The following is a 57,671-nucleotide window of genomic DNA, read 5'->3' on the forward strand; positions in this document are numbered from 1 at the left end:
GCCCGCCGTCCCCGACGCCGGCCGCGTGCACCACGGCGAGCAGTCCACGCCCGGACACCAGCGAACCCACCAGGCCGCGCACGGCACCGCGGTCGGAGACATCGCAGGCGAGCACCTCGACGGACGCGCCCAACTCAGCGAGATCGCGGACGAGTTCGTCGGCGCCGGGGGCGTCAAGGCCACGCCGCGAGGTGAGCACCAGGTCACGGACCCCACGCTCAGCCACCAAGTACCGCGCCACGACGGCACCCAGACCACCGGTACCACCCGTGATCAGCACAGCACCATCACCGTCGAGCGCCGGAACAGACTCCGCGCCCTCCGCCAACCGGACCAGCCTCGGCACCAGCACAGCGCCGTCCCGCACCACGACCTCGGACTCACCCGAGTCCACAGCGGCGACCGCACGGTCCGTGGCGTCGGCCGAATCATCCAGATCGGCGACGGCGAAGCGGCCCGGGTTCTCCGCCGAAGCGGCCCGCACCAGACCCCACACCGGGGCCTGCACCACATCACCGGCACCGTCCACCGGCATCGCGTCACGCGTCACAACCACCAGCCGCGACCCCGCGAACCGCTCCTCGGCCACCCACCGCTTCACCACATCGAGGACCTGGCCGAGCACCGACCGCACACCCACCGGCACCTCAACACCCGCCTCGGCCACGGCAGTCAGCACCACCACACCCGGCACCTCACCGCCGGACTCCGCCACCTCGGACCAGTCGGCCCACACGGAGTCACTGGCACCCGTGGTGGCCGCAGCCACCCACTCGGTGCCGTACAGCGCGCCGCCGGACGCGGCACCGAGCTGCTCGGCGGAGACCGGGCGGCTGGCGAGGGAACCGACGGTCATGACCGGAGCGCCGGTGATGTCGGCGATGGAGAGGGAGACGGCCTGGCCGTCCAGCTTTTCGATGCGGACGCGGATGGCGGCGGCGCCGACGGCGTGCAGGGAGACGTCGTTCCAGGCGAAGGGGACGACGGTGTCGCCGCTGCCCTCGCCCTCGTCGTCGTTGAGTATTCCGGCGTGCATCGATCCGTCGAGGAGCGCCGGGTGCAGACCGAACCGGCCCGCGTCCCGCGTCTCGGACTCCGGGAGCGCCACTTCGGCGAGCAGCTCGTCACCGCGACGCCAGGCGGCCCGCAGCCCCTGGAAGACAGGACCGTAGCCGTAACCCCGGTCACGGAACACGTCGTACGCGTCCGCCACCGGCAACACCTCGGCACCCACCGGCGGCCACTCCGCCAACTCGAACCCAGCGGAGACGGCGGCCTCGGCGAGGAAGCCGGAGGCGTGGGTGGTCCATGGCGCGTCCGCTTCGCCTTCGGCGCGGGAGTAGATCGCGACGGTCCGGCGCTCGTCGATCAACGGACCCGCGACGACCCGCACTTGGAGGCCACTGTCCTCGGGGAGCACCAGCGGTGCCGCCAGGGTCAGTTCCTCGACGGTGGCGCAGCCCGCGGCGTCGGCGGCGGCGAGGGCGAGTTCCACCAGGCCGGTGCCGGGCAGCAGCACACGGCCCAGGACGACGTGGTCGGCGAGCCACGGCTGTGCCTCCACCGAGAGCCGACCCGTCAGGACGACACCACCGGAGTCGGGCAGTGTCACGACCGCGCCGAGCAGCGGGTGGTCCGCCGCGTCGACACCGGCCGACCTCGGGTCGGCCGTGACCGCGACGGTGGCCTCGGGCCAGTAGCGGCTGCGCTGGAAGGCGTACGTCGGCAGGTCGACGGCGCGAGCGCCGGCGCCGGCGAAGAAGCCGGCCCAGTCGACGGTGACACCTGTGGTGTGAAGTCGGCCGAGGGCGGCGAGGGCGGTGTTCCGCTCGTCGCGGTCCTTGCGCAGGAGCGGTACGAAGACGGCGTCGGCCGCGTCGTCCGCACTGGCCCGCGCCATCCCGCTCAGGACACCGTCGGGGCCCAGCTCCACGAACCGGGACACACCCTCCGACAGGAGCGCCCGGACACCGTCACCGAAACGCACCGCCTCACGGACATGCCTCACCCAGTAGGCGGGAGTGGCCAGTTCACCGGACTCGGCGAGCCGCCCGGTCACGTTCGACACGACCGGCAGACGGGGCTCCGAGAACGCCAGCCCCTCGACCACCTCACGGAACGCGTCGAGCATCGGCTCCATCAACGGCGAGTGGAAGGCGTGCGAGACCCGTAGCCTGCTGACCCGGCGACCCTGCTCGCGGAAGACCTCCGCGACCGACTCGACCTCCGCCTCAACGCCCGAAACCACCACGGACGTCGGCCCGTTGACGGCTGCGACCGACACACCCTCCACGGACTCCAGGTACGGAAGCACCTCCGCCTCGGTCGCCTCGATCGCCGTCATCGCGCCCCCGGCGGGCAGCGCCTGCATCAGACGACCACGGGCGGCGACCAGAGCGCAGGCGTCCGGGAGGGAGAACACCCCGGCCACATGCGCGGCGGCGACCTCGCCGATGGAGTGGCCAGCCACGAACTCAGGCCGCACGCCCCACGATTCGACCAGCCGGAACAACGCCACCTCGACCGCGAACAGCCCGGCCTGCGCGAACGCCGTCCCGTTGAGAACCGACTCGTCCTCACCCCAGACGACGTCACGCAGCGGACGCTCAAGGTGCGCGTCCAGACCCGCGCACACCCCGTCGAACGCCTCGGCGAACACAGGGAAGTTGTCGTACAGACCACGGCCCATGCCGAGCCGTTGCGAGCCCTGGCCCGAGAAGAGGAACGCGGTGCGACCAGCGCCGGCCGTGCCCTCCACGACTGCGGCGTCCGACTCGCCGGCCGCCAGCGCTGCGAGCGCTTCGAGCGCCGTCGACTGATCGTCGGCCAGGACCACCGCACGGTGGTCGAACACCGACCGCCGGGTCGCCAGCGAGAACGCCACATCCAGCGCGGAATCCGCCGAACCCCCGGACAGGAACTCCGCGAGCCGTCCGGCCTGCGCCCGCAGCGCCTCCTCCGACCGGCCCGAAAGCAGCCACGGGACGACCCCCGAAACGACCGGAGCCGCTTCCTCGACACTCTGCGGCTCGGGCTGCTCCAGGATCACGTGAGCGTTGGTCCCGCTGATACCGAACGACGACACACCCGCCCGGCGCGGACGCTCCTCCCCCGGCCACTCTCGCTCACCGGTGAGGAGTTCCACGGCACCCGCCGACCAGTCGACGTGCGAGCTGGGCGCGTCCACGTGCAGGGTGCGCGGCAGCACACCGTGCCGCATCGCCATCACCATCTTGATGACACCCGCCACACCGGCAGCGGCCTGCGTGTGACCGATGTTGGACTTGATCGACCCGAGCAGCAACGGCCTTTCCCCGTCGCGGCCTTGGCCGTAGGTGGCGAGAAGCGCCTGCGCCTCGATCGGGTCACCCAGCGTCGTACCCGTACCGTGCGCCTCGACGACATCGACCTCCGACGCGGACAGGCCACCACTGGCCAGCGCCTGCCGGATCACCCGCTGCTGCGACGGCCCGTTCGGCGCCGTCAGACCGTTCGACGCGCCGTCCTGGTTCACCGCCGAACCCCGCACCACCGCCAACACCCGGTGACCGTTAAGCCGGGCGTCCGACAGCCGCTCAAGGACGACCATGCCGACGCCCTCGGACCAGCCGGCGCCGTCCGCGGAGTCGGAGAACGCCTTGCAGCGGCTGTCCGGGGAGAGGGCGCCCTGGCGGGAGAACTCGACGAAGGCGGTGGGAGTGGCCATCACGGTCACGCCACCGGCCACCGCGAGCGAGCACTCGCCCGAACGCAGCGACTGCGCCGCCCAGTGCATGGCGACGAGAGACGACGAGCACGCCGTGTCCACCGTCACCGCAGGGCCCTCGAAACCGAACGTGTAGGAGACCCGGCCGGACGCGATGCTGCCCGCGCTGCCGTTGCCCCGGTACCCCTCGTACTGGTCGTCGGTGAGGATGCTGCCGTAGTCGTTGTACATGACGCCCGCGAAGACACCGGTCTGGCTGCCGCGCAGGGCCGCCGGGTCGATGCCGGAGCGCTCGATCGCCTCCCACGTCGTTTCGAGCAGCAGCCGCTGCTGGGCGTCGGTCGCGACCGCCTCACGCGGGCTCATGCCGAAGAACTCAGGGTCGAACTCCCCCGCGTCGTGCAGGAATCCACCCGAGCGCGTGTAGGTCGTGCCGGGCACGCCTCGGTCCGGGTTGTAGAGCGCGTCCACGTCCCAGCCGCGATCCGCCGGGAACTCCGAGACCGCGTCCACCCCTTCGGACACGAGCCGCCACAGGTCCTCGGGCGAGGTCACTCCGCCCGGGTAGCGGCAGGCCATGCCGACGATGACGATCGGGTCGTCCGTCACAGACGGCAGCGCCGACACCGGGATCACGGTCTCGGCCTCGGTGCCGAGGACACTGTCCAGGAGGTGACCTGCGAGGAGTTCGGCGGTCGGGTAGTCGAAGACGACGGTGGCGGGCAGCCGCAGACCTGTCGACTTGCCGAGCCGGTTGCGCAGTTCGACCGCCGTCAGCGAATCGAAACCGAGATCCTGGAAGGCACGGTTCGGGTTGACGGTCTGGGCACCGGAGTGACCGAGGACGACCGCGATCTGGCCGCGCACCAGGTCGAGCATGGTCTCGCGGCGCTCGGTCTCACCGAGCCCTGAGAGTCGGGCGGCCAGGCCGGTCGCCGTGGCGGAGCCCGCTGCGGCGGCGGTGCGACGGACCGGCGTCCTGATCAGGCCGCTGAGCAGGGGCGGTACCTCGCCCTTGGCCCGCAGGGCGGGGAAGTCCAGGCGGACGGGCAGGACGACGGGTGCGCCGGAGGCGAGGGCCGCGTCGAACAACGCGACGCCCTCCTCCGCCGTGACCGCCGGAAGACCGGACCGCGCGATCCGGCGCCGGTCCGTCTCCGACAGGCCCTCCGTCATCCCCGCGTCCTGCGCCCACGGACCCCACACCAACGACACCGCCGGCAGTCCCAGACCACGCCGATGCGCCACCAATGCGTCCAGGAACACATTCCCCGCCGCATACGCACCCTGACCCGCACTACCGAACGCCCCCGCCACCGACGAGAACACCACAAACGCGTCAAGACCGCGTCCCTCGGTCGCCCGGTGCAGGTTCCACGCCGCATCCACCTTCGGACGCAGCACCTTCCCAAGACGCTCCGGAGTCAAGGACTCGACCATGCCGTCATCGAGAACACCCGCCGAGTGCACGACCGCCCGCACCTCGTACCGGGACACCAACTCGGCCACGGCGTCGGCGTCCGCGACATCACACGCCTCCACCGACACCCGCGCACCGGACTCCGACAGCTCCGCGACCAACTCGGCCACACCATCGGCGGCCGAGCCGGAACGGCTCACCAACAGCACATCCCGCACACCACGTTCAGCCACCAGATGCCGGGCCACGATCCGACCCAGACCACCCGTACCGCCGGTGACCAGCACGGTCCCGTCCTCGCGGTCCCACCTCGGGCCCGCGTCCTCACCCGCGACCACCCTGACGAGACGCGGCACCCGCACCCCGCCCACACCCACGGACATCTCCGGCTCCCCCGTGGCGACAGCAGCCGCCACCAGACCAGCGTCCGAACCCTCCGCCAGGTCCAACAAGGCAAATCGACCCGGGTGTTCGGAGATCGCCGAACGCACCAGACCCCACACCGCGGCCCCGGACAGCTCACTCCCGTCCACCGCACCCGACGACACGAACACCAGACGCGAATCCGCCAACCGCTCCTCAGCCAGCCACGAACGCACCAGCTCCAGCGCCCAGTCGGCGGAACGGTGCACATCGGCCGGCACGTCGGTGCCGTCGCTGTCGGGGACGCCCACGAGGACCGTCTCCGGGATCTCGCCGACCGCGGCCAGCGCTTCGAGGTGCTCGTACCGCTCACCCGGCAGGTCGGAGAGGCCGGCGCCCAACAGCGCGAACGGGCGTGGCTCGGCTGCGGCGGCCGGGACCCAGTCGATCTCGAACAGCGCGTCGCGGACCGGCGAGTTGAGCTCTCCCGTGGTCAGCGGGCGCACGGTCAGGGCGTGCACGGAGGCGACGGGTTCCCCGGCGGGGTCGGCCAGTTCGAGGGCCATGGTGCCGTCGGCGTTGCGGGTGAGCCTGACCCGCAGGGCGGTGGCGCCGGACGCGTGGAGGCCGACTCCCGCCCAGGAGAACGGGACTCCGCCACGGCCGTCGTCGTCGATCGCGAAGGCGTGCAGCGCGGCGTCGAAGAGGGCGGGGTGCAGGCCGTAGGCGGCGCCGTCCGTGTCGTCTTCGAGGGTGACCTCGGCGAAGAGGGTGTCGCCCTGCCGCCAGGCGGCGCGCAGTCCGCGGAAGGCGGGGCCGTAGGCGAAGCCGGCTTCGGCGAGCCGGTCGTAGCAGTCCGTGACGTCGATCGGGGTGGCGTCGCGCGGCGGCCAGACCGTGGCGTCGAAGTCCGTGGGCGTGATGGTGTCGGGGGCCAGGGCGCCGGTCGCGTGGACGGTCCACGGGGTGTGGGTGTCGTCGGCCTCGGCGCGGGCGTGCACGCCGAGGGTGCGGCGGCCGTCCTCGTCCGGGGTGCTCACGCGTACCTGGACCTGGACTCCGCCGCGTTCGGGCAGCACCAGGGGTGCGGAGAGGGTGAGTTCCTCGACGGCGGCGCAGCCCACCTCGTCGGCGGCGCGGACGGCCATCTCCAACAGGGCCGTGCCTGGCACCAGGACGGCACCCTGCACGACGTGGTCGGCGAGCCACGGCCGGGACTGCGCCGACAGCCGTCCGGTCATCACCAGGCCGTCGTCACCGGCGAGTTCGACGGCGGCGCCGAGCAACGGGTGGCCGGCGGAGCCGAGTCCGGCGAAGCGGACGTCTCCCGGTCGGGTCGAGGTGACGGCGGGCCAGTAGCGCTCGCGCTGGAAGGCGTAGGTCGGCAGGTCGACGGCGCGGGCTCCGGTGCCGGCGAAGAAGTCGGCCCACCGGACGGTGACGCCCTCGGTGTGCAGCCGGGCGAGCGCGGTCAGCGCGCTGGTCTCCTCGGCGCGGCCCTTGCGCAGCAGCGGCACGAAGACGGTGGCGGGATCGTCGCCGACGCTGTCGCGGGCCATGGCGCTCAACACGCCGTCGGGGCCCAGCTCGACGAACCGGGTCACGCCGTGTTCCGCGAGGGCGCGGACACCGTCGTCGAAGCGGACCGCCTCGCGGACGTGGGTCACCCAGTACTCGGGTTCCTCCACCTGTCCGGGCTCGGCCAGGGCGCCGCTCACATGGGAGACGACGGGGATGCGGGGTGCCGCGAACGTGAGGTCCTCGACGACCTCGCGGAACTCCGCGAGCATCGGGTCCATCAGCGGGGAGTGGAAGGCGTGCGAGACCCGGAGCCTGCTGACTCGGCGCTCCTGGTCGCGGAAGACGTCGGCGATCGCCTCCACGGCTTCCTCGGAGCCCGAGATCACCACGGAGGACGGCCCGTTGACGGCCGCGATGGACACACTGCTGGTGAGGTGCGGGAGCACCTCGGCGACGGTGGCCTCGATCGCCGTCATGGCGCCGCCCTCGGGCAGTGCCTGCATCAGGCGGCCACGGGCGGCGACGAGAGCGCAGGCGTCCGGGAGGGAGAACACCCCGGCGACGTGCGCGGCGGCGACCTCACCGATGGAGTGGCCGGCCACGAACTCGGGCCGCACGCCCCATGATTCGACCAGCCGGAACAGCGCCACCTCGACGGCGAACAGCCCCGCCTGGGCGTACTCCGTCCGGTTCAGCAGCTCGGCGTCCTCGCCCCAGACGACGTCACGGAGCGGACGCTCAAGGTGTTCGTCGAGACCCGCGCACACGGCGTCGAACGCCTCGGCGAAGACCGGGAACCGGGTGGACAACTCCGCACCCATGCCGAGCCGTTGCGAGCCCTGGCCCGAGAAGAGGAAGGCTGTGCGACCAGCGCCGGCCGTGCCCTCCACGACTGCGGCGTCCGACTCGCCGGCCGCCAGCGCGGCGAGCGCCTCAAGTGCCGTCGGCTGATCGTCGGCCAGGACCACCGCACGGTGGTCGAACGCCGACCGCCGGGTCGCCAGCGAGAACGCCACATCCAGCGCGGAATCCGCCGAACCCCCGGACAGGAACTCCGCGAGCCGTCCGGCCTGCGCCCGCAGCGCCTCCTCCGACCGGCCCGAAAGCAGCCACGGAACAACCCCCGAAACCACCGGAGCCGCCACTTCGACACTCTGCGGCTCGGGCTGCTCCAGGATCACGTGGGCGTTGGTCCCGCTGATACCGAACGAGGAGACACCCGCCCGGCGGAGTCGTCCCTCCCCCGACCAGTCGCGGTCGTCGGTGAGGAGTTCCACGGCACCCGCCGACCAGTCGACGTGCGAGCTGGGCGCGTCCACGTGCAGGGTGCGCGGCAGCACACCGTGCCGCATCGCCATCACCATCTTGATGACACCCGCCACACCGGCCGCGGCCTGCGTGTGACCGATGTTGGACTTGATCGACCCGAGCAGCAACGGCCGCTCACCATCAGCACGTTGACCGTAAGTGGCGAGCAGCGCCTGAGCCTCGATCGGGTCACCCAGCGTCGTACCCGTACCGTGCGCCTCGACGACATCGACCTCCGACGCGGACAGGCCACCACTCGCGAGCGCCTGCCGGATCACCCGCTGCTGCGACGGCCCGTTCGGCGCCGTCAGACCATTGGACGCCCCGTCCTGGTTCACCGCCGAACCCCGCACCACCGCCAACACCCGGTGACCGTTACGCCGAGCATCCGACAGCCGCTCAAGGACCACCATGCCGACACCCTCGGACCAGCCGACGCCGTCGGCCGCGTCCGCGAACGAACGGCACCGGCCGTCCGCCGAAAGGCCGCCCTGACGGGAGAACTCCACGAACGTCGTCGGCGTCGACATCACCGTCACACCACCGGCCACCGCGAGCGAGCACTCGCCCGAACGCAGCGACTGCGCCGCCCAGTGCATGGCGACGAGAGACGACGAGCACGCCGTGTCCACCGTCACCGCAGGGCCCTCGAAACCGAACGTGTAGGAGACCCGGCCGGAGGCCACGCTGCCCGCGCTGCCGCTGCCCTGGTAGCCCTCGAACTCGGGGCCCGCAAGCAAGTTGGCGTAGTCGTGGTACATGACGCCGGCGAAGACGCCGGTCTGGCTGCCGCGCAGGGTGGCCGGGTCGATGCCGGTCCGCTCGATTGCCTCCCACGTCGTCTCAAGGAGCAGCCGCTGCTGGGCGTCCGTGGAGACCGCCTCGCGCGGGCTCATCCCGAAGAACTCGGGATCGAAGTCGGTGGCGTCGTGCAGGAACCCACCCGAGCGCGTGTAGGACGTGCCGGGCACCTCCCGGTCCGGGTTGTAGAGCGCGTCCACGTCCCAGCCGCGATCCGCCGGGAACTCCGAGACCGCGTCCACCCCTTCGGACACGAGCCGCCACAGGTCCTCGGGCGAGGCGACTCCGCCGGGGTAGCGGCAGGCCATGCCGACGATGACGATCGGGTCGTCCGTCACGGACGGCAGCGCCGACACCGGCACGACGGCCGTCGGCTCGACGGCGCCGAACAGTTCGTCCAGGAGATAGCCGACCAGCGTGTGCGCGGTCGGGTAGTCGAAGACGACCGTGGCAGGCAGCCGCAGACCTGTCGACTTGCCGAGCCGGTTGCGCAGTTCGACCGCCGTCAGCGAGTCGAACCCGAGATCCTGGAAAGCCCGGTCGGGGTTGACGGTCTGGGCACCGGAGTGACCGAGGACGACCGCGATCTGGCCGCGCACCAGGTCGAGCAGCACCTCGCGGCGCTCCTCCGTGCCGAGCGCCTCCAGACGCTGCACCAGTCCGGCCGTAGCCGCCGAACCACCGGCCGCGGAACGGCGCTTGCGGGTGCGGACGAGTCCACGGAGCAGTTGGGGAATGTCGTCCTGGCCGCGCAGTGCCGCGAGGTCGAGACGGACGGGCAGAACGACCGGCTCTCCGGAGGCGAGGGCCGCGTCGAACAACGCGACGCCCTCCTCCGCCGTGACCGCCGGAAGACCCGACCGCGCGATCCGGCGCCGATCCGTCTCCGACAGACCCTCCGTCATCCCCGCGTCCTGCGCCCACGGACCCCACACCAACGACACCGCCGGCAACCCCAGACCACGCCGATGCGCCACCAACGCGTCAAGGAACACATTCCCCGCCGCATACGCACCCTGACCCGCACTACCGAACGCCCCCGCCACCGACGAGAACACCACAAACGCGTCAAGGTTCTCCGTCGCCCGGTGCAGGTTCCACGCCGCATCCACCTTCGGACGCAGCACCTTCCCAAGACGCTCCGGAGTCAGGGACTCGACCATGCCGTCATCGAGAACGCCCGCCGTGTGCACGACCGCGCGCACCTCGTACCGGGACACCAACTCGGCGACGGCATCGGCGTCCGCGACATCACACGCCTCCACCGACACCCGCGCACCCGACTCCGACAACTCCGCGACCAACTCGGCCACACCATCGGCGGCCGAGCCGGAACGGCTCACCAACAGCACATCCCGCACACCGCGTTCGGCCACCAGATGCCGGGCCACGATCCGACCAAGACCACCCGTACCGCCCGTCACCAACACCGTTCCCTCGGAGGGGAATTCGGTCGTCGGGGCGTCGGCGTCGGGGAGGGCGCGGGTCAGCCTCGGCACCTGGACCTCGCCACCGCGCAGGGCGGTCTCCGACTCGTCCACGGCGAGGGCGGCGAGCAGCGCCTCCCGGTCCGTGACGTCGTCGGCGTCCAACAGGGCGAAGCGGCCCGGGTGTTCCAGTGCGGCGGAGCGCACCAGGCCCCGCACGGGAGCGGCGGTCAGATCAGTGACGGCGGTGACGAACACCAGTCGGGAGTCGGCGCACCGCTTCTCCGCCAGCCAGGAACACACCAGTGCGAGCGCCCGTTCGGCGGCGGCGTGCGCGCCCTCGACGACCTCGGTGCCGGTGTACTCGGGGACTCCGACGAGCACGACGTCAGGGACGTCGGCGGTGGCCACGAGCGCCTCAAGGTTCTCGTGGCGGGTGAAGCCTTCGATACCGTCGCCCAGCGCCGCCACCGCATCGGCCTCGACGCGCGCGCCGGTCGACCGCGCGGGAACCCACTCGACGCGGTAGAGCGGCTGGGAGGTGTCGGAGGCCGGTGCGTTGGCGCCGGCCGCGCGGACGGTCAGGGAGTCGACGGAGGCGACGGGCGCGCCGGTCGGGTCAGCGAGCTGGACGCCGAGGGTGTCGTCGCCCGTCCTGGTCAGCTGGACCCGGAGCGCGGACGCGCCCGACGCGTGCAGTGACACGCCCTCCCAGACGAACGGCACACCGCTCGGGGCGTCGTCGTCACCGAAGGCGAAGGAGGCGTGCAGGGCCGCGTCGAAGAGGGCCGGGTGCAGGCCGAAGGGGGTGCCGTCGACACCGTCGGGCAGGGCGACCTCGGCGAAGACGTCGTCTCCGCGCCGCCAGGCGGCCCGCAGGCCCTGGAAGACGGGGCCGTAGCGGAGTCCGGCCTCGGCGAGGCGTTCGTAGCTGTCGGTGAGGTCGACGGGGGCCGCGTCCTTCGGCGGCCACACCGTGGCGTCGAAGTCCGTGGGCGTGGCGGCCGGGGCGAGGATGCCCTCGGCGTGCGGGGTCCAGAGCCGGCGTTCGCCGCCGTCGCCCTCGTCGTCCCTGGAGTGGATCGCCACCGTGCGGCGGCCGGAGTCGTCGGGTGCGCCGACGCTCACCTGGATGCGTACGGCGCCCCGCTCGGGGAGCACCAGCGGTGCGGCGAGGGTCAGTTCCTCGACGGTGTCGCAGCCCGCCTCGTCGGCGGCGCGGACGGCGAGTTCCAGCAGGGCCGTGCCGGGCACCAGGACGGCGCCCTGGACGACATGGTCGGCGAGCCAGGGGTGGGAGCGCGTCGACAGCCGTCCGGTCATCACCAGGCCGTCGGCACCGGCGAGTTCGACGGCGGCGCCGAGCAGCGGATGCCCGGCCGCGCCGATGCCGGCCAGCCGGATGTCACCGGTCGCGGTGGTGGTTCCCGTCGGCCAGAAGTACTCGTGCTGGAAGGCGTAGGTGGGCAGGTCGACCGTCCTGCCGCCGGTGCCGTCGAGGACGGCGGCCCAGTCGGCGGCGCAGCCGAGCACATGCAGGTGGGCGAGCGCTGTGAGGGCGACGGTGACCTCGTCGCGGTCCTTGCGCAGGAGCGGTACGAAGACGGCGTCGGCCGCGTCGTCCACGCTGGCCCGTGCCATTCCGCTCAGGACACCGTCGGGGCCCAGCTCCACGAAGCGGGACACACCTTCCGACAGGAGCGCCCGGACACCGTCGCCGAAGCGCACCGCCTCACGGACATGCCTCACCCAGTAGGCTGGGCTGGCCAGTTCACCGGACTCGGCAAGCCGCCCGGTCACGTTCGACACGACCGGCAGACGGGGTTCGCTGAACGTCAGCCCCTCGACCACCTCGCGGAACGCGTCGAGCATCGGCTCCATCAGCGAGGAGTGGAAGGCGTGCGAGACGCGGAGCTTGCTGACCCGGCGACCCTGCTCGCGGAAGACACCCGCGACCGAGTCGACCTCCGCCTCAACGCCCGAAACCACCACCGACGTCGGCCCGTTGACGGCCGCGACCGACACGCCCTCCACGGACTCCAGGTACGGAAGCACCTCCGCCTCGGTCGCCTCGATCGCCGTCATCGCGCCACCCTCGGGCAGCGCCTGCATCAAACGACCACGAGCAGCGACCAGAGCACAGGCGTCCGGGAGGGAGAACACCCCGGCCACATGCGCGGCGGCGACCTCACCGATGGAGTGGCCGGCCACGAACTCAGGCCGCACGCCCCACGATTCGACCAGCCGGAACAACGCCACCTCGACCGCGAACAGCCCCGCCTGCGCGAACGCCGTCCCGTTGAGAACCGACTCGTCCTCACCCCACACCACATCGCGCAGCGGACGCTCCAGGTGCGCGTCCAGACCCGCGCACACCGCGTCGAACGCCTCCGCGAAGACCGGGAACCTGGCGTACAACTCGCGTCCCATGCCGAGGCGTTGGGAGCCCTGGCCCGAGAAGAGGAACGCGGTGCGGCCGGGCTCGTTCGCGCCGACGACGGCCGCGGGGTCGGGCTCGCCGACGCAGACAGCGGCCAGGCCGCGGACGGCGGTCTCCCGGTCGTCCGTCAGGACCACGGCACGGTGGTCGAAGGTCGAGCGCTGGGTGGCGAGGGAGAGCGCCAGGTCCACCGGGCGGAGCGCCGGGTCGGCCTCCACCTGGGCCAGCAGCCGGGCGGCCTGGGCGCGCAGCGCCTCCTCCGTGCGGCCGGACAGCGCCCAGGGCACGATCCCGGGAGCCAGTGAGGCGACGCCTTCTCCCGTGCTCGGGATCTCGGCGGCCGGCTCGGGCTGCTCCAGGATCACGTGGGCGTTGGTCCCGCTGATACCGAACGACGACACACCGGCCCGGCGAAGACGCTCCTCCCCCGACCACTCGCGGTCGTCGGTGAGGAGTTCCACGGCACCCGCCGACCAGTCGACGTGCGAGCTGGGCGCGTCCACGTGCAGGGTGCGCGGCAGCACACCGTGCCGCATCGCCATCACCATCTTGATGACACCCGCGACACCGGCCGCGGCCTGCGTGTGGCCCAGGTTCGACTTCACGGAGCCCAGCCACAACGGCCTTTCCTCGTCGCGGCCTTGGCCGTAGGTGGCGAGGAGCGCCTGCGCCTCGATCGGGTCACCCAGCGTCGTACCGGTGCCGTGCGCCTCGACGACGTCCACCTCGGACGCCGAGAGGCCACCACTGGCGAGTGCCTGCCGGATCACCCGCTGCTGCGACGGCCCGTTCGGCGCCGTCAGACCGTTCGACGCGCCGTCCTGGTTGACCGCCGAACCCCGCACCACCGCCAGCACCCGGTGACCGTTGCGCCGAGCGTCCGACAGCCGCTCAAGGACCACCATGCCGACACCCTCGGACCAGCCGACACCGTCGGCCGCGTCCGCGAAGGAACGGCACCGGCCGTCGGAGGAGAGTCCGCCCTGACGGGAGAACTCCACGAACGTCGTCGGCGTCGACATCACCGTCACACCACCGGCCACCGCGAGCGAGCACTCCCCCGAACGCAGCGACTGCGCCGCCCAGTGCAGTGCCACCAGGGACGACGAGCACGCCGTGTCGACGGTGACCGCCGGGCCCTCGAAGCCGAACGTGTAGGAGACGCGGCCGGACGCGATGCTGGGCGCGCTGCCGTTGCTGCGGAAGCCCTCGTACTGCTCGTCGGCGAGCAGGTTGCCGTAGTCGTTGTACATGACGCCGGCGAAGACGCCGGTCTGGCTGCCCCGGAGGGAGACCGGGTCGATGCCGGTCCGCTCGATGGCCTCCCACGTCGTCTCGAGGAGCAGCCGCTGCTGGGCGTCCGTCGCGGCGGCCTCGCGGGGGCTCATGCCGAAGAACTCGGGGTCGAAGGCGCCGGCCTCGTGGAGGAAGCCGCCGGCCTTGGTGTAGGTGGTGCCGGACGCCTCACGGTCGGGGTTGTAGAGGGCGTCGACGTCCCAGCCTCGGTTCACGGGGAACTCGGAGACGGCGTCGACGCCTTCGGAAACGAGCCGCCAGAGGTCTTCGGGCGAGGCGACTCCGCCGGGGTAGCGGCAGGCCATGCCGACGATGACGATCGGGTCGTCCGTCACGGACGGCAGCGCCGACACCGGTACGACGGCCGTCGGTTCGATCACGCCGAACAGTTCGTCCAGCAGGTAGCCGACCAGGGCGTGGGCCGTGGGGTAGTCGAAGACGACGGTGGCGGGCAGCCGCAGACCTGTCGACTTGCCGAGCCGGTTGCGCAGTTCGACCGCTGTCAGCGAATCGAAGCCGAGGTCTTGGAAGGCGCGGTTCGGGTCGACAGTCTGGGCGCCCGCGTGGCCGAGGACGACCGCGATCTGGCCGCGCACCAGGTCGAGCAGCACCTCGCGGCGCTCCTCGGTGCCCAGTGCCGCGAGTCGCTGCACGAGACCGGCCGTCGCCGCCGTACCGCCGGCCGCCGAACGCCTGGTCCTGCGTCGGATCAGGCCGCGCGTCATCGGGTGCGGGTCGGCCTGCTCGCGCAGGGCCGCGAGGTCGAGGCGGGCGGGCACGACGGCGGGGGCGCCGGTGGTGAGGGCGGCGTCGAACAGTGCGGTGCCCTGCTCGGGGGTCAGTTCGGGCAGGCCCGCGCGAGCGATGCGGTGGACGTCGGTGTCGGAGAGGGTGCCGATCATGCCGGCGTCCTGCGTCCAGGGGCCCCAGGCGAGGGAGGTCGCGGGCAGGCCGAGGGAGCGGCGGTGGTGGGCGAGGGCGTCGAGGAAGGTGTTGCCGGCCGCGTAGTTGGCCTGTCCTGGGCCGCCGAGGATGCCGGAGAGGGAGGAGAAGAGGACGAAGGCGTTGAGGCCGCGTTCCTTGGTCGCGAGGTGGAGGTTCCAGGCCGCGTCCGCCTTCGGGCGCAGCACCCTCGCCAGACGTTCCGGGGTCAGGGACTCGATCGTGCCGTCGTCCAGGAGACCCGCCGAGTGCACGACCGCCCGCACCTCGTACCGGGACACCAACTCGGCGACGGCATCGGCGTCCGCGACGTCACACGCTTCAACGGAGACCCGCGCACCCGACTCCGACAACTCCGCGACCAACTCGGCCACACCATCGGCGGCCGAACCGGAACGGCTCACCAACAGCACGTCCCGCACACCGCGTTCGGCCACCAGATGCCGGGCCACGATCCGACCCAGACCACCCGTACCGCCGGTGATCAGTACGGTCCCGTCCTCGCGGTCCCACCGCGGGCCCGCGTCCTCACCCGGGACAACCCTGGCGAGACGCGGCACCCGCACCCCGCTCACACCGACGGACGTCTCCGGCTCACCCGTGGCGACAGCAGCCGCCACCAGGCCGGCGTCCGAACCCTCCGCCAGGTCCAACAGACCGAAGCGGCCCGGGTGTTCGGAGATCGCCGAGCGCACCAGACCCCACACCGCGGCCCCGGCCAGCTCACTCCCGTCCACCGCACCCGACGACACGAACACCAGACGCGAATCCGCCAACCGCTCCTCAGCCAACCACGAACGCAGCAACTCCAGAGCCCAGTTGGCGAAACGGTGCACGTCACCTGGCACGTCGGTGCCGTCGCCGTCGGGGACGCCCACCAGGACCGTCTCCGGGATCTCGCCGACCGCGGCCAGCGCTTCAAGGTGCTCGTACCGGTCACCCGGCAGGTCGGAGAGGCCGGCGCCCAGTAGCGCGAACGGGCCGGACTCGGTGTCGGCGGCGCCCGCGGGGACCCAGTCGACCTGGAACAGCGCGTCGCGGGTCAGCGCGTCCGCGCCCGGCGTCCCGGAGGCGACGGCGCGCAGCACCAGGTTCTCGATGCTGGCGACCGGTGCGCCGGCCTCGTCGGCCACGGCGACCGTCGCGGACTCGTCGCCTGTCCTGGTCATCCGGACCCGCACGGCGCGGGCGCCCGAGGCGTGCAGGCACACCCCTTCCCAGGAGAACGGGACCACTCCCCTGGCGAGCCCGGCGAGTGCCGAGATCTGGAGGGAGGCGTCGAGGAGCGCGGGATGCAGTCCGAAGTCGGTGCCGTCGACGCCGTCGGGCAGGGCGACCTCGGCGAAGACGTCGTCGCCGCGCCGCCAGGCGGCCCGCAGGCCCTGGAACAGCGGCCCGTACGCGTAGCCGCCTTCGGCCATGCGCTCGTAGAGGCCGGTGATGTCGAGGGGTTCGGCGTCGGCGGGGGGCCAGACCGTGGTGTCGAAGTCGAGGGTGCGTTCGCCGGGCGCCAGGACTCCGGTGGCGTGCTCGGTCCAGGACTGCTGGTCGTCGGCGCCCTCGGCGCGGGAGCGGGCGGTGAGGGAACGGCGCCCTGACGGGTCGGCGGGACCCACGTGCAGGTGGAGCTGGACGCCGCCCTGCGCGGGGAGGACGAGGGGCGCGGCGAGGGTCAGCTCCTCGACGCGGTCGCAGCCGACCTCGTCACCGGCCCTGACCGCGAGTTCGACGAAGGCGGTGCCGGGCAGCAGGACGTTGCCCATGACGGCGTGCTCGGCGAGCCAGGGGTGGGTGCGCAGGGAGAGCCTGGTGGTGAGCAACAGGCCGCCGGTGTCGGAGAGTTCGACGGCCGCGCTGAGGAGGGGGTGGGCCGCCGACCGGAGTCCGGCGGACTCGACGTCACCGGCGGCGGAGACCGTGGGGACGGGCCAGTAGCGTTCGTGCTGGAAGGCGTAGGTCGGCAGGTCGGTGAGCTGGGCGCCGGTGCCGGCGAGGACGGCCGTCCAGTCGGCGGTGACACCGGTGGTGTGGAGCCGGCCGAGCGCGGCGAGGGCGGTGGCCTCTTCGTCGCGGTTCTTGCGCAGGAGCGGGACGAAGACGGCGTCGGCCGCGTCGTCCACATTGGCTCGTGCCATCCCGCTCAGGACACCGTCGGGGCCCAGCTCCACGAACCGGGACACACCCTCCGCAAGGAGCGCCCGGACACCGTCACCGAAACGCACCGCCTCACGGACATGGGTCACCCAGTAGGCGGGGCTGGCCAGTTCACCGGACTCGGCGAGCCGCCCGGTCACGTTCGACACGACCGGCAGACGGGGCTCCGAGAACGTCAGCCCCTCGACCACCTCACGGAACGCGTCGAGCATCGGCTCCATCAACGGCGAGTGGAAGGCATGCGAGACCCGCAGCTTGCTGACCCGCCTGCCCTGCTCGCGGAAGGCGCCGGCGATCGACTCGACCTCCGCCTCAACGCCCGAAACCACCACCGACGTGGGCCCGTTGACGGCCGCGACCGACACACCCTCCACGGACTCCAGGTACGGGAGCACCTCCGCCTCGGTCGCCTCGATCGCCGTCATCGCACCACCCTCGGGCAGCGCCTGCATCAGGCGGCCACGGGCGGCGACGAGAGCGCAGGCGTCTTCCAAAGAGAACACCCCGGCCACATGGGCCGCCGCGACCTCACCGATCGAATGCCCGGCCACGAACTCAGGCCGTACACCCCACGATTCGACCAGCCGGAACAACGCCACCTCGACCGCGAACAACCCGGCCTGCGCGAACGCCGTCCCGTTGAGAACCGACTCGTCCGCACCCCACACCACATCGCGCAGCGGACGCTCAAGGTGCGCGTCCAGACCCGCGCACACCGCGTCGAACGCCTCCGCGAAGACCGGGAACCTGGCGTACAACTCACGCCCCATGCCCAGGCGTTGGGAGCCCTGGCCCGAGAAGAGGAACGCGGTGGAGCCGGGGCGGGTGGTGTCCTCCAGGACCGCCGGGTGGGGTGTGGCGGTGGCGAGGGCGCTGAGGGCGGCCTCGGTGGCCTCCGGGTCGGTGGCGAGGACGACCGCGCGGTGCGGGAAGGGGGCGCGGCTGGTGGCCAGGGAGAGCGCGATGTCGGCGGGGCGCGGCGGCGGGGTGGTCGTGAGGCGGGTGCGCAGGCGGGCGGCCTGGGCGCGCAGGGCCGCGTCCGAGCGGGCGGAGAGCGGCCAGGGCGTGACGGTCGGCTCGACGGTCACGGTCGGGACGTCCGCCGGGGTGTCGGCGTCGGGCTGCGGGGCGTCGGACTCGTCGGGCGTCGCGTCGGTGGCCTGTTCCAGCAGGACGTGGGCGTTGGTGCCGCTGATGCCGAAGGCGGAGACGCCCGCGCGGCGGGGGTGGTCGGTGTCGGGCCAGTCGGTGGCCTCGGTGAGGAGTTCGACGGCGCCGGCCGTCCAGTCGACGTGGGAGGTGGGGGTGTCGACGTGGAGGGTGGCGGGCAGGACGCCGTGGCGCATCGCCATGACCATCTTGATGACGCCGGCGACACCGGCGGCGGCCTGCGCGTGGCCGATGTTCGACTTGATGCCGCCGAGGCGCAGGGGGTGGCCCTCGGGGCGGTTCTGGCCGTAGGTGGCGAGCAGGGCCTGCGCCTCGATGGGGTCGCCGAGGGTGGTTCCGGTGCCGTGTGCCTCCACGGCGTCGACCTGGTCGGCGGCGAGGCGGGCGTCGGCGAGGGCGGCTTGGATGACGCGGCGCTGGGAGGGGCCGTTGGGGGCGGTGAGGCGGCTGCTGGCGCCGTCCTGGTTGACGGCGGAGCCGCGGACCACGGCGAGGACCGGGTGGTTGTTGCGGCGGGCGTCGGAGAGGCGCTCGACGAGGAGGACGCCGACGCCCTCGCCCCAGGAGGTGCCGTCGGCGGAGTCGGCGAAGGGCTTGCAGCGGCCGTCGGCGGCGAGGCCGCGCTGGCGGGAGAACTCGGTGAAGAGTTCGGTGGTCGGCATCATGGCGACGCCGCCGGTCAGGGCGAGGGAGCATTCGCCCGCGCGCAGGGCGCGGACCGCGAGGTGCAGGGCGACGAGGGAGGAGGAGCAGGCGGTGTCGACGGTGACGGCGGGGCCTTCGAGGCCGAGGGTGTAGGAGATGCGGCCGGACAGGACGCTCATGGCGCCGCCGGTGAGGTTGTGGCCCTCGGTCTCCTCGGTGGTGCGGGCGAGGGAGCCGTAGTTGGTGTCGGCGCCGCCGACGAAGACTCCGGTGTCGGTGTTGCGGAGTGCGGCGGGGCTGATCCGGGCGCGTTCGACGGCCTCCCAGGCGGTCTCCAGGAGGAGGCGCTGCTGCGGGTCCATGGCGAGGGCCTCGCGGGGGGCGATGCCGAAGAGGTCGGCGTCGAAGTCGGCGGCGCCGTCGAGGAATCCGCCTTCGCGGACGTAGCTCTTGCCGGGGGTGCCCGGGTCCGGGTCGTAGAGGCCGTCCAGGTCCCAGCCGCGGTCTCCGGGGAGGGGGCCGACGGCGTCGGTGCCGTCGGCGACCAGCCGCCACAGGTCCTCAGGTGAGCGGACACCGCCGGGGAAGCGGCAGGCCATGCCGATGACGGCGATGGGCTCGCTCTCCCTGGCCTCGACCGACTCCAGCCGCTGCCGGGTGCGGCGCAGATCGGCGGTGACCTTCTTGAGGTAGTCGCGGAGCTTGGCTTCGGAGCTTGCCATGGGGTGGATCCTCTGAGTTCGAGAAGGACGCGGTGGCCGGACCGGGGGGCGGGAGCGGGTGTCCGCCGCCGCGCGGTGGGCGCGGCGGCGGTCACGGCGGCTAGGCGAGCCCGAGTTCGTTGTCGATGAGGTCGAACATCTCGTCGTCCGTGGTGGTGTCGAGGTCGGCTGCGTCCTCTTCGGTGTCCTGGGTGGAGTCGAGCTTCCACTGGAGGGCCTTGAGGCGCTGGGCGAGTCGGGCGCGGTCCTGGTCGTCGAGCGCGGCGCCGCCGACGGCGGCTTCGAGGACGGCCAGTTCGGCGAAGACGGCCTGGTCGGGGCCTTCGGTGGCGGTGCCGAGTTCGGTGCGCAGGTGGTGGACGAGGGCGGCCGGGTCCGGGTGGTCGAAGATCAGGGTGCTGGGGAGGGTGAGTCCCGTCTCGGCGTTGAGCCGGTTGCGGAGTTCGACGGCGGTCAGGGAGGACATGCCGAGGTCGAGGAAGCCGCGTCCGGCGTCGAGGGACTCGGCGGAGGCGTGGCCGAGGACGGCGGCGACGTGGGCGAGGACGGTGCGGTGCAGGAGTGCCTGCTGCTGGGGGCCGTCGAGGGTGGCGAGGCGGGCGCGGAGGCCGGCCGGGGCGGCGGTGCCGGTGGTGGGGGTCGCGGCGGTGCGGCGGGCGGCCGGGCGGGCGAGGGCGCGCAGCAGCGGGGGTGCCTCGTCGGCGCGCAGGGCGCGGGTGTCGAGGCGGATCGGGACCAGTTGGGCGGTGTCGAGGAGGGTCGCGGTGTCGAGGAGGGCGAGGCCCTGGTCGGCGGTGAGGGGCCGGATGCCGGAGCGTTCCAGGCGGGCCAGGTCGGCGGTGTCGAGTGCGCCGGTGAGGGCGCTGCGGTCCTCCCAGAAGCCCCAGGCGAGGGAGTGCGCGGTGAGGCCGCGGGCCCGGCGGTGCTGGGCGAGGGCGTCGAGGAAGGCGTTGGCTCCCGCGTAGTTGGCCTGTCCCGGGCCGCCGGCGATCCCGGCGTAGGAGGAGAACATGACGAACGCGGTGAGTTTGAGGTCGCGGGTGAGGTCGTGGAGGTGCCAGGCGGCGTCGGTCTTGGGGCGCAGGACGGTGGTGAGGCGTTCCGGGGTGAGGGTGTCGAGGAGTCCGTCGTCGAGGACGCCTGCCGCGTGGACGACGGCGGTGAGGGGGTGTTCGGCGGGTACGGCGGCCAGGACGCGGGCGAGTTGGTCGCGGTCGGCGGTGTCGCAGGCGACGATGTCGGCTCGGGCGCCGAGGGCGGTGAGTTCGTCGCGCAGTGCGGTGGCGCCGGGGGCGTCGGGGCCGCGGCGGCCGGTGAGCAGCAGGTGGCGTACGCCGTGCCGGGTGACGAGGTGGCGGGCGACGAGGGCGCCGAGGACGCCGGTGCCGCCGGTGATGAGGACGGTGCCGGAGCCGGTGCCGTCGCCCCAGGGCGCGGTGGCGGTGGGTGCGGGGGCGCCGTCGGGGTGGTCGGCGCGGACCAGGCGGGGCACGGTGACGGTGCCTACGCGGGCGGCGAACTGGTGCTCGCCGGTGCGGTCGGAGGCGGCGACGGCGTGGACGAGGGCGGCGACGGAGCTGTCCTGGCCGTCGCTGTCGGCGAGCAGGAAGCGGCCGGGGTGTTCGGTCTGCGCGGAGCGCAGCAGGCCCCAGGCGGTGGCGTCGGCGAGGGCGGGGACGGTGTCGTCGGGGCGGGTGGCGACGGCTCCTTCGGTGACGAGGAGGAGGCGGGTGCCCGCGTAGTGGGGGGTGCGCAGCCAGTCGGCGGCGAGGGTGAGGGCGCGGCGGGCGGAGGTGTGGGCGGCGGTGGCGGGGTCGTCGGCGCCGGTGTCGTGGCCGTGGGCGGCGACGACGAGGGCGGGGTGGGTGGCCTCGCCCGCTTCGAGGGCGGCGGTGAGGTGGGCCAGGTCGGGGTGGGTGCGGACGGTGACGCCTGCCCGTTCGAGGGCGGTGCTGAGGCGTCCGGGTGCGCCCAGGACGGCCCAGGTGCCCTCGGGTGCCGCGGGGTCCGTGGCGTCGGTGGTGGCGGGGCTGGTCCAGGTGACGCGGTGCAGGGCGTCGGGGGTGGCCGTGGTGGGGAGCAGGTCCTGGGTGACCTGGCGGGTGGTGACGGTGGCGGTGAGGACGGGGGCGCCGGTGGGGTCGTGGGCGTCCACGGTCCAGGTCGCCGTGTCGTCGCCGGGGGTGAGGCGGACCTGGAGGCGGGTGGCGCCGGTGGCGTGCACGGTGACGTCGCGCCAGGCGGCGGGGAGGGCGGGCGCGGTGGCGTCGTCCGGGGTCGCGGCGAGGGCCAGGAGGCTCTGCAGGAGCGCCGGGTGGACGCGGAAGCGGGCCGCGTCGGCGTGTGCGGTCGCGGGGAGTTCGACGTCCGCGAGGAGGGTGCCGCCGTCGCGCCGGAGGGTCCGTACGGTGGGGAACGGGTCGGCGAGGTCGAGTCCGGCGCGGTGGACGGCGTCGTGGGCCGCGTCGGTCGCGTCGGTGGCGGTGTCGTCGGTGGGCCAGGGGGTCCGGGCCTCGGGCGGCTGGGGCGCGGCCTGGGTGAGGGTGCCGGTGGCGTGGGTGGTCCAGGGGGTGTCGGGGTCCTGGGTGCGGGGGCGGGAGTGGACGGTGAAGGTGCGGCTGTCGGCGTCGCCCGGGGTGTCGGAGACGGTGAGCTGGAGGTCGACGGCGCCTTCGTCGGGGACGGCGACCGGGAGGTGTTCGTCGAGTGCGGCGACGACCGGGAGTCCGGTCTCGTCGCCGGCCCTGACCGCCCAGTCGAGGAGTGCGGTGGCGGGCACGACGGCGGTGCCGTGGACGCGGTGGGCGTCCAGCCAGGGCTGGGTGGTGAGGGAGAGGCCGCCGGAGAGGACGGCTCCGCCGGCGGCGAGCCGGACGACGGTGTCGAGGCCCGCCGGGTCGGCCTGGGCGTCGGTCGCCTCCAGCCAGTACCGCTCGCGCTGGAAGGCGTAGGTCGGCAGGTCGACGGGGTGGCCGTGGGAGACGGCGGGGCGCCAGTCGACGGGGACGCCGGCCACGTGGGCGGCGGCGAGCGCCGTCAGGACGCGGGCGGTGCCGCCGTCGTCGCGGCGCAGCGAGCCGAGGACGACGGCGTCGGCGCCGGTCGCGGCGGCGGTGTCCTCGATGCCGACGGTGAGCACCGGGTGCGGCGCGCACTCGACGAACACGTCGTGGCCCTCGGCGAACAGGGCCCGCAGGGAGTCCTCCAGGCGGACGGTGGAGCGCAGGTTGCGGTGCCAGTAGGGGGCGTCGAGGGCGGTGCCGGGGAGCCGGTCGGCGGTGACGGTGGAGAAGAACGGGATGTCGCCTTCGCGGGGCTCGATGCCGGCGAGGGCGGCGGGCAGGGTCTCGGCGAGCCGGTCGACGTGCGCGGAGTGCGAGGCGTAGTCGACGGGGATGCGGCGGGCCCGCACGCCCTGTTCGGCGCAGGCGGCGAGGAGGGTGTCGAGTCCTTCGGTGTCGCCCGAGACGACCACGGACGAGGGTCCGTTGACGGCGGCGACGGACACGCCCGGCAGGTCGGCGAGGAGTGCGGTGACGTCGTCGTGCGGGGCGGTGACGGCGGCCATCCCGCCGTGGCCCGAGAGTTCGCGGGCGATGGCGAGGCTGCGGACGGCGACGATCTCGGCGGCGTCGGCGAGGGAGAGGGCGCCGCTGACGGCGGCGGCGGCGATCTCGCCCTGGGAGTGGCCGAGGACGGCGGCGGGCTTGAGTCCGTGGGCCCGCCACACCTCGGCGAGGGAGACCATCACGGCCCAGGTGGCGGGCTGGACGACGTCCACGCGGTCGAAGGTGGGGGCGCCGTCGGCCTGGCGCAGCACATCGGTGAGCGACCAGTCGACGTGCGGGGCGAGGGCGGCCTCGCAGGCGGCGATCCGGTCGGCGAACACCGGCTGGGTGTCGAGGAGTTCGGCGCCCATGCCGGCCCACTGGGAGCCCTGTCCCGGGAAGACGAGGACGGTCCTGCGGTCGCGTCCCGCGCCCCGGCCGCCGCTGACGACGTGCGCGGAGGGGCTGCCCTCGGCGAGGGCGGCGAGGCCCGCGCGGAAGTCGCCGGGGGCGGTGCCGATGACGACGGCCCGCTTCTCCAGCAGCGCCCTGCGGGTCACCAGGGAGTGCGCGATGTCGGCGGGGGCGGCCTGCGGGTGGGCGTCGAGGTGGGCGAGGAGGGCCTTGGCCTGGCCGCGGAGGGCGGCGTCGCCGCGCGCGGAGAGCACCCAGGGCAGCGGCCCCGCCGCGGCGCCGTCGTGCGCGCTGCCGTCGCCGGCCGGGGCGGGCGCGGTGGCCGGGGGCGTGGGGGCCTCCTCCAGGATGACGTGGGCGTTGGTGCCGCTGATGCCGAAGGAGGAGACGGCGGCGCGGCGGGGCCTCGGTGCGGCGGGCGTGGGCCACTCGGTGGCCTCGGTCAGCAGCCGGACGCCGTCGCCCTCCCAGTCGACGTGCGGGGTGGGCGCGTCGATGTGGAGGCTCTTGGGGAGGGTGCGGTGGCCGAGGGCGAGGACCATCTTCATGACGCCCGCGACACCGGCGGCGGCCTGCGTGTGGCCGAGGTTGGACTTGACGGAGCCGAGCAGCAGCGGGTGGCCGCCGTCGCGGCCCTTGCCGTAGGTGGCGAGGAGTGCCTGGGCCTCGATGGGGTCGCCGAGGCGGGTGCCGGTGCCGTGCGCCTCGACGGCGTCGACCTCGGCGGCCGGGACGCCCGCGTCGGCGAGTGCCTGGCGGATGACGCGCTGCTGGGCGGGTCCGTTGGGGGCGCTGAGTCCGTTGGAGGCGCCGTCCTGGTTGACGGCGGAGCCGCGGATCACGGCGAGGACCTGGTGGCCGTTGCGGTGGGCGTCGGAGAGGCGTTCGACGAGGAGCACGCCGACGCCCTCGGCGAATCCGGTGCCGTCGGCGGCGGCGGCGAACGGCTTGCAGCGGCCGTCGGCGGCGAGGCCGCGCTGCCGGGAGAAGTCGACGATGATCTCGGGCGACGACATCACGGTGACCCCGCCGGCCAGCGCCATGGTGCACTCGCCGCGGCGCAGCGCCTGGAGCGCCATGTGGAGGGCGACGAGGGAGGAGGAGCAGGCGGTGTCGACGGTGACGGCGGGGCCTTCGAGGCCGAGGGTGTAGGCGACGCGCCCTGAGACGATGCTGTTGGCGTTGCCGTTGTTGACGTATCCGGCGATCTCGTCGGGGACGTGCCGGACGCGCTTGAGGTAGTCGCTCGAGGAGAGTCCCGCGAAGACGCCGGTGCGGGTGCCGCGTACCGAGCGGGGGTCGATGCCGGCGCGTTCGAAGGTCTCCCAGGCGGTCTCCAGGAGGAGGCGCTGCTGCGGGTCCATGGCGAGGGCCTCGCGGGGGGAGATCCCGAAGAAGTCGGCGTCGAAGTCGGCTGCCTGGTGCAGGAATCCGCCCTCGCGGGTGCGGGAGCTGCCTTCGTTCGCGGGTACGGCGTCGTAGAGGGCGTCGAGGTTCCAGCCGCGGTCGGCGGGGAACGGGGCGATGGCGTCGGTGCCGTCGGCGAGCAGCCGCCACAGGTCCTCGGGCGAGCGGACGTCGCCGGGGAGCCGGCAGGCCATGCCGACGATCGCGAACGGCTCGTCGTCGCCGTGCGCGGCGCGGTCGGCGGGGGCGGGCGCGGCGGGCAGGGGGGTGTGTCCGTCGAAGAGTTCGCCGTCGAGGTGGGCGGCGAGTTCGGCGACGGTCGGGTGGTCGAAGACGAGGGTGGCGGGCAGCCTGAGGCCGGTGGCGCCGTTGAGGCGGTTGCGGAGTTCGACGGCGGTGAGGGAGTCGAAGCCGAGGTCGCGGAAGGCGCGTCCGGCGTGCAGCAGGTCGGGGTCGGCGTGGCCGAGGACGGCGGACGCGTAGGTGGCGACGAGGTCGCGCAGGGCGGTGCGGCGGTCGTCGGCGGTGAGCGCGGCGAGGCGCCCGCGCACTCCGTCGGTGCCGGTGGCGGTGCCCGCGTCGGCGGTGCGGCGGACCGGGCCGCGGTAGAGGGCGCGCAGCAGGTGCGGTATCTCCCCTTCGACGGCGCGGAGTTGGCCGGTGTCGAGGCGGACGGGCACCAGGTGCGGGCGCTGTGCGGTGAGGGCGGCGTCGAAGAGGGCCATGCCGTCGGCGGCGGAGAGCGGGAGGACGCCGGAGCGGCGGACCCGGGCGAGGTCGGTGGCGTCGAGGTGTCCGGTGAGGGCGCTGGTGTCGGCCCACAGGCCCCAGGACAGGGAGGTGGTGGGCAGTCCCGCGGCGCGGCGGCGGTGGGCGAGCGCGTCGAGGTAGGTGTTGGCGGCGGCGTAGTTGGCCTGTCCGGCGTTGCCGAAGACGCCGGCGCCCGCCGAGAACAGCACCAGGTCGGCGAGGTCGAGGTCGCGGGTGAGGCGGTCGAGGTGGCGGGCGGCGTCGGCCTTGGGCGCGAGGACGGTGCGCAGCCGGTCGGGGGTGAGGGCTTCGAGGGAGCCGTCGTCGAGGACTCCCGCGGCGTGCACGACGGCGGTGAGCGGGTGGGCGGCGGGGACGGCGGCGAGGACCGCGGCGACCGCGTCGGGGTCGGCGGCGTCACAGGCGGCGAGGGTCACCTCGGCGCCCAGGTCGCGCAGTTCGGCGGCGAGTTCGGGGGCGCCGGGGGTGTCGGGGCCGCGTCGCCCGGTGAGCACCAGGTGCCGCATGCCGTGCCGGGTGACGAGGTGCCTGGCGAGGAGGGAGCCGAGGACACCGGCGCCGCCGGTGATCAGGACGGTGCCCTCGGGGTCCCAGGCGCGCGGCAGGGTGAGGACGATCTTGCCGTAGTGCTTGGCCTGCGCCATGTGCCGGAACGCCTCGCGGGCGTCGCGGACGTCCCAGGTGACGGTGGGCAGCGGGGTGAGGGCGCCGGTGGCGAAGAGGCCGGTGAGGTCGCGGAACATCTCCTGGATGCGGTCCTCGCCCGCCTCGCGCAGTTCGTACGCCTGGTAGAGGGCGACGGCGGGGTGGTCGGCGGCGACCTGCGCGGGGTCGCGGACGTCGGTCTTGCCCATCTCGACGAGGCGTCCGCCGGGGGCGAGCAGCCGCAGGGAGGCGTCGATGAACTCGCCGGCGAGGGAGTTGAGGACGACGTCGACGCCGTGTCCGCCGCTGGTGGCGCGGAAGCGGTCCTCGAAGCCGGGGGTGCGGGAGGAGGCGAGGTGGTCGTCGGCCCAGCCGTCGGCGCGCAGCAGGGCGCGTTTGTGGTCGCCCGCGGTGCCGTAGACGTCGGCGCCCCAGTGCCGGGCGAGCTGGGCGGCGGCCATGCCGACGCCGCCCGCGGCGGCGTGCACGAGGACGGACTCGCCGGCTTCGAGGCGGGCGAGGTCGCGCAGGCCGTAGTAGGCGGTGAGGAAGGCGACGGGGACGGAGGCGGCCTGGGTCCAGGTCCAGCCGTCGGGGACGGGCGCGACCATCCGGGCGTCGGCGACGGCGTGGGTGGCGAAGCCGCCGGAGACCAGGCCCATCACCCGGTCGCCCGGGGCGAATCCGGTGACGTCGGCGCCGACGGCGGTGACGACGCCGGCCGCTTCGGCGCCCAGGAGCACGGCGGGTCCCGGGTACATGCCGAGGGTGTTGAGGACGTCGCGGAAGTTGAGTCCCGCGGCCCGCACCTCGATGACCAGCTGTCCGGCGGCGGGCGCGGTGGCCGCTTCGGGGCAGGGCACGAGGGACAGCTTGTCGACGGAGCCCTTCTCGGAGAGGTCGAGCCGCCAGGCGTCGGCGCCGGCCGGGACGGTGAGGACGTCGTCGGCGCGGGGGCGGGTCAGGCGCGGGGCGTACGCGGCGCCCTGCCGGAGCGCGAGCTGCGGTTCCCCGGAGGCGAGGGCGGCGGGCAGGGCGAGCCAGGAGTCGGTGTGGAGGTCGAGGTCGGCGAGGACGAGACGGCCCGGGTACTGGGCCTGGGCGGCGCGCACCAGGCCCCAGACGGCGGCGCCGCGCAGGTCGTGGGCGGGGTCTCCCGGCCCGGTGGCGACGGCGCCGCGGGTGACGACGACCAGCGGGGTGGTGTCGGTGCGGTCGTCGGCGAGCCACTCCTGGACGGTGGCGAGCACCTCGTCGAGGACGGCGTCCGGGACGTCGGACGTGCGGTCCCCGTCGGCGGCGGCACCGGCGAACAGCACAGCCACGGTGGGCAGTTGGTCGAGGGCGTCGGTGAGGGTGGCGTGGGCGGGCAGCGGGGTGCCGGTGCCGTCGGGGGTGACGGCGGGGGCGGCCGGGGTGCCGAGGCAGGCCCAGCCGGTGACGGCGGGCACGGCGGCGGGCGGGGTGACGGGGGTCCAGTCGAGCCCGAACAGCCAGTCGCGGGCGGCGCGGGCCGACGGGTCGAGGGTCTCGGCGGCGACCTCGCGCACGGTGAGCGACTCGATGGCGGCGACCGGCGCCCCGGTGGGGTCGGTGAGGTGCACGGAGACGGTGTCCCGGCCGGCCTGGGAGACCCGGACGCGGAGCGCGGTCGCGCCTGCGGCGTGCAGGGACACCCCGGACCAGGCGAACGGCACCACGGTGCGGCCGTCGTCGCCGCCGGGGGCGAGGTGGGCGGCGTGCAGGGCGGCGTCGAGGAGGGCGGGGTGGATGCCGAACCGTCCGGCGTCGCCGCGGACCTGTTCGGGCAGCAGGACCTCGGCGAACAGGTCGTCGCCGCGGCTCCAGGTGGCGCGGACGCCCTGGAAGACCGGCCCGAAGGCGTAGCCGCGGCCGGCGAGCAGCTCGTAGAGGCCGTCGGTGGCGACGGCGGTGGCGCCGCGCGGCGGCCAGACGGTGAAGTCCTCGGGCCGTTCGACGGCGGGGACGCCCGGCTCGGTCAGGGTGCCCTGGGCGCGGAGGGTCCAGCGGTCCTCGGTGTCGCCGTCGGGGCCGGTGGCGCGGGTGTGGACGGTGACGGGTCGGCGGCCGGCCGGGTCGGGTTCGCCGACGCCGATCTGGACCTGGACCTCGCCGCGTTCCTGGAGGACGACGGGTGCCTGGAGGGTGAGTTCGTCGATACGGCCGCAGCCGACGGCGTCGCCGGCCCGGATCACGGACTCGACGAGCGCGGTGCCGGGGACGATGACGGTGCCGGAGACGGCGTGGTCGGCGAGCCAGGGGTGGGTGCGCAGCGACCAGCGCGCGGTGGCCACCAGTCCTTCGCCGCCCGCGAGTTCGACGGAGGCGCCGAGCATCGGGTGGTCGGGCGAGTCGAGTCCCGCGGAGCTGACGTCACCGCCGAGGTCGGCGAAGCGCGGCCAGTAGTGCTGCCGTTGGAAGGCGTAGGTGGGGAGGTCGACGTGGCGCGGCCGGGTGCCGTCGAAGTGGACGGCCCAGTCGATGTCGGCGCCGAGGGTCCACGCCTCGCCGAGGGAGAGGGCGAAGCGCTCCAGACCGCCTTCGTCACGGCGCAGGGTGCCCACCACGCCGGCACGGACACCGGCGTCCTCGATGGTCTCCTGCACCCCGGTCGCGACCACCGGATGCGCGCTGACCTCCACGAAGACCTGGAAACCGTCCGTGAGCAGCGCACGCGTCGCCGCCTCGAACTCCACCGTCCCGCGCAGGTTGCGGTACCAGTAGGAGCCGTCCAGCTCGAAGGTGTCGATGGGCGATCCGGAGACGGTCGAGTAGAACGGCACCCCGCCCGAACGCCCGACGACGGGAGCCAGCAGTTCGGCCAACTCGCCTTCTATGCGCTCGACATGGGCGGAGTGGGAGGCGTAGTCCACCGCGACCCGACGGGCCCGCACCCCCGCCGCACCACACCGCTCCACGAAGACGTCCAGCGCGTCCGCGTCACCCGAGACCACCACCGACGACGGCCCGTTCACCGCCGCCACCCCGATCCGGCCCTCGAACTCCCCCAGCAGCGCCCGCACTTCCTCCACACCACGCGCCACCGACACCATGCCGCCCAGACCCGACAACGCACGCAACGCCTGCGACCGCAGAGCCACCACCCGCGCGCCGTCCTCCAACGACAGACCACCCGCCACCACAGCGGCAGCGATCTCCCCCTGCGAATGCCCCACCACAGCCGCGGGCTCCACACCCCGCGAACGCCACACCTCCGCCAACGACACCATCACCGCCCACAGAGCCGGCTGCACCACATCCACCCGCTCCAACGACACCGCACCCTCGACCCCGTTCAGCACGTCAAGGAGCGACCAGTCGACGAACGGAGCGAGCGCGGCAGCACACTCGGCGACACGCGACGCGAACACCGGCGACGACGCCAGGAGTTCCACCGCCATCCCCGTCCACTGCGAACCCTGACCCGGGAAGACGAAGACCACGCCCCCCGAGCCCTCCCCCGCCGTGCCCTCGACGACGCGGGCGGATGCCTCGCCCGCGGCGAGCGCGTCGAGGCCTGCCAGGAAGTCGTCCGTGTCCCGGCCGACGACGACGGCACGCCGGTCCATCGGCACCCGGGTGGTGGCGAGCGCGTGGGCGACGTCCAGGGGGGCGGCGCCCGAGGCGCGCACCGACGCGGCCAGCCGGGCGGCCTGCTCGGTGAGGGCGTCCCGCGTCCTGCCCGAGATCGTCCAGGGCAGCGGGCCGCCGGCGGTGCTGTCGGGCACCGGCTCGGGCTCGGGGACCTCGTCCTCGGCGGGCGCCTCCTCCAGGACCAGGTGGCCGTTGGTGCCGCTGATGCCGAAGGACGAGATGCCGGCCCGGCGCGGGCGGCCGGTCTCCGGCCACGGGGTGGCCTCGGTGAGGAGTCGGACCGCGCCGCTCGACCAGTCGACCACCGGGGTCGGGTTGGTGATGTGCAGGCTCCTGGGCAGCACGCCGTGGTGCATCGCCAGGATCATCTTCATCATTCCGGCGACACCGGCGGCGGCCTGGGTGTGCCCGATGTTCGACTTCAGGGAGCCCAGCAGCAGCGGCTGCCCGGGGGCGCGGTCCTGCCCGTAGGTGGCGAGGATGGCCTGCGCCTCGATGGGGTCGCCGAGCGGGGTTCCGGTGCCGTGCGCCTCGACGACGTCGACCTCGCCCGCGGTGAGCCCGGCGTTGGCCAGGGCCTGCCGGATGACGCGCTGCTGCGAGGGGCCGTTGGGCGCGGTGAGGCCGTTGGAGGCGCCGTCCTGGTTGAGCGCGGAGCCGCGGACCACGGCGAGCACCGGGTGGCCGTTGCGGCGGGCGTCGGAGAGGCGTTCCAGGAGGACGAGTCCGACGCCCTCGGCGAAGCCCATGCCGTCGGCGCCCTCGGCGAACGCCTTGCAGCGGCCGTCGGCGGCGAGGCCGCGCTGCCGGGAGAACTCGACGTACGGCTCGGGCGTGGACATGACGGTGACGCCGCCCGCGAGGGCCATGGTGCACTCGCCGGTGCGCAGCGACTGGAGCGCCAGGTGCATGGCGACCATGGACGAGGAGCAGCCGGTGTCCATGGTGACGGCGGGGCCCTCGAAGCCGTACGTGTAGGAGAGGCGGCCCGACGCGATGCTGGAGGCGTTGCCGGTCATCAGGTGGCCGGCCAGCTGCTCCTGGGCGGCGGCGCCGCCGAGCCTGACCTGGTAGTCGGTGGTGATGCTGCCGACGAAGACGCCGGTGGCGCTGTTGCGGAGGGTCTGCGGGTTGATGCCGGCGCGCTCGAAGGTCTCCCAGGACGTCTCCAGGAGGAGGCGCTGCTGCGGGTCCATGGCGAGGGCCTCGCGCGGGGAGATCCCGAAGAACGCCGGGTCGAATCCGGCGACGTCCTGGATGAAGCCGCCTTCGCGGCTGTAGGTGGTGCCCTGCCGCTCGGGGTCGGGGTCGTACAGGGCGTCGAGGTCCCAGCCGCGGTCCTCGGGCGGGGTGGACACGACGTCGAGTTCGGCCGCCATGAGGTCCCAGAGTTCCTCGGGCGTGGTGACTCCGCCGGGGAAGCGGCAGGCCATGGCGACGACGGCCATCGGTTCGTCGGTGACGCCGGCGGCGACCACCACGGGCTGGGCGGCGGGGCGTTCGTCGCCGAGGAGCAGGGTGCGCAGGTGGGCGGCGACGGCGGTGGTGTTGGGGTAGTCGAAGAGGAGGGTGGTGGGGAGGGTGACGTCGGTGGCGGCGGTGATGCGGTTGCGGACCTCCACGGCGGTCAGCGAGTCGAACCCGAGGTCCTTGAAGGCGCGGTTGACGTCGATGGCGTCCGGTGAGGAGTGGCGCAGCGCGGTGGCGACCTCCGCCCGGATCAGGTCGGTGAGCAACCGGTCCTGTTCGGCGGGGGCGAGGCCGCGGAGCCGGTCGCGCAGGGCGTGGGTGTCGGGGGCGGTGGCGGCGGCCGTCTCCAGGGCGCGGCGGACCTCGGGCAGGTCGCCGAGGAGCGGGCTCGGCCGGCCGGCGGTGAGCGCGGTGGCGTAGGAGTGCCAGTCGACGTCGACGACGGTGGCGTGCGCGGCGCCCTCGGCGACGGCGGCGCGCAGCGCGGCGACGGCGGTGTCGGGGGCCATGGGGGCGAGGCCGTCGTGGCTCATGCGGTCGGCGAGCACGTCGGCGGTGGCCATGCCGGCGTCGGCCCAGGGGCCCCAGGCGACGGAGGTGACGGGCAGTCCCGCGGCCCGCCGCTGTTCCGCGACGGCGTCCAAGTAGGCGTTGGCTGCGGCGTAGTTGGCCTGGCCGGCGTTGCCGAGGACGCCGACGATCGACGAGAACAGCACGAACATCGTCAGGTCGTGGTCGCGGGTCAGCGCGTCGAGGTGGGCGGTGCCGAGGGTCTTGGGGCGCAGGACGGCGTCGAAGCGGTCCAGGGTGAGGCCGTCGAGGACGCCGTCGTCGAGGACCCCGGCCGCGTGCACGACACCGGTGAGGGGCAGGTCGGCGGGGAGCGAGTCGAGGAGCCGGGCGAGCTGGTCGCGGTCGGCGACGTCGCAGTCCGCGACGGTGGTCCTGGCGCCGGACTCGGCCAGTTCCCGTACGAGTTCGGCGACACCGGGGGCGTCCGGGCCGCGGCGGCTGGTGAGGACGAGGTGCCGGGTGCCCGAGGCGGCGAGCGAGCGGGCGACGTGCGCGCCGAGTGCGCCGGTGCCGCCGGTGATCAGGACGGTGTCGTGGGCGCCCCAGCCACCGATGCCGTCGTCGTCGGGGGCGACGGCGGCGGTCGGGTCGGCGGCTTGGGGGACGGCGGTCTCGTCGCCGTCGGCCGCCTCGGAGACGGTGCCGGCCGGGTCGGCGGCCGGGGTCGGGTCGGGCAGGGGCATCCGGGCGAGGCGGCGGGCGTAGGCGCCGGAGGGCCGCAGCGCGATCTGGTCCTCGGGGCCGGCGAGGAGGGCGGCGAGCCTGGCCAGGGTGCGGGCGTCGGGCGCGGCGGGCAGGTCGACGAGACCGCCCCAGATGTCGGGCAGTTCGAGGGCGACGGCCCGGCCGAAGCCCCAGGTCTCGGCCTGGACGGGGGAAGTCAGCGGGTCGCGGCTGTCGACCGAGACGGCGCCCCTGGTGACCGCCCAGAGCCGGGCTCCGGTGCCGGACAGGGCGTGCACCAGCTCCTTGGTGGCGGCGAGTCCGCGCGGCACGGCGGGGTGGTCGGGGTGCGGGCGCTCGTCGAGGGCGAGCAGCGACAGCACGCCCGCGAGGTCATCGCCGCCGACGAGCGCGGCGAGGGCCGCGGTGTCCTCGTCGCCCGTGAGGTCGTGGCGTTCGACGCGCAGGCCGCGCGCGGTCAGGGCGCCGAGGACGGTGGCGACCCACGGGTCGTCGGCGTGGCCTGCCGGGACGAGGGCGGGCAGCCGGCCTTCGGGGGTGGCGGAGTCGGCGCCGGTGAGGGTGGTCCAGGTGACGCGGTAGCGCCAGGTGTCGAGGGTGGAGCGCAGGGTGCGGCGGCGGCGCCAGGTGGCGAGGGCGGGCAGCAGGGTGCCGAACGCCTCGACGTCGTCGCCGGTGACTTCGAGGACGGAGGAGAGCCGGGTGATGTCACCGCTCTCGACGGCCGCCCAGAAGTCGCCGTCGACCGCGCCCCCGCCGGCCCCGGTGGTGGCGGCGGCCGACTCGGCGGGCGTCAGCCAGTACCACTCGCGCTGGAAGGGGTAGGTGGGGAGGTCGACGTGGCGCGGCCGGGTGCCGTCGAAGTGGACGGCCCAGTCGATGTCGGCGCCGAGGGTCCACGCCTCGCCGAGGGAGAGGGCGAAGCGCTCCAGGCCCCCTTCGTCACGGCGCAGGGTGCCCACCGCACCGGCACGGACACCGGCGTCCTCGATGGTCTCCTGCACCCCGGTCGCGACCACCGGATGCGCACTGACCTCGACGAAGACCTGGAAACCGTCCGCGAGCAGCGCGCGCGTCGCCGCCTCGAACTCCACCGTCCCGCGCAGGTTGCGGTACCAGTAGGAGCCGTCGAGTCCGGCGGTGTCGATGACGGTGCCGGACAGGGTGGAGTAGAACGGCACGGCACCGGACCGCGCCGTGACGGGAGCCAGCAGCTCCGCCAACTCGCCCTCTATGCGCTCGACATGGGCGGAGTGGGAGGCGTAGTCCACCGCGACCCGACGGGCCCGCACCCCCGCCGCACCACACTGCTCCACGAAGGCGTCCAGCGCGTCCGCGTCACCCGAGACCACCACCGACGACGGCCCGTTCACCGCCGCCACCCCGATCCGGCCCTCGAACTCCCCCAGCAGCGCCCGCACTTCCTCCACACCACGCGCCACCGACACCATGCCGCCCAGACCCGACAACGCACGCAACGCCTGCGACCGCAGAGCAACCACCCGCGCGCCGTCCTCCAACGACAGACCACCCGCCACCACAGCGGCAGCGATCTCCCCCTGCGAATGCCCCACCACAGCCGCGGGCTCCACACCCCGCGAACGCCACACCTCAGCCAACGACACCATCACCGCCCACAGAGCCGGCTGCACCACATCCACCCGCTCCAACGACACCGCACCCTCGACCCCGTTCAGCACGTCAAGGAGCGACCAGTCGACGAACGGAGCGAGCGCGGCAGCACACTCGGCGACACGCGACGCGAACACCGGCGACGACGCCAGGAGTTCCACCGCCATCCCCGTCCACTGCGAACCCTGACCCGGGAAGACGAAGACCACGCCGCCGGGGCCCTCGCCCGCCGTGCCGGTCACCGTGGTGGGGGACGAGTCGCCCGCGGCAAGCGTGTCGAGGCCGGTGAGCAGGTCGGTGGTGTCGCGGCCGACGACCACCGCGCGGTGGTCCATGGCGACGCGGGTGGCGGCCAGGGCGTGGGCGACGTCGAGGGCGCCCGGGTCCGTGGCGCGGACCGTCTCGGCCAGCCGGGCGGCCTGCTCGCGGACCGCGGCGCGGGACTTGCCGGAGAGCACCCAGGCCAGCCGGCCGTGGTCGGCGCTCCCGGGCTCGGGGGTGTCGTCGTCGGCGGGCGCCTGCTCCAGGATGAGGTGGGCGTTGGTGCCGCTGACGCCGAAGGAGGAGACGGCGGCGCGGCGCGGGCGGCCGGTCTCGGGCCAGGCGGTGTGGTCGGTGAGGAGTTCGACGCCGCCGTCGGCCCAGTCGGCGTGCGGGGTCGGCGCGTCGATGTGGAGGCTCTTGGGGAGGGTGCCGTGCCGCATGGCCTGCACCATCTTGATGACGCCCGCGACACCCGAAGCGGCCTGCGTGTGGCCGGTGTTGGACTTGAGGGAGCCGAGCAGCAGCGGCCGGGCGTCGCCCCGGTCCTGGCCGTAGGTGGCGAGCAGGGCCTGGGCCTCGATGGGGTCGCCGAGGGTGGTGCCGGTGCCGTGCGCCTCGACGACGTCGACCTCGCCGGCGGTGAGCCCGGAGTCGATGAGGGCCTGGCGGATCAGACGCTGCTGGGAGGGGCCGTTGGGGGCGGTGAGGCCGTTGGAGGCGCCGTCCTGGTTGATGGCGGAGCCGCGGACCACCGCGAGGACCTGGTGGCCGTTGCGGCGGGCGTCGGAGAGGCGTTCCAGGAGGATCAGGCCGACGCCCTCGGACCAGGCGGTGCCGTCGGCGGCGGCGGCGAACGCCTTGCAGCGGCCGTCGGCGGCCAGACCGCGCTGGCGGGAGAACTCGGTGAACATCTTCGGCGTCGACATGACGGTGGCGCCGCCCGCGAGGGCGAGGGAGCACTCGCCCTGCCGCAGGGACCGTACGGCGAGGTGGAGGGCGACCAGCGAGGACGAGCAGGCGGTGTCGACCGTCACCGCGGGGCCCTCGAAGCCGTACGTGTAGGAGAGGCGGCCGGAGGCGACGGCGACGGTGTTGCCGGTGAGGAGGTGTCCCGCGACCTCCTCCTGACGGCCTCGGGAGGCGCCGTCGTAGTCGCCGTGGCCGGTGCCGACGAAGACGCCGGTGCTGCTGCCGGTGAGGGTGTCGGGCACGATCCCGGCGCGTTCGAGCGCCTCCCACGAGGTCTCCAGGAGGAGCCGCTGCTGCGGGTCCATGGCGAGGGCCTCGCGCGGGGAGATCCCGAAGAAGGACGGGTCGAACTCGCCCGCGGTGTGCAGGAATCCGCCTTCGCGCGCGTAGGTGGTGCCGTGGTGCGCGGGGTCCGGGTGGAACAGCCGGTCGAGGTCCCAGCCGCGGTTGGCGGGGAACGCGGAGATCGCGTCGACGCCGTCGCGCGCGAGGTCCCACAGGTCGTCGGGGGTGCGGACACCGCCGGGGTAGCGGCAGGCCATGCCGACGACGGCGATGGGCTCGCGGTCTCGGTCCTCGGCCTCGCTGAGCTGCTGCCTGGCCTCCTGAAGGTCGGCGACGGCCCGCTTGAGGTACGCGCGGAGCTTGTCCTCGTTCGACATCAGGTAGCCCACCTCTCCATGAGATTCCGGAAAACGCGAAGTTCGGCGAACGGCGATTTCCGAATTCCACGACCCGACCGTTCCGAAGGCCAGTTTGGCGATCTCGGACTGCGTGTTTCCCTAGAGCATCGGGACGTTGCGGGGTGGTGGGGGCCGGGAGGCGGTGGGGCGGGGCGCGCAGGACTGGTGAATTCCCTCGACTGTTGCCGCTATTCGCGGCGTTCTCGCGGGGCGGTTGCGGAATTTTTCCGTGGTGGGGGGCGGGAGGGACTCCGAAGGCCCGGGACCGGTGGCGGTGCGACCGGTCCTGGGCCTTCGGAGGGAGCGGGGCGGGTCAGCCGGCCGGTACCGCCTCCGGGTGCGGGGCGGCGGCGCGGGTCTCCAGGGCGGTGAGCCAGTCGTGGACGAGGTCGGCGGCGGGCCCGGAGTCCTCACGGATGAGGGACAGGTGGTCGGAGTCGAGGGGCAGCACGTCGGCGCCGGGCACGACCGGGATGTGCAGGCGCTCGGGGTCGGGGGCGGGGACGCCCTCGATGAGCGCCCGGGTGCACTTGATCTCCAGGACGGGCGCGGTGGTGGGGTGCACGTCGAGGGCGTTGAGGAGCACCATCCAGCGGCCCATGGCGGAGAGCCGGGAGTTGGTGAGCCGGACCGGGGAGTCGTCGACGGCGGTGAAGTTGAACTTCATCATGCCGTTGTAGTCGATGCCCTCGTCGCTGTTGTGCTGGATGCTGAGGGTGTCGAGGAGGACGACGGCGGTGGGGCGGATGCCCCAGGTGCTCTCCAGGACGCCGGCCGCCGCGTAGGCGAGGGAGCCTCCCGAGGAGTGGCCGACGAGGACGAAGGGCTTGCCGTCGGCGGCCTGGAGGGCGCTCTCGGCGATGACGCGGGCGGCGGCCGCGGGGTGCGCGGGCAGCGCCTCGCCGGTGTTGAAGCCGACCAGTGGCAGGGCGGCGACGTCGCGGCGGCCGCGGAAGTGGCCGGAGAGGGTGGCGTACTGGTGGACGCCGCCGTTGGCGGTGGGCGCGCTGACGCAGATCAGCCGGGTCTCGGCGGGGCCCTCGGCGAGCGTCACCGGCCAGGGCAGGTCCTCCAGTTCGGCGGTGACCTCGAAGGACGGGCGGAGCGCGGCGACGGTGGCGAGCATCCGCTGTGCCTCGCGCAGCTTGCCCTGGGCGAGTCCGTCGAGGAAGAGGCGCTCCATGGAGTCGTTCTCGGTGGGGCCGCCCGCCGCGCCGGTCTGCGGGGCCGCGCCGCCCTGGGCGCCGAGTTCGGTGCGCAGCCAGGCGGTGAGGCCGTTCGGTGAGCCGCTGTCGTAGACGATGCTGGCGGGCAGTTGGAGGCCGGTGACGTCGCTGAGCTTGCGGCGCAGTTCGATGCCGATCAGGGAGTCGAAGCCGAGTTCGAGGAAGTCGCGTTCGGGGTCGATCTCGGTCGGGTCGGTGTGGCCGAGCAGTTCGGCGGAGCAGGCGGTGACCAGGTCGCGCAGGGCGGTCTCCTGTTCGGCCGCGCCGAGGGAGGCGAAGCTCTCCCGGAAGGAGGCCGCGTCGAGGACGCGGGCCGGGGCGGCGGCGGAGGCGGTCCTGCGAGGCGCGGTGACCAGGCCGCGCATCAGCGGCGGTACCTCGTCGGCGTGGACGGTCGCCGGGGGCGTGCCCAGGGTGGTGGCGACGACGAAGGGGGTGCGGCGGGCCAGGGCCGCGTCGAGGAGGTCGAGGGCGCGGTCGCTGGGCAGGGTGTCGATGCCGCGGGCGCGGATGCGCTGGCGTCCGGCGTCGGTGAGGAGGTCGCCCGCCATGCCGTCGTCGAGGTCCCAGGCGCCCCAGGCGACGGACAGGGCGGGCAGGCCCTGGGCGGCGCGGTGCTGGGCGAGGGTGTCGAGGACGAGGTTGGCGGCGACGTAGTTGGCCTGGCCGGCGCGGGCGGTGACACCGGAGATCGACGAGTAGAGGACGAACGCGTCGAGGTCGAGGTGGCGGGTGAGGTCGTGCAGGTGCCAGGCGGCGTCCGCCTTGGGCCGCAGGACGTCGGCGAGGCGTTCGGGGGTGAGGGAGGTGACGACGGCGTCGTCGAGGACGCCGGCCGCGTGCACGATCCCGGTGAGGGGGTGGGCGGCGGGCACGGTGTCGAGGAGCGCGGCGAGGGCGTCCCGGTCGGTGACGTCGCACGCGGCGACGGTGACGTGGGCGCCCGACTCCCGCAGTTCGGCGACGAGTTCGGCGGCGCCCGGCGCGTCGGGTCCGCGCCGGCCGGCGAGCAGCAGTCGGGTGACGCCGTGCTGCGCGACGAGGTGGCGGGCGGTGAGGGCGCCGAGGGTGCCGGTGCCGCCGGTGATCAGGACGGTGCCGCCGCGGGCGCCGCCGAAGAGGTCGGGCCGCTCGGGTCCGTCCTGATCGCCTACGGGCGGGGGCAGTTGGGCGAGGCGGCCGACGAGGACCTGTCCCGCGCGGACGGCGCTCTGCGGTTCGTCGGCGGCGAGGACCGCGTCCAGGGGCAGGGGCGCGCCGGGTTCGAGGTCGACGAGGGTGAGGGTGCCGGGGTGTTCGCCCTGGGCGGTGCGGACCATGCCCCAGACGGCGGCGCCCGCGAGGTTGTCCGCCGGGTCGCCCGGCGCGGCGCCGACGACGCCGCGGGCGACGAAGACGAGCCGGGCGCCGGTGGGCCGGGGTGCGGCGAGCCACTCCTTCAGCAGGGCGAGGGTGGCGCGGGTCGCGTCGTGGGTGGCGGCGACCGGGTCGTCGCCGCTGTCGGGGACGGGTACCAGGACGACGGTGTGGTCCTCGGTGACCTCGTCGAGGGAGGTGAGGGTGGTGCCGGTGGCGAAGGGGTCGCCGCCGAGGCCCGCGCGGGGGCCGCCCGCGGGTGTGCCGCCGGGTTCGGCGGGGACCCAGTCGAGGCGGAGCAGGCAGGACCGGTCGGCGGCGCCGGGGCCGAGGAGCCGGGCGGCTGAGGAGGGCCGCAGGGCCAGTGCCGCGACGGACAGCACGGGGCGTCCCGCGGTGTCGACGGCGGCGAGGGAGACGGTGTCCTCGCCGTCCTTGCCGATCCGTACCCGCAGCCGGGTGGCGCCCGAGGCGTGCAGGGTGACCCCGGACCAGGAGAACGGCAGCAGGCCCTGGTCGGCGTCCTTGAGGTCGATGTACTCGACCGCGTGCAGGGCGGCGGTGAGCAGCGCGGGGTGCATCCCGAAGAGGGCGGCGTCGTCGGCGCCCGCGGGCAGTTCCACTTCGGCGTAGACGTCGTCGTCACGGGTCCAGGCGGCGCGCAGGCCCTGGAAGACGGTGCCGTACTCGGTGCGCTCGTAGAAGCCGGTGAGGTCGACGGGGGTGGCGTCGGCGGGCGGCCAGGCGGTCTCGTCGAAGGGGACGCGCTGTTCGCCCGGGACGAGGACGCCGGTGGCGTGCTGGGTCCACGGCTCGTCGGCCTGCGCGTCGGCGGGCCTCGAATGGATGCCGAGGGGGCGTCCGCCGGAGGCGTCGGGGGTGCCGACGGTGACCTGGACGGCGACGGCGGCCTTCGGGTCGAGGGCGAGGGGTGTGGTGAGGACGAGTTCCTTGACCCCGCCGCAGCCGACCTGGTCGCCTGCCCTGACGGCCAGTTCGAGGAAGCCGGTGGCGGGGAAGAGGACCAGGCCGCCCATGGTGTGGTCGGCGAGCCAGGGGTGGGTGCGAAGCCCGACCCGTCCGGTGAGCAGGACGCCTTCGGACCCGGCGAGGGAGACGGCGGCGCCGAGCAGCGGGTGCTGGGCGGGGGTGAGCCCCGCGCCGGGGATGTCGGCGGCGTGGGCGAGCGGGCGGGGCCAGTAACGGCGGTGCTGCCAGGCGTAGGTGGGCAGGTCGGTGCGGTGGGCGCCGGTGCCGGTGAACCAGGCGGCCCAGTCGACGCGGACGCCGGACACGTGCAGCTGGGCGAGGCCGGTGAGCAGGGCGTCCTGCTCGGGCCGCTGGGCGCGCAGCGCGGGGACGGCGACGGCCTCGGCGCTCTCGGTGGTGTCGAGGGTCTGCCGGGTGAGGGCGGTGAGGACACCGCCGGGGCCGACTTCGAGGAAGGCGTCGGCGCCGGCGTCGGCGAGGGCACGGACCCCGTCGGCGAACCGGACGGTGCCGCGGACGTGCTCCACCCAGTAGGCCGGGGTGGTGAGTTGGCCCGGGGCGGCGAGGGCGCCGGTGACGTTCGAGACGACGGGGATCGTCGGCTCGGCGTAGGTCAGTCCCTCGGCGACCTCGCGGAACGCGTCGAGCATCGGCTCCATCAGCGCCGAGTGGAAGGCGTGGCTGACGGCCAGGCGCCGCGTCTTGCGGCCCTCGGCGGCGAACTCGGCTGCCAGGGCGAGGACTTCGGCCTCCTCCCCCGCGATGACGACCGAGTCGGGGGCGTTGACGGCGGCCAGCGCGACCCCGTCGGTGAGACGTCCGGCGATCTCCGCCTCGGTCGCCTGCACGGCCACCATCGCCCCACCGGACGGCAGTTCCTGCATCAGCCGGGCACGGGCCGCGACCAGCGCGCACGCGTCGTCGAGGGAGAACACCCCGGCGACATGCGCGGCCGTGATCTCACCGATGGAGTGGCCCGCGACGAACTCGGGCCGCACACCCCACGATTCGACCAGCCGGTACAGAGCGACCTCGACGGCGAACAGGGCGGGCTGGGTGTACCCGGTGGAGTGGAGCCGCTCGTCGTCATCGGCGAACAGCACCTCCCGCAGACCCGGCACGTCCAGACGGTCGAGAACGGCGTCCAGCGCCTCCGCGAACACCGGGAAACGACCGTACAGTTCACGGCCCATCCCGGCCCGCTGCGAACCCTGACCCGAGAACAGCACCGCGAGCGACCGCTCCACGGCCCGACCCCGCGCCACCTCCACCGGCTCACCCTCCCCACCCGCCAGCAGCACCGCCCGGTGCTCGAACGAGGAGCGGCCGGTGGCCAGCGAGTGCCCGACGTCGAGCGCGCCGGCGCCGGTCACGGAGGTGATCCGGGCGAGCTGGGCGTCCAGGGCGTCGCGGGTCTTGGCGGAGACCGTCCAGGGGACGACGGTGGGGGTGGCGGCCGGCTCGCTCGGCGCGTCGGCGGGCGTCTCGTCGTCGGGCGCCTGCTCGATGACGACGTGGGCGTTGGTGCCGCTGATGCCGAAGGACGACACCCCGGCCCGGCGTGGGCGGCCGGTCTCGGGCCACCGGGTGCGCTCGGTGAGGAGTTCGACGTGGCCCGCGCTCCAGTCGACGTGCGTCGACGCCTCGTTGATGTGGAGGGACTTGGGCAGGACGCCGTGGCGGATGGCGAGGATCGTCTTGATGACGCCGGCGACACCGGCGGCGGCCTGGGAGTGCCCGATGTTGGACTTCACGGAGCCCAGCAGCAGCGGCCGGTCCTCGGGCCGGTCCTGGCCGTAGGTGGCCAGCAGCGCCTGCGCCTCGATCGGGTCACCGAGCGGGGTGCCCGTGCCGTGCGCCTCGACGGCGTCGACGTCGGCCGCGGAGAGTCCCGCACCGGCCAACGCCTGCCGGATGACGCGCTGTTGGGACGGGCCGTTGGGGGCGGTGAGGCCGTTGGAGGCGCCGTCCTGGTTGATGGCGGAGCCGCGCAGGACGGCGAGGACCTGGTGGCCGTTGCGACGCGCGTCGGAGAGCCGCTCCAGGACGAGGACGCCCGAGCCCTCGGACCAGCCGGTGCCGTCGGCGTCGTCGGCGAACGCCTTGCAGCGGCCGCTGGTGGAGATGCCGCCCTGCCGGGTGAAGCCGGAGAAGCCCATGGGCGTCGACATCACGGTGACGCCGCCCGCGAGGGCGAGGCCGCACTCGCCGCCCCGCAGGGCCTGGGCGGCGAGGTGGATGGCGACCAGGGACGCCGAGCAGGCGGTGTCGACGGTGACCGCGGGGCCCGCGAGGTCGAAGGCGTAGGAGATGCGCCCGGAGACGACGCTCGCGGTGAGGCCGGTGGTGGCGTGACCCTCGGCGTCCTCACGGGAGTTCATGACGACGCCGACGTAGTCGACGCCGGCGGTGCCGACGAAGACGCCGGTGCGGCTGCCGCGCAGCGACAGCGGGTCGATGCCGGCCCGCTCGATGGCCTCCCAGGTGGTCTCCAGCAGGATCCGCTGCTGCGGGTCCATCGCGACGGCCTCGCGGGGCGATATCCCGAAGAAGCCCGCGTCGAAGGCGGCCGCGTCGACGAACCCGCCCTCACCGGCCGCGCTGCTGCCGGCGCCGTCGCCGCCCAGCGCGTCGAGGTCCCAGCCGCGGTCGGCGGGGAAGGGGGCGATGCCGTCGCGGCCCTCGTCGAGGAGTTTCCAGTACTCCTCGGGCGAGTTGACCCCGCCGGGCAGCCGGCAGGCCATGCCGACGACGGCGATGGGTTCGCGCCGGTGGGCCTCGGCCTCCTCCAGCCGCCTGCGGGTCTTGTGCAGATCGGCGGTGACCCACTTGAGGTAGTCGACGAGCTTCTTGTCATCGGGCATGACGGGGGGAACCTTCCTGTGGTGGATCAAGCTCGTCTCAGCGGTCGCCCAGCCGGCCCAGCTCGTTGTCGATGAACGCGAAGACGTCGTCGGCGCTGGCCGATTCGAAGTCGTCGTCGACGGACGAGCCGGTCGGTTCCTGGGCGGCGCCGCGTACCTTGTCCAGCATCTGGCCGAGGCGCAGGGCGAGGCCCGCGCGGGTGATCTCGTCCGGGTCGCCGGCCGCGAACAGCGCTTCGAACCGGTCGAGTTCGGTGAGCAGCGACGGCCCCTGCGGGGTGTCGTCGCCCACCAGCTCGGAGACGAAGTGCTCGGCGAGCGACGTGGGGGTCGGGTAGTCGAAGACCAGCGTCGCCGGCAGGCGCAGTCCGGTCGCGGTGGACAGGTGGTTGCGCAGTTCCAGCGCGGTCAGGGAGTCGAAGCCGAGGTCGCGGAACTCCTGGGTGATGTCGACGGACTTCGGGGAGGCGTGGCCGAGGACCCGGGCGGCCTGTTCGCGGACCAGGTCGGTGACGTACCTGACCCGGTCGGCCGCGCCGAGTTCGGCGAGCTTGGCGCCGAGCGCCGCGGAGGCGCCGGCCGCGTCGGTGGCGGCGGCGGTGCGCCGGCCGCTGCGGACCATGGAGCGGAACAGCGGCGGCAGGTCCTCGATGGCGGCGCCGCGCATGGCGCCGGGGGCGAGCCCGACCAGGACGAGGAACGTCTCGTCGGAGCCGCGGGCGATGTCGAAGAGTTCCAGGCCCTGTTCGACGGGGAGCGGCGGCAGGCCGCCCGACTGCATGCGGCGCATGTCGGTGTCGGAGAGGGTGCTGGTCATGCCGCCGTCGTGGGCCCACGGACCCCAGGCCAACGAGGTCGCGGCGAGGCCGAGTTCGCGGCGGTGGCGGGTGAGGGCGTCGAGGAACGAGTTGGCGGCGGCGTAGTTGCCCTGGCCGGGGCTGCCCATGACGCCCGCGATGGACGAGAAGGGCAGGAACGCGGCGAGGTCGAGGTCGCGGGTCAGCTCGTGCAGATGCCAGGCGGCGTCCACCTTGGGCCGCAGGACGTCGGCGAGCCGCTCCGGGGAGAGCGAGGCGATCACGCCGTCGTCGAGGACGCCGGCCGTGTGCACGATCGCGGTGAGCGGGTGCGCCGCGGGGACCGCGCCGATGAGGGCGGCGGTGGCGTCGCGGTCACTGGTGTCGCAGGCGACGACGGTGGCCTCGGCGCCCATCTCGCGCAGTTCGGCGGCGAGTTCGGCGGCGCCGGGGGCGTCGGGCCCGCGCCTGCTGGTGAGCAGCAGGTTGCGCATGCCTGCGGCGGCGAAGCGGCGGGCGAGGTGTCCGCCGAGGGCGCCGGTACCGCCGGTGATGAGGACGGTGCCGTCAGGGTTCCAGCGCGGCGGCATGGTCAGGACGATCTTGCCGATGTGCTTGGCCTGGCTCATGAAGCGGAACGCCTCACGGGCCCGCCGCACGTCCCACACCTTCACCGGCAGCGGACGCAGCGCGCCGGCGGCGAACAGGTCGAGGAGTTCGCCCAGGAGCGCCTTGTTGCGCTCGGGTCCCGCCTCGCCGAGGTCGAAGGCCCGGTAGCGGACGTCGCCGGTGGAGCGGGGGTCGCGGATGTCGGTCTTGCCCATCTCCAGGAACCGCCCGCCGGGAGCGGTGATCCGTAGCGACGCGTCCACGAACTCGCCCGCGAGCGCGTTGAGGACGACGTCCATCGGCGGGAACTTCTCCGCGAACGCCAGGTCACGGGACGACGCGATGTGCTCGTCGTCAAGTCCGAGGCCGCGCAGGGTGTCCCACTTCGCCTCGCTCGCCGTCGCGAACACCTCCGCGCCCAGATGCTGCGCGAGCTGGATCGCGGCCATGCCGACACCGCCCGCACCGGCGTGGATCAGCACCCGCTCCCCCGCCGACAGCGCGGCCAGGTCACGGAACGCGTACAGCGCGGTGAGGAACACCAGCGGGACGGAGGCCGCCTCCTGCTGGGTCCAGCCGTCGGGGACGCGGGCCAGGTAGTGCTGGTCGGCGACGACGACGGGGCCGAAGCCGCCGCCCACGGTGCCCAGGACCCGGTCGCCGGGGGCGAGACCGGTGACGGCCTCACCGACCTCGGTGACCACGCCCGCGGCCTCGGTGCCCATCGGGCCCGACTCGCCGGGGTACATGCCGAGGGCGTTGAGGACGTCACGGAAGTTGACGCCGGTGGCGTCCACGTCGACGCGGACCTCGTGGGCGCCGAGCGGCGCGAGGACCTCGGGGCAGGGCGCGAGGACCAGGTTGTCGAGGCTGCCCTTGCCCGTGGTGTCGAGGCGCCACGGGACGTGGGCGGGGGCGAGCAGTCCCGGCGCGGTGGTGAGCCGTTCCAGGCGGCCGACGAGCGGGGTGCCCTCGCGGACGGCGAACTGGGCGTCGCCGGTGGCGAGCAGACCGGGCAGGGCGGGCAGCAGGGCCCGCAGCGCGTCTGCGCTCTCGGCGCTGGTGGTGCCGGTGGCGTTGTCGGTCGCGGGCAGGTCGAGCAGGACGAACCGGTCGGGGTTCTCGGACTGCGCGGAGCGCACCAGGCCCCAGGCGGCGCCGGCCGCGAGGTCGTGGACGGTCTCGGTGTCGTCGGCGGCGACCGCGCCGTGGGTGACGAACACCAGCCGGGAGTGGTCGAGCCGGTCGGTCGCCAGCCACCTCTTGACCAGGTCGAGGGTGTGGGTGGTCAGCGCGTGGACCGCGCCCGGCACGTCGCTGCCCGGCCCGTACGGGTCGCCGGCGCCCGCCCCGGTGAGCGGGACGAGGACGAAGTCGGGGGCGCCCGAGGTGTCCCCGTCGGGTCCGGTGAGGTCGGCGAGGGACGCCAGGGTGGTGCCGGTGCCGAAGAGGTCGGCGCCGAGGGTCGCGGCGGTCAGGCCCTCGGTGGGCTTGACCTCGGGGGCGGCCGTCCAGTCGAGCCGGAACACCGGTTCCTGGCCGCCGGTGGCGACGGGGGCGCTGGGCACGGTGGGGGCGCGCAGCACCAGGGACTCGGCGGAGAGCACCGGGGCGCCCTCGGCGTCGGAGGCGGTCACCCGGACCGACTCGTCGCCGAGCCGCAGGATGCGCACCCGGAGCGTGGTGGCGCCGCGGGCGTGCAGGGAGACGCCGTTCCAGGCGAACGGGAGCAGCGGGCGGTCCGCGCTGCCGACGCCGAGGTAGCCGTTGGCGTGCTGGACGGCGTCGAGGAGCGCCGGGTGCATCCCGAAGTACTGGGCGTCACCGGCGACTTCGTCGGGCAGGGCGACCTCGGCGAAGGCTTCGTCGCCGCGGATCCACACCTGGCGCAGGCCGTGGAAGGAGGGTCCGTACTCGGTGCGGCTGTAGTCGCCGTCGAACTGGACGGAGACGGCGTCGGCGGGCGGCCAGACGGGCGTCTCGAAGGTGTCGGTGCGTTCCTCGACGGCGAGCAGGCCGTCGGCGTGCCGGGACCAGGGTCCGTCGATGACGTCGGAGGGCCGGGAGTAGAAGGTGATGGTGCGGGAGCCGTCGTCGCCCGGGGCGCCGATGACGACCTGGACGGAGGTGGGCACCTTCGCGTCGAGGACCATCGGGGCGGCGAGCACCAGTTCCTCCACCCGGCCGCAGCCGACCTGGTCGGCGGCGCGGACGGCCATCTCCAGGTAGCCGGTGCCGGGCAGGATGACGGTGCCGCCGACCTTGTGGTCGAGCAGCCAGGGGTGGACCTGGAGGGAGATCTGGCTGGTGAAGAGGGCGGCCTCGGAGTCGGCGAGCGGAACGGCCGCGCCGAGCAGGGGGTGTTCGGCGGAGATCAGTCCCGCCGTGCTGATGTCGCCGGTGAGGGCGGCGGGGCGCGGCCAGTACCGTTCGCGCTGGAAGGGGTAGGTGGGCAGGTCGGTGCGGTGGGCGCCGGTGCCAGCGAACCAGGCGGCCCAGTCGACGCGGACGCCGTTGACGTGGAGTCCGGCGAGCGCGGTGAGCAGCGCGGTCTCCTCGTCGCGGTCCTTGCGCAGGGCCGGGAAGGTGACGGCCTCGTCGTGTCCCTCGGTGTCCAGGACGCGTCCGGTGAGGGCGGTGAGGACACCGCCGGGCCCGATCTCCAGGAAGGCGCCCGCGCCCGCGCCGGTGAGGGCGCGCACACCGTCGGCGAACCGGACGGTCTCCCGGACGTGCCGCACCCAGTATCCGGGGTCGGTGAGCTGTCCGGGTTCGGCGAGGGCGCCTGTGACGTTGGAGACGACGGGGATCTTCGGCTCGGTGTAGGTGAGTCCCTCGGCGACCTCGCGGAACGCGTCGAGCATCGGCTCCATCAGCGGCGAGTGGAAGGCGTGACTGACGGAGAGCCGCGAGGTCTTGCGTCCCTCGGCGGTGAACTCGGCAGCAAGAGTGAGGACTTCGTCCTCGGCTCCGGCGATGACGACCGAGTCGGGCCCGTTGACGGCGGCCAGGGTGACCCCGTCGGTGAGGCGTCCGGCGATCTCCGCCTCGGTCGCCTGGACGGCCACCATGGCGCCGCCGGACGGCAGTTCCTGCATCAGCCGGGCGCGGGCCGCGACGAGGGTGCAGGCGTCGTCGAGGGAGAACACCCCGGCGACATGCGCGGCGGCGATCTCGCCGATCGAGTGTCCGGCGACCTGCTCGGGCCTGACGCCCCACGACTCGACGAGCCGGTAGAGGGCGACCTCGACGGCGAACAGGGCGGGCTGGGTGTAGCCGGTGGTGTGGAGCCGCTCGTCGTCGTCGGCGAACAGCACCTCCCGCAGTCCCGGCACGTCCAGGCGGGCCAGGACGGCGTCCAGGGCCTCCGCGAACACCGGGTAACGGCCGTACAGTGCACGGCCCATGCCGGCGCGCTGCGAGCCCTGTCCTGAGAAGAGGACGGCGAGGGAGCGGTGGGCGGCCCGGCCCCTGGCGACCTCGGTGGGCGGCCGGCCGGGTGCGGCGAGGAGCACCGCGCGGTGGTCGAACAGGGCCCGCCCGGTGGCGAGGGAGAAGCCGAGGTCGAGCGGGTCCGCGGTGGCGAGAGCGGTGACGCCCGACGCCTGGGCGTCCAGGGCCTGTTCGGACTTGGCGGACACCGGCCACGGGACGACGGCCGGGGTGCGGGTCGGCGTGCTGGGCGCCGCGGGCTCGTCCTGGACCTCGGGGGCCTGCTCGATGATGGTGTGCGCGTTGGTGCCGCTGATGCCGAAGGACGAGATGCCGGCCCGCCAGGGGCGCCCGGTCTCGGGCCACGCGGACTCCTCGGTGAGCAGCCGGATCGCGCCCGCCTCCCAGTCGACGTGGGTGGAGGGCCGGTCCACGTGGAGGGTGCGCGGCAGGACGCCGTTGCGCATCGCCATGACGGTCTTGATGATGCCGGCGACACCGGCGGCGGCCTGGGTGTGGCCGATGTTCGACTTGATGGAGCCGAGCAGCAGCGGCCGGTCCTCGGGCCGGTCCTGGCCGTAGGTGGCCAGCAGCGCCTGCGCCTCGATGGGGTCACCGAGGGGGGTTCCGGTGCCGTGGCCCTCGACGGCGTCGACGTCGGAGGTGGTGAGCCCGGCGCTCGCCAACGCCTGGCGGATGACGCGCTGTTGGGAGGGTCCGTTGGGGGCGGTGAGGCCGTTGGAGGCGCCGTCCTGGTTGATGGCGGAGCCCCGGACGACGGCCAGCACCTCGTGCCCGTTGCGGCGGGCGTCGGAGAGCCGCTCGACGACGATCAGGCCGACGCCCTCGGACCAGCCGGTGCCGTCGGCGGCGTCCGCGTACGCCTTGCAACGGCCGTCGGTGGACAGGCCGTTCTGGAGGGTGAAGCCGGAGAAACTGGACGGCGTGCTCATCATGGTGATGCCGCCCGCGACGGCGAGATCGCACTCGCCCGCGCGCAGGGCCTGCATCGCCCAGTGCAGGGCGACCAGGGAGGACGAGCAGGCGGTGTCGACGGTGACCGCGGGCCCTTCGAGGCCGAAGGTGTAGGCGAGCCGCCCGGAGACGACGCTCGCGGCGAGGCCGGTGCCAGCGTGGCCCTCCAGGTCCTCGCGGGAGTTCATGACGAGGGTGGAGTAGTCCTGGCCGTTGGTGCCGACGAAGACACCGGTACGGCTGCCGCGCAGCCCGTCGGCGTCGATGCCTGACCGCTCGAACGCCTCCCAGGTGGTCTCCAGGAGGAGCCGCTGCTGCGGGTCCATGGCGAGGGCCTCGCGCGGGGAGATCCCGAAGAACGCGGCGTCGAAGTCGGCGGCGCCCGAGAGGAAGCCACCGCGCAGGGTGGCGCTGCGGCCGCGGCCGTCGGCGCCTCCGCTGGTGAGGGTGGCGAGGTCCCAGCCGCGGTCCTCGGGGAACGCCTCGACGCCGTCGCGGCCTTCGCTGAGCATCGCCCACAGGTCCTGCGGGGAGCGGACCCCGCCGGGCAGCCGGCAGGCCATCCCGACGATGACGACCGGGTCCTCGGCCAGGGCCGCGGCGGCGGCCGGGTCGGGGCCCCTGGTGTCGGGCTCGCCGAGCAGCGCGGTGACGAGGTGCTGGGCGAGGGCCTTGGCGGTCGGGTAGTCGTAGACCGTGGTGGCGGGCAGCCGCAGCCCGGTGGCGAGGGCGAGCCGGTTCGGCAGCTCGATCGCGGTGAGCGAGTCGAAGCCGAGGTCGCGGAAGTTGCGGTCGGGGGCGACGGCCTCGGGACCCGGGTGGCCGAGGACGGCCGCCGCGTGGGTGCGCACCAGGTCGGTGAGGAGTCCGGTGCGCTCGTCGGCGGGCAGCCCGCTGAGCCGTTCGGCGAGCCCGGACGCGGCGGTCCTGGTCCGGTCGCGGGTGTTCTCGGCGTCGGCCAGGGCCTGCCTGGCCTCGGGCAGGTCGCGCAGCAGGGCGTTGCCGCGCATCCCGATGAGGCCGTCGAGGACCTGCGGCTGGCGCGGGTCGAACAGCACGGGCGCGGCTTCGGTGCCGGTGACGGCCTGGCGGAGCGCGGCGAGCGCCAGATCGGGGTGGACGGCCGGGTGTCCCGCGCCGGTCTGCTGCGGGCGGGGCGTCTCGGCGTCGTCGCCGATCCAGGCGCCCCAGCCGATCGCGGTGGCGGGCAGCCCCGCGGCGCGGCGGGCGCGGGCGAGCGCGTCGAGGACGGCGGTGGCGGCGGCGAGGTTGGCGCGGCCCGCCGTGCCGACGGTGCCCGCGACGGAGGAGCAGAGGACGAACGCGTCCAGGTCGAGGCCGCGGGTCAGCGCGTCCAGGTGGAGGGCGGGCGCGGTCCGCGCGTGGTGCAGGGCGGCGAACCGGTCGGGGGTGAGGTCGTCGAGGACCCCGTCGTCGACGACGCCGGCCGCGTGCACCACCGCGGTGAGCGGGGTGTGGTCGGGGATGTCGGCGAGGACGGCGGCGAGGGCGTCGCGGTCGGCCGCGTCGCAGGCGGCGAGGGTGACGTGGGCGCCGAGGTCGGTGAGTTCGGCGCGCAGGGCGTCGGCGCCCGGCGCGTCCGGGCCCCGGCGGCTGAGGAGGACGAGGCGTTCGGCGCCCGCGCCCGCCAGCCAGCGCGCCACGTGGGCGCCCCGGCCGCCGGTGCCGCCGGTGACGAGGACGGTGCCGCGCGGCTGCCAGCCCGCGTCGGGGGCGGTCTCGGTGGCGGGGACGAGCCTGCGGCCGAAGACGGCGGAGGCGCGGACGGCGACCTGGTCCTCGCCGTCGTGTCCGGCGAGGACGGCGGCGAACCGGCGGGCGGCGCGTTCGTCCAGCGTGTCGGGCAGGTCGACGAGACCGCCCCAGACGGCCGGGTGTTCGAGCGCGGCGACCCGGCCGAGGCCCCAGACGGCGGCCTGCGCGGGTGCGGTGACGGCCTCGGAGCCCGCGACGGTGACGGCACCGCGGGTCAGCGCCCACAGCGGGGCGTTGACCTCGGCGTCCAGGAGGGCCTGCACGAGCACGGCGGACGGGACACCGGCGGTGTCGGGGGCGTCCGGGGAGTCGGCGAGGGCGAGCAGGGAGACCACGCCGGTGAGGGCGGTGCCGTCGGCTGCCAGGGTGCGCAGCCGTGCGGCGAGGGCGTCGCGTTCGGTGTCCGCGGGGTCGACGGTGAGGTGGACCAGGTCGGCGCCGCCGGTGCCGACGGCGTCGAGGACGGCGCTGGTCCACGGGTCGTCGGCGTGCGCGGCGGGCACGACGGCCAGCCAGGTGCCGGTCGGGGCCGGGGCGGCGGCGGGCAGGGAGAGCGGCTTCCATGTCTCGTGGTGCCGGTTGGAGTCGACCATGGCCTGGTCGCGGCGCCTGCGCCGCCAGGTGGAGAGGGCGGGCAGGACCGCGCCGAGCGCGTCGGTGTCCACGGCGAGGTCGGCGGCGAGGCTGGTCAGGTCCTCGCCCTCGACGGCCGTCCAGAAGGCGCCGTCCAGCGGGTCGGCGGCGCCGCCCGCGGGGTGGCGCCGGGTGTCGGGCCAGTAGCGGGCCCGCTGGAAGGCGTACGTCGGCAGTTCGACACGGCGGGCGCCGGTGCCGGCGAGGGTGCCCGCCCAGTCGACGCGGACACCGGCGACGTGCAGTCCGGCGAGCGCGGTGAGCAGCGCGCTCTCCTCGTCCCGGTCCTTGCGCAGCGCGGGCACGGCGACGCCGGGCTCGGCGTCGGCGCTCTCCGTGGTGTCGAGGGTCTGCCGGGTGAGGGCGGTGAGGACACCGCCGGGGCCGACTTCGAGGAACGCGTTGGCTCCCGCGTCGGCGAGGCTACGGACACCGTCGGCGAACCGGACGGTGCCACGGACGTGCTCCACCCAGTAGGCCGGGGTGGTGAGTTGGCCGGGGGCGGCGAGGGCTCCGGTGACGTTGGAGACGACCGGGATGCGCGGCTCGCCGTACGTCAGCCCCTCCGCGACCTCGCGGAACGCATCGAGCATCGGCTCCATCAGCGCCGAGTGGAAGGCGTGACTGACCGCGAGCCGCTGCGTCTTGCGCCCCTCGGCGACGAACTCAGCTGCCAGCGCGGTGACTTCAGTCTCAGGACCGGCGACGACCACCGACTCAGGACCGTTGACGGCGGCCACGGACAGCCCGTCCGTCAACCGCTCGACCACCTCCGCCTCGGTCGCCTGGACGGCCACCATGGCCCCACCGGACGGCAGTTCCTGCATCAGCCGCGCACGGGCTGCGACGAGTGTGCACGCGTCGTCGAGGGAGAACACCCCGGCGACATGCGCGGCGGCGATCTCACCGATCGAGTGGCCGCCCACGAACTCCGGGCTCACACCGAGGGATTCGACCAGCCGGTACAGAGCGACCTCGACGGCGAACAGCGCGGGCTGGGTGTACCCGGTGGTGTGCAGCCGCTCGTCGTCCTCGGCGAACAGCACCTCCCGCAACTCAGCGACGTCCAGACGGTCGAGAACGGCGTCCAACACCTCCGCGAACACCGGAAAACGACCGTACAGTTCACGGCCCATCCCGGCCCGCTGCGAACCCTGACCCGAGAACAGCACCGCGAGCGACCGCTCCACGGCACGGCCCCGCGCCACCTCCACCGGCTCACCCTCCGCACCCGCCAGCAGCACCGCCCGGTACTCGAACGAGGAGCGGCCGGTGGCCAGCGAGTGCCCGATGTCGAGCGCGTCCGCGCCGGTCACGGAGGTGATCCGGGCGAGCTGGGCGTCCAGGGCCTCGGGGGACTTCGCCGAGACCGGCCACGCGACGGTGGCGGGGGCCGTGGCCGGCGCGGTGACCGGGGGCTCCTCGGTCTGCGGGGCCTGCTCGATGATGGTGTGCGCGTTGGTGCCGCTGATGCCGAAGGACGACACGGCGGCGCGGCGCGGCCTGCCGGTCTCGGGCCAGGCGGTGGTCTCGGTCAGCAGCCGCACCTCGCCCTCGGTCCAGTCGACATGCGTCGAAGGGCGGTCGATGTGCAGGGACTTGGGCAGGACACCGTGCCGGATCGCCATGACGGTCTTGATGACGCCCGCGACACCGGCGGCGGCCTGCGCGTGCCCGATGTTCGACTTGATCGAGCCGAGCAGCAGCGGCCGGTCCTCGGGCCGGTCCTGGCCGTAGGTGGCCAGCAGCGCCTGCGCCTCGATGGGGTCGCCGAGGGTGGTGCCGGTGCCGTGCGCCTCGACGGCGTCGACATCGGCCGTGGTGAGCCCGGCACTCGCCAACGCCTGCCGGATGACGCGCTGTTGGGACGGGCCGTTGGGCGCGGTGAGGCCGTTGGACGCGCCGTCCTGGTTGACGGCGGAGCCGCGCAGCACCGCGAGCACCGGGTGCCCGTTGCGACGCGCGTCGGAGAGCCGCTCCACGACCAGCATGCCGACACCCTCGGACCAGCCGGTGCCGTCGGCCGCGTCGGCGAACGCCTTGCAGCGGCCGTCGCCCGCCAGGCCGCCCTGCCGGGTGAACCCGGCGTAGCCCATGGCGGTGGACATCACGGTGACACCGCCGGCGAGCGCCAGGTCGGCCTCGCCGGAACGCAGCGCGTGCGCCGCCCAGTGCAGGGCGACCAGGGAGGACGAGCAGGCGGTGTCGATGGTCACGGCCGGGCCTTCGAGCCCGAACGTGTAGGAGAGCCGGCCGGAGATGACGCTGGTGGCGAGGCCGGTGGGGGCGTGGCCCTCGGCGTCCTCGCGGGAGTTCATGACGAGGGTGGTGTAGTCCTGGCCGCTGGTGCCGACGAAGACGCCGGTACGGCTGCCGCGCATGGTGGCGGGGTCGATGCCGGCCCGCTCGAACGCCTCCCACGACGTCTCCAGCAGGAGCCGCTGCTGCGGGTCCATGGCGAGGGCCTCGCGCGGGGAGATCCCGAAGAAGTCGGCGTCGAAGTCGGCGACGTCGTACAGGAATCCGCCCTCGGAGGTGGCGCTGCGGCCGTGGCCGCCCTCGCCGCCGCGCTGAAGGGTGTCGAGGTCCCAGCCGCGGTCGGTCGGGAAGGCGGAGATGCCCTCCTCGCCTTCGACGACGAGGCGCCACAGCTCCTCAGGGGAGCTGACCCCGCCGGGCATCCGGCAGGCCATGCCGACGATGACGATCGGGTCCTCGGCGACCGCCGTGGCGACGACGGCCGGGCCCGCCGTACCGGTCGCGCGCTCCTCGTCGAGGAGTGCGGAGACCAGGTGTTCGGCGAGGACGGTGGGGGTCGGGTAGTCGAAGACCAGGGTGGCGGGCAGCCGCAGTCCGGTGACGGCGGTGAGCCGGTTGCGCAGTTCGACGGCGGTGAGCGAGTCGAAGCCGAGGTCGTGGAAGTCGCGGTCGGCGTCGATGGCCTTGGTCGAGGAGTGGCCGAGGACCGGGGCGGCCTCGCCGCGGACCAGGTTGACCGCGAAGCGCAGCCGCTCCTCCTCGCGCAGGTCGAGGAGTTGTCGGGTGACGGCCGCCGCGGTGCCGGCGCCGCCGACGGCGGTCGCGGCGGCGCGGCGGGTGCCGCGGACCAGGTTGCGCAGCAGCGGCGGGACCTCGCCCGGCATCCTGCTGTTGCCCGAGGCGCCGATCGGCACCAGGTAGGGCTCGGCGGAGACCGTGGCCGCGTCCCACAGGGCGAGGCCCTGGGCGACGGTGAGGGGCGGTGCGGCCGAGGCCGTCATGCGCCGCATCCCGGCGTCGGAGAGGGTGCCGGTCATGCCGGCGGTCTGCTCCCAGGCGCCCCAGGCCAGCGAGAGGCTCGGCAGCCCTTCGGCCGCCCGGGACTGCGCGAGGGAGTCGAGGAAGACGTTGGCCGCCGCGTAGTTGGCCTGTCCCGCGCTGCCCATCACACCGGAGACGGACGAGAACATCACGAACGCGGCGAGGTCGAGGCCGAGTTCACGCGTCAGCTCGTGCAGATGCCAGGCGGCGTCGACCTTCGGACGCAGCACGGTCGCCAGACGCTCGGGGGTGAGCGCGGTGACGACACCGTCGTCGAGGACACCAGCGGTGTGCACGACGGCGGTCAGCGGGTGCTCGACGGGGACGGAAGCCAGCAGCTCGCCCAGGGCCGCACGGTCCGTCACATCGCACGCGGCGACGTCGACCTGCGCGCCCAACTCGGTCAGTTCGGCGCGGAAGGCGTCAACGCCCGCCGCTTCCGGGCCGCTTCGGGAGGCGAGCAGCAGCCTGCGCGCGCCTCGGGCGGTCACCAGGTGGCGGGCCAGCTCACGGCCGAGACCGCCGGTGCCGCCGGTGATGAGGACGGTGCCGTCAGGGTTCCAGCGCGGCGGCATGGTCAGGACGATCTTGCCGATGTGCTTGGCCTGGCTCATGTGGCGGAACGCCTCACGGGCCCGCCGCACGTCCCACACCGTCACCGGCAGCGGACGCAGCGCACCGGACTCGAACAACTCAACCAGCTCGGCCAGGAGTTCGGCCGTCCGGTCGGGGCCCGCCTCGCCGAGATCGAAGGCCCGGTAGCGGACCTCACCGACCGCCTGCGGGTCACGGATGTCGGTCTTGCCCATCTCCAGGAACCGCCCACCAGGAGCCGTGATCCGCAGGGAGGCGTCCACGAACTCGCCCGCGAGGGCGTTGAGGACGACGTCCATCGGCGGGAACTTCTCCGCGAACGCCAGGTCACGCGACGACGCGATGTGCTCGTCGTCAAGTCCGAGGCCGCGCAGGGTGTCCCACTTCGCCTCGCTCGCCGTCGCGAACACCTCGGCGCCCAGGTGCTGGGCGAGCTGGATCGCGGCCATGCCGACACCACCCGCACCCACGTGGATCAGCACCCGCTCCCCCGCCGAGAGGCCGGCGAGTTCGGTGAGGCCGTAGAGGGCGGTGAGGAACACCAGCGGCACGGAGGCCGCTTCCTCGTCGGACCAGCCCTCGGGGACGCGGGTCAGGAAGCGTTCGTCGATGAGGGTGTCGGTGGCGAGGCCGCCGGGCACCATGCCCATCACCCGGTCGCCGACGGCCAGTTCGGTCACGTCGGGGCCCACGGCCGTGACGACACCCGTGGCCTCGGCGCCGAGGAGTCCGGCCTCGCCGGGGTACATGCCGAGCGCGTTGAGGACGTCGCGGAAGTTCAGTCCCGCTGCCCGGATTTCGACGCGGACCTCGCGGGCCTCGGGCTCATCGAGGACCTCGGGGCTGGGGCGCAGGGTCAGCGCGTCCAGGCTGCCCCGGCTCGTGCTGTCCAGGCGCCACGGGCCTTCGGCGGGCGGCAGCAGGGTCGGCGCGGTCACGGCCCGGTCGAGACGGCCGACGAGGAGCGCGCCGTCGCGCACGACGAACTGGGCGTCGCCGCCCGCGAGGAGGGCGGGGAGCCGCGGCAGGACGTCGTCGAGCCCGGCGTTCTCGTCCAGGTCGAGGAGGGCGAACCGGGTGGGGTTCTCGGAGTGGGCGGCGCGGATCAGGCCCCAGACCGCGGAGGCGGCCAGGTCGTCGATCCGGTCGCCGTCGCCCGCCCGCACGGCACGGCGGGTGACGAACACCAGGCGGGAGTCGGCGAACCGCTCCTGGGTGAGCCATTCCCGGACCAGGCCGAGGGCGCGCGCGGCGAGCGCCTGGGTGGCGGCGGGCACGTCGGCGTTGCCTGGGTCGCCCGACACCGGGACGGCGACCAGGTCCTCGTCACCGGCGAGTGCGGCGAGGGCGTCGGCGGGGTCCGTCGCGTCCTGGACGGTGAGGGTGGCGTGCCGGGTCGCCGGGGCGGTGGTGCCTTCCGGGGTCTCCGGTGCGGCGGTCCAGTCGAGGCGGAGCAGAGAGTCGAGTTCGGTGCGGCGGGCGGTGGGCGCCTCGATACCAGCGGGCACCCGCAGCACCAGCGACTCGGCGGAGAGCACCGGGGCGCCCTCGACGTCGACGGCGGCGATGGACACCGAGTCCTCACCCGTGCGGGCGACCCGGAAGCGGACCACGGAGGCGCCGCCCGCGTGCAGCGACACCCCGGCCCACAGGAACGGCAGCAGCTTGTGCTCGTCGTCGAGCCCGGCGAAGCCGACGGACTGGACGGCGGCGTCGAGGAGCGCCGGGTGCATGCCGTAGTAGCCGGCGTCGTCGGCCTGGGACGGCAGGGCCGCCTCCACGAACGCCTCGTCGCCGCGCTTCCAGACGGCGCGGATGGTGCGGAAGACGGGACCGTACTCGGTGCGGTCGTAGAAGCCCTCCAGGTCGACGGCGACGGCGCCCTTCGGCGGCCAGACCGACGCGTCGAGCGTGGCGGTGACGGCACCGCCGGTCAGGGTGCCCGCGGCGTGCTCGGTCCAGGGGGCGTCGGGGGCGTCGGCGGGCCGTGAGTAGAGGCTCACCGTGCGGGCGCCGCTCTCGTCGGGGGCGCCGGCCCACACCTGGACAACGACGGCGCCGTCGGCGGGGAGGAGCAGCGGGGTGGCGAGGGTGAACTCCTCGACCCGGTCGCAGCCGACCTCGTCACCCGCGCGGACGGCCAGTTCCAGGAAGCCGGTGGCGGGGAAGAGGACCAGGCCGCCGCCGACGGTGTGGTCGGCGAGCCACGGGTGGGTGGTGAGGGAGAGGCGTCCGGTGAACAGGACGCCCTCGTTGGCGGCGAGCGCGGTGGCGGCGCCGAGCAGCGGGTGCTCGGCGGGGCGGAGTCCCGCTCCGGTGACGTCGCCGGTGTGGGTGGCCGGGCGCGGCCAGTAGCGCTCGTGGTGGAAGGCGTAGGTGGGCAGTTCGACGCGGCGGGCGCCGGTCCCGTCGAAGGCGCGCGCCCAGTCGATGTCGACGCCGCAGGTGTGGAGTCGGGCCAGCGCCGTGAGCAGCGCGGGCTCCTCGTCCCGGTCCTTGCGCAGCAGCGGGACGGCGATGGCCGCCTCC

The 57,671-nt window shown here is 74.2% G+C and carries 4 protein-coding genes (2 of these 4 only partly in view); all 4 read right to left on the reverse strand.

Annotated features, from left to right (window positions below; all coding sequences use genetic code 11):
• Positions 1–19,915, reverse strand: the 5' portion of a protein-coding gene (locus DDJ31_RS05205; protein WP_127181465.1) for a type I polyketide synthase. Its footprint begins 11,768 nt before the window's first position; the window shows 19,915 of its 31,683 coding nt (coding positions 1–19,915); its start codon is at positions 19,913–19,915; its stop codon lies beyond the left edge, outside the window.
• A 100-nt stretch (positions 19,916–20,015) separates the two neighbouring features.
• Positions 20,016–36,569, reverse strand: a complete 16,554-nt coding sequence (locus DDJ31_RS39625) for a type I polyketide synthase (protein WP_127181464.1) — start codon at positions 36,567–36,569, stop codon at positions 20,016–20,018.
• A 334-nt stretch (positions 36,570–36,903) separates the two neighbouring features.
• On the reverse strand, positions 36,904–43,026 hold the full coding sequence (locus DDJ31_RS05215) for a type I polyketide synthase (protein ID WP_127181463.1): 6,123 nt from the start codon (positions 43,024–43,026) through the stop codon (positions 36,904–36,906).
• A gap of 37 nt (positions 43,027–43,063) precedes the next feature.
• A protein-coding gene (locus DDJ31_RS05220; RefSeq protein WP_127181462.1) for a type I polyketide synthase crosses the window boundary here: on the reverse strand, positions 43,064–57,671 show its 3' portion. Its footprint extends 8,573 nt past the window's final position; the window shows 14,608 of its 23,181 coding nt (coding positions 8,574–23,181); its start codon lies off the right edge, out of view; it ends in the stop codon at positions 43,064–43,066.

The sequence above is a fragment of the Streptomyces griseoviridis genome, assembly GCF_005222485.1.
GTDB classification, from domain to species: Bacteria; Actinomycetota; Actinomycetes; order Streptomycetales; family Streptomycetaceae; genus Streptomyces; species Streptomyces hintoniae.

Coding starts and splice junctions, on each gene's coding strand:
- DDJ31_RS39625 (WP_127181464.1), bottom strand. CDS start 36,569: ATGTCGAACGAGGACAAGCTCCGCGCGTACCTCAAGCGGGCCGTCGCC.
- DDJ31_RS05215 (WP_127181463.1), bottom strand. CDS start 43,026: ATGCCCGATGACAAGAAGCTCGTCGACTACCTCAAGTGGGTCACCGCC.